A 57,671-nucleotide genomic window follows, 5' to 3' on the forward strand; every position below is an offset into this window, starting at 1 on the left:
GAACCAACTTGTTGAGTACTCTCAACCAAACTTGTCTCAGCATTTGAAAATTCTGAAAGATGCTGGAATTGTAGAAGCTAATAAAGTGGGTCTCAACATTTACTACAGAATTAAAAATGAACTTGTGAAGTCCTTAATAGAAAGTGCTCAAGAACTTGCTGCCGCTAATTTAAAAGCTTTTGTTGAAGAATAAAAAGAAAAACCTTTACAAGAAAATGGCGTAAAAATCTTGACCATGGGTGAAAGGTGTGATTTAGATTGTTTTTACCTGTGCAAAAGTTTGCTGATTTTTTAACATACTCAGTCTTTAAAATCCAGCCGGGTTCAAAACTTGCAAGTGCAGTTAACTTTTTTATCTTTGATACAATAAAGATCTTTATACTGCTTTTTATAATAGTCTTCATAATAACTTTTATAAGAACCTTTTTTTCTCCTGAAAAAACAAGAGACATTTTATCGCACAAAAAACAGCATGTTTACATTGCTCACATTTTAGCTGCACTTTTAGGAATTGTAACTCCGTTTTGTTCATGCTCAGCAGTGCCTCTTTTTATCGGATTTGTCGAAGCAGGAATACCACTTGGGGTAACATTTTCGTATCTGATTGCTGCTCCAATGGTAAATGAGGTTGCGCTTGGTCTTCTGTATGCAAACTTCGGACTTAGTGTGGCTACAATTTACGTTCTTTCCGGAGAAATAATTGCTATTGTATCTGGTATTCTCATCGGAAAGTTAAACCTTGAAAGATACGTTGAAGATTATGTGTTTAAAATAAAAGTTGGCGATGTTCAATACCAGGAAGAAAAGAAAACTCTCAACAAAAGGCTGTCAGAAACCCTTGAGTTTACCCTTCAGCTTATAAGAAAGGTATGGATATTTGTTGTTGTGGGAATTGGAATAGGTGCTTTCTTGCATGGCTACATCCCAACAGGAGCACTTGCAAAGATTGCCGGCAGAAACAATCCATTTGCTGTAATTTTCGCAACAGCACTTGGAATTCCTCTTTACTCCAATGCAGCGGGAATAATCCCTCTTGTTAGCGAGTTCAGACGACTTGGAGTTTCAATGGGAACATCGCTTTCTTTCATGATGAGTGTAACAGCACTGTCGCTACCTGAAATGATACTTTTAAGAAGAGTTTTGAAACCCCAGCTTTTAGCAATCTTTGTGGGAATTGTTGGCTGTGGTATAATTATAACAGGTTATCTTTTCAACTTGATTCTTGGATAAAATACTTTGAAAGGAAGGTGTATATTGAAATGGTAATTAAAATTCTTGGCGGTGGTTGCGCAAACTGCAAAAAGCTAATGGAAAATGCTAAAAAGGCAGTTGAAGAGCTTGGAATTCAGGCTTCATTTGAAGAGGTAAAAGATATCCAAAAAATAATGTCCTACGGTGTTATGAGAACACCTGCGCTTGTTGTAGATGAAAAGCTCATATTCTCTGGCAGAGTTGCAGGTGTTGAGGAGATAAAAGAGGTTTTGAAAAAAGAGGCAGGAAAGTAAAAACATTTTCTCTTGCGAGGCGGGCAGCACACCCGCCTCTTGACTTTCTATGTTGTATTTCCCATCACTCTTTTAGCTAACCAAAATTCATTTGTGAGACTTGTTCTATGTTTCAACTTTACAAATAAAAATTTTTTATTCACTAATCTACGAAACATTACTGTCCACTGCACCTTGCCCTGTTCACCTCAAGTTCTACCCAGCTCCCCCTCTTTTCCTGAACTCCTGGGCGCTCATACCTTTGTGCTTGTGAAAAACCCTGGCAAAGGTGGAATATGAATCAAAGCCAACCTCAAGCGCGATGTCTGTTACAGGCTTGTCGGTTGAAAGAAGCAGGCTGCATGCGTGCTGAAGCCTCACTTCGTTCAAAAAGTTGTGAAAGTTGCTCCCAACAAGCTTTTTAAAAAGCTGGCTTATGTAAGAGGGACTTAAGTGAAACTCTTTTGATAAAACCTTGAGGTCTATGTTCTGGTTATAATTCTTATGTACATAGTACACAAGCTGCCAGTAGTCGCTCGGAACAGGAATACTGTCTTTCTGAGTTCTGTTTTGGACAACAGAAGGAGCAGGTCTTTGAGAGTTTTCAGCACTTGCCAAATTCCTGCACCTATCAAAATATGCAACTATCTCCAAAATCTTGGCTTTGAGTATTATCTCTGCCCACACATCTTCCTGGTTAAAATACGTCCATGCTTCTTTGAAAAGCCTGTCCATCAACTCTTTTTCCTTGCCTTCAAAGTAGTAATAGGGAAGGACATTTTCGTCATAGCTTAAAAGCAGTTCTCCTATTCTGTAAAAAATGCTTGATGGTGCTAAAAGCTCCTCAAACGAAATGGCAACAACATAGATTGAAAGAGGGTTTTGCTCTGAATAATCTATTCTGTGAATCTGGTACGGCATGACAATTGAAAATGTGCCGGGTTTTAAGTTGTAGCTGATTGAATTTATATGTTCTGTCCCCTCGCCTTTGACAACATACATAAACTCAACAAAGTTGTGCCTGTGAAGTTTAAAATACCTTGGGTCTTCCCAGAAATTCAAGGCAAACTTCTGTGGTCGCTGGCTAACATAATCAAAAATCTCTTCTATGTAAAGAGGCTCTTTTTCAGGCATTTATCATTTCCCCTTAACAATTTTAAATTCTCGTGCTAATTCTCATTATACCCCAATTTGCAATGCAAATTAAAGTGTGCTAAAATCTTTTTTGCAGGTGCTTCAAAGCGCTGCCCGGGTCGCGGCAAACCCCGGTCAAAAAAACAAGGAAAGGAAGTGCAAATTCTATGTCTGACAAGTACCAGCAAAGAAGATTTGACATCTATGGGTACGAAAAGATTGACACAGAGGTTTTAGAAGCAATTCCATATGAATACCCTGAAAAGAACACGGTGGTGGAATACATCACAGAAGAGTTTTCATCAGTCTGTCCATGGACAGGTCTTCCAGACACCGCAAAGCTTACAATTCGATATATCCCCCACCAAAAACTTGTTGAGCTAAAATCTCTCAAGTATTATCTTACCTCATACAGAAACGTTGGGATACTGCAGGAGCATGCAGTAAATAGAATCCTGGATGACCTTGTAAAACTACTTGAGCCAAAGTTCATGGAAGTGATTGGAGAGTTCCATGAGCGCGGGGGAATATCAACAAAAGTAGTGGCAAGGTATGAAAAATAACACCTTGCCACTTTTTAATTTTTTACTCAGCCCCTTCAAACATATTCACCACAAACTGCAGGTTGTCAAGCCTAAAGAGTGAGAAGTTGTCCCAGAAGATGCAGCTTCCACACACAATAAGTTTTCCGCCACTTTCAAATCTTTTTTGAGCAATAAGCACAGGCGATCTCTTGCCACTGTCTGTGAGGCTAGTCTTTCTTGCCCTTAGCACAACCTCAGCTCCATTTTCCACTTCAAGAGGAGCTGAGTATGGAAACACAACCTCTTTTACACCTTCTCGGTAAAGTTTTACTTCATCTGTTGTTATTATAAAAAGGTCATCTTCTAAATGGTGCATCTCATCCTTTATACCTTCTGGCAATATGTCTATCCCATAATCTCTTGTTATGCTATTGCAAATCTCAGAAACACCGTCTTTGTTTTTGAAATGCGCTGTGAAGATGATCTTCTTGCCTTTTTGCTCCAGAGATTCTCTTATTTTTTCCTTCTCTTCACTGCTGAAAGGATTTTCCGGGTAGTTGAAAACTATGACATCATACTCAAAAAGCCTGTCAAAATCATCTACCTCTTCAATTTCAATTTTTCTTCTGCAGAGCTCCTTGTAAAGTCCTGAAAAGTAATAGCCGTCTGTGAGCAGAAACTCCTGGTGAGTTGCGCTCCACGCAACTTTCATCCTCTTTCTCACCCTGCGTGTTTTAGTTTTTTAAATATTTGGCTGGACAAATTCTTATTTTCTTGTTAATACTTTATATAATTTATTTTATCATCCTCAACAATCTTCTCAAAAGCCTTAAAATGTGCAAAATTGCTCTCTAAAGGTATATCTATTTTTAGTCAAAAAGTGATATCATATATTGTGTAATTCTACAGAGCAATCTTCTTAAAGCTTAAAACCTTGTATTATTTTATCTCGATACATGCAAATTTTGGAAGGAGTGATGGAAAAAGTAATGCACAGAGAAGAAGACACAAAGATCAATAAAAACATACTCATCGCAACAACACTTTCTTCTTTTTTGGTGCCGTTTATGTCAAGCGCAGTCAACATTGCCGCACCAGATATAGCAAAAAGTTTCAAACTCAATGCTGAAGAGCTGAATCTTATTATAAGCATATTTTTGATATTCTCTGCAGCCTTCATTCTCCCCATGGGAAAGCTTTCTGACACATTTGACAGGACAAAGATATTCAAAACAGGGCTTTTGTTGTTTACACTTTCAACCCTGATGTGTGCTCTTTCAAACACGGTAGAAATTCTTTTTGTCTTTCGTGCTCTGCAGGGATTTTTCTCAGCCTTCACATTTGTTACATCAATGGCAATCTTGATTGAAAATCACTCACCACAAATAAGAGGAAGGCTTTTGGGAATAAACACAGCAGTTGTGTATTTGGGAACATCCTTAGGACCTTTTTTGGGTGGTGTGCTTGTAAAGCTGTGGGGATACAGGAGTGTATTTTTTTTCGGATTTGCCATAGGAGTTGTTGGATCATTTGTGAGTTTATTTTTGCTCCAAAAAGAAGTGAAAAATACAAGGCAGGCAAAACTGGTTGACAGCCTCAAATCGCTTGACAAAGTCGGGGCTATTTTGTCAATGACAGGGCTTTTTCTTTTGATGTACGGAGCATCTACATTTGAGCTTGGGAATACCTCTAAAATTCTGTTTTTTGCAGGGTTAATTTTGATGGTAATTTTTGTTGTTGTGGAGGCAAAACTTCAAAATCCCATTTTGGACGTAAAACTGTTTGTAAAAATCCCTCAGTTTGGATTTTCAAACTTGGCAGCGCTCATAAACTACAGCTGCACATTTTCTGCATCTTACCTTCTGTCGCTTTATCTTCAGCTTGTAAAAGCTCTGCCTTCCCAGCTTGCAGGTTCTATTTTGATTGTCCAGCCGCTTTCGCAGGTTATAACCTCATTGATTTCTGGCAGAGCTTCTGAAAAGATCGAGCCGCGCAAACTTGCAACAGCCGGTATGGTCCTCACAACCATAGGTCTTTTTGTTTTTTCGCTCTTTAGCAGTAAGACAAGCCTTGTCTTTGCAGTAGCCAACCTTATTGTGATGGGAATTGGTTTTGGACTTTTTTCGTCGCCAAACACAAATGTTGTCATGAGCTGCGTGCCAAAATCGCTTTATGGCACGGCATCATCAACAATATCTGTCATGAGAGTTGTAGGCCAGGCATTTTCAATGGCAATTGTCTCGTTTGTATCGAGCATATTTTTGAAGGGTGTGAGACTGTCGCACGAAAACTATCTTCTCATTCTAAAGAGCACGAAGACAAGTTTTTTGGTGTTTGCAAGTCTTTCCATTCTGGGAATTGTTGCGTCGTACAAGAGAGGGAATATATATAGTAGGAAATAGCTGAGCTGAAAAAGGGGCAGTACTTTGAAAAAAGTGCCTGCCCCTTTTGTTTTTGCTTCAAATTACATCATTTTTTATTTTAGAACCTTTATATCCTCAACAACCGGATTTGACTGGGGATTTTTAGGATTTGTCTTAAAAGTAACCTCAACATCGGTATTTTCATCAAGATAAGAAACCTTGTCTGCAACATTACTTATCTGCAGAACAACATGTTTTTGGTCAAACAGAAACTCTGCAAAGTTGTTGTCCGCAAGCCCTACAAACTTCCCCCTGAGCGTCACTTTATCAGGCTTGTCGATTTTTATAATTCTTGGATTTGCACCTTCTTGCGGTTTTTCAAACTCAACCTCTACAATGTCGCCTGGTGATAGGTTTAAGTTTGGTATCTGCCCATCAATTTCAAACTCTTTAAAATCAAAAGCTGTATTAAGAAGTGAAAGCTGTATTGTGTGGGCATCAACATCGCCATAAAATCTTGCAACAGCCTTATAAGTGTCCAAAGTTTGCGAAAAATCTTGCACCAGTTGTTGATTCTGCCCTGCCGTAGTTACTTGGTCCTGGGGTTGAGTTTGGCTTTCTTCTGAAGGTTGCTGCTGAGCATTTTGTGTGCTTTGGGGAATCTGCCCTGATGTTTGTTGCTTGTTTGTAAAATGTCCTGCCATGTAATACCCTGCCAAAATTCCCAAAACAACTATACCCATCACTACAATGACAATCAAAACCCTCTTTTTGCCACTTTTTGCCCTTTTCATGAAATAAATACCCCTTTTTATATCTAAAAAAGCCCAAATTATTTTTATACCTATAGTCTACAGCAAAGCCATATCAAAATCAATGGAATTTAGCTCGCAGCAGCTCTTTTGTAGTGCCTGCTTTGTCCTTTTCCCTGTCCCACTTTTCTGCCAAGTGAAACAATGATTGACTCAATGCAGCCTCTACACTTTGTAGCATCCTCATTTATACAAATCTTTCCAGGATATAGCTCATATTTTAGCTTGTACTTGAGGTGATTTACATTTGGCATCACAATATTAGCACCGCACATGAGCCCCTTTTGTCTTCCAAGGGGGTCTAAAGTACCAAGCGCAGTTGTTGCCGGAATATTAGCATCTGGAATTAAAAGCCTCAAAATGGCAATGCTCTTGAGTGTCAAATCCACCGAACCTTCCTTTGCATCTTTTAGAGGCGTCTGTGGGTGAGGAATAAAAGGTCCAATGCCTATCATGTCTGCATCAAGCTCTTTTACAAGAAGTATGTCCTGTGCCAGATCATCAATAGTCTGCCCTGGAAGACCTATCAAAAAACCTGTCCCAAGTTCATATCCAAGACTTTTAAGCCATTTTAAGCACTCAATTCTTTTTTCAAAGCTCATGCCAGGATGATATTGTCTGTAGAGTTTTTCATTTGAAGTTTCAAACCTCATCAAAAACCTGTCTGCTCCGGCATCTTTGAACGCCTTGTACTCATCATACGACCTTTCACCAATCGAAAGTGTTATTGCAACATCAACATTTTGTTTTATCTTCTTTATTATTGAGCACATTCTATCTTTTGTGTAAAACATATCCTCACCAGACTGCAATACCACCGTGCGGTACCCCATCTGATACGCCCTTTTTGCAACCTCTACTATCTCATCTTCTTGCATTCTGTATCTTTGAGCTTGGCTATTGCTTTTCCTCAATCCGCAGTAAAAACAGTCGTTTTTGCAGTAGCTTGAAAATTCAATAAGTCCTCTTAAAAAAACCTCGTCGCCCACATGCTCTTTTCTTACCATGTCTGCTGTTTTGAAAAGAAGGTTTTTATCCTCACCTTCTGCCATCAGCAAAAGCTTTATTTCATCCTTGGTAAGAATATTCTCATGACATGCTTTTTCTATAATATCTCTCACTTTCATGTTATTGGTTCTCTCCTGCCATAAAGAAAATTTTAAGTATTTCTATCTACTTTGCTGGTATTAATTATACCACATTTCAAACAGGTTTAAAAGTCAATTGCCATCCACCTTTTCCCAGAATGGTATACATATTTATTTTTGTGGTATAATTGAATAAGGAAAGAGGGGAGGAATATTCGTTGCAAAGAAAAGATAAAAAAGTAAAAAAACAAATGCCGTTCAGGCTTTTTCTCAAAAGTTTTTTAAAAGCTTTTCTAGTGCTTTTGATTGCAAGCATGGCAGTTTTAATCGGTGCTGGTTTTGGAATGGTCACAGGATACATAAAGGCCATACCAGCAAATGCTCTTGACATAATAACTTCTTCTTCAGATTCTCAGACAACAATTGTTTACGACCAGAGCGGAAACGAAATTGCCCGGCTTCATGGCAATGAGAACAGAATAAGAGTGCCCTATAGCAAGATTCCAAAAAATCTCATAAACGCTTTTGTTGCAATTGAGGATGAGAGGTTCTGGCAACACAACGGCATAGACATAAAAAGAATATTCGGAGCCATCTTAAAAAACATTAAAAGCGGAAGTCTATCTGAAGGTGCAAGCACAATTACCCAGCAGCTTGTTAGAAACAAACTTTTAACATTTGAAAAGTCGTTCAAGCGAAAAATTCAAGAACAATACCTTGCTATTCAGCTCGAAAAAAGATGGACAAAAGAACAAATTTTAGAGGAATATCTTAACACAATCAACCTTGGAAGCGGTGCTTATGGAGTTGGAGCTGCAGCATACACCTATTTTGGAAAGGATGTATCGCAGCTGACATTAGCAGAGTGCGCTCTCATTGCCGGAATTACTCAAAATCCTTCATACTACAACCCTTATGTATTTCCAGACCATGCAAAGAAAAAGCAGGAACTTGTTCTAAAAAAGATGCTTGAGCTTGGATATATAACCGAACAAGAGTACTTAGAGGCAAAAAATCAGCCACTTGTGTATGTAAAAAAAGACATTTCTACAGAAAGTGCATATAAACATCCTTATTTTGTTGATTCTGTAATAGACGAAGCCATTGAAATTTTATCTGAAAAGAAAAGAATTTCTGAAGATGAGGCAGAAAACTTAATCTATGGCGGCGGGCTTAAAATATACACAACAATGGACGAAACCATACAAAGCACAATTGAAGATGTCTTTTCAGACCCGTCAATCATGCCAAAGATAAGACACTACGATGCATCTGGCACACCACAGCCTCAGGCAGCAGCTGTTTTGATTGATTTTAGAACAGGTGCTGTCAAAGGTATAATGGGTGGAAGAGGAAATCTGAAAGGTGTCAGGCTATTAAACCGCGCAACAATGTCTGTACGCCAGCCTGGCTCTGCCATAAAACCAATTGCTGACTATGCTTTAGCTCTTGAAAATGGATATACTGCCGCAACTGTAATTGATGATGCACCTTTTTCTGTTGGCGGGTACACCCCTAAAAACTGGTATAAAAGCAATGTTGTTTCTGGCAAGAGAGGTTATAAAGGATTGATGACAGTAAGAGAAGCTTTGCAGTGGTCGGCAAATGTTCCTGCTGTAAAGGTTGCATATAATCTTGGAATTCAAAATGTCTACAGGAACTTAAAAAGGTTTGGGTTTACTACCTTAGCTCCGCAGGATATGAACAGTCTTTCAATTGCAATTGGTGGATTTACTTATGGAGTCAAACCTATTGAGCTTACTGCTGCATTTGCTGCAGTTGCTAACAGTGGTGTGTATATAAAGCCTTATTTTATAACAAAAATTGAAGATAAAAACGGTATCACAATATTTGAGAGAATACCTTATAAGAGAAAAGTAATGGATGAAAAGAATGCATATATACTTACAAATATCTTGCAAAGCGTTGTTACAGCAAGAATAACAGTAGGTGTAAAATTCTCATATCCTGTTGCAGGAAAAACTGGAACAACCGATGACAGCAAAGATAGGTGGTTTGTAGGATACACTCCAAACTATGCGCTTGGTGTATGGGTTGGCGAAGACAAGCCTGTTGCTCTTAGCTATTTGACAGGAACAAACCCTGCTCTGAAAATCTTCAAAGGAATAATGGACAGAATTGTTCAGCAAAAAGGCGTGAGCCCAGAGTTTCCAAGACCTGCTGGAATTGTTGAAAAGTATGTCTGCAAAGAATCAGGCAAACTTGCAACAGACCTGTGTAGGCAAGACCCAAGAGGAAATCAAATTATAAAAGAGATATTTGCAGAAGGAACAGAGCCAACAGAGTACTGCGACAGGCATGTAAAACTTAAAATCTGCACTAAGTCCAAAAAACTTGCAACAGAGTACTGTCCAAGCGTTATAGAAAAGATATTTATAAAAAGAGACAACCCAATCTGGCCTGGTTCATCTTTGATTCCACCTGATGATTATATGTACCAGGCACCTGCTGATTACTGTGACATCCACACAGCACCAGAACAAACATCTATTCCTCAAGAGCAGCAAAATACCTCTGAGCAGAATCAGAATTACTCAGGGGAAAATCAGTCTCAGCCTGCTGAACAAGGCAATTTTCAAAATAACCAAGAAAATGGTACTTTTGATAATAACACAACTCAATCTCAAACTTATTCTTCACACTAAAGTTTGAAAAGAAATTAAGTAAATTGTGCAGTAAATAATAAGGAAAGGAAAAAAAGAATGAAGATTACCTCTATTCAGCAAAAAGACCTGCTTACATTGAGCCTGATGCTGGGCAGGGGGAAAATGGGAAATTGTTGAAGATGACGAAAAAGGAATATTAAAAAAAGCAATATATGGATAAAAGAGGCTGTCTGAAAAGATGAGGTGCCAGCCTCTTTTTTATGTAGATTTCTATTTTTCCAAAAAACCTTGAAGAAACCTCGTCATTTTATAGGACGGGGATGAGTTAAAGCCTTTTAATCCCTTGCCCGTGAACAAGTATAATCTTTTCTGGATTTAAAACTTTTAGTGTATGCAATATTTCGAAGTAGTTTGAATGCGCAGAAAGAGGAACATCAAAATAATGAACCTCATAATTTCTTATTACCTTAATTATCTCATGAATATATTGTTTTTCCTCAATATACCCACTCTTTATAAATCAAAAAGTACTACCGTTTAAACATTGAATATATTTCAGAGCCATACTATTTGGTTGTAACATGCCCGAACTTGCAATTACAACATCAGCATTTACAAGATTGTTTTTAACATCATTCGAATTCCCAAGACTGACGTTGTAGAAAAAAATTTCTTTCTTCAAAGTAGTTTTAATAGTAAATACTTACTTTTTACCTTTTATTGGCAATTATTCTGGGTTTTGTTCGACAAAATGTATTTATTATTGCCAAAACTTCTTGAGTTCTGCCAATAGAAAATGCAGGAATAAAAATTTTAAACTCCAATTTTACTAGAAAATCTACAGCATATGCCAAACATCTGGCAGCATCTTCATAGCTGATTGCAAAATTTTCATTCCATATATGTGTTTGCAAACAAGATATTCAATTTTCCCTCTTTCTAAAATTTCTTTCACTAATATACCTCTTGACAAACAAGTGCAAGTTTATACTAAAATTTAAGCTTTATCTATCATATTTATGCTTTTTGACCAAAAGTCATATCTGTCGACCTCCAATAGCAAAATTTTAAGTCTCATATTGTATTCGGTTTCAAGCCTGCAGTACGTAGATTAGACCAAACTTCTGGCATCTGCTGGATAGACGGAAGGGTTTTATGGGCTTTTATCCCTTGGTTTTTCTGGGTTGATTTGAGTTTTTCACAGATGTTTTAATATAAAAACATTGACAGGGGTGTATAATCTTGATATAATAAAATCAAGTTCTTGAACGTGTTTGTAGCCTTCCATTTGGGGATTGAAACGATTCAAATAAAAATTTGATTTTTTAAAAAAAATCTGGTTTGTAGCCTTCCATTTGGGGATTGAAACGGTTTATCTTCAATAACCTTTTCTTGTTTTTGCTTTGTTAAGTTTGTAGCCTTCCATTTGGGGATTGAAACAAAGTTATTAAATGCTTTCCCATTAGCCCCCCACCTGTTTGTAGCCTTCCATTTGGGGATTGAAACTTAAACACCTTTCTTATATCATTGTCTATAGCAGAGTTTGTAGCCTTCCATTTGGGGATTGAAACGCTTTAACTGTGCAGGTATTATCGCTATTGGTCTGTGTTTGTAGCCTTCCATTTGGGGATTGAAACAATTATAACATACAAGGCGAGGGAGTTTTAGATTTTGTTTGTAGCCTTCCATTTGGGGATTGAAACTTTGCATTCAATGTGAATACCATTCAGTCCTACAACGGTTTGTAGCCTTCCATTTGGGGATTGAAACGGCTTTAGCTGTATATAATACAGGTGGCACATATAGTTTGTAGCCTTCCATTTGGGGATTGAAACAGAAGTTGTTACTACCCGGTGAGATAAGCGCTTTGTATAGTTTGTAGCCTTCCATTTGGGGATTGAAACGAATTAAAAAACATTATAAAAGAAGTAGTGTATAATGTTTGTAGCCTTCCATTTGGGGATTGAAACTTAAGTTGTTCCAAAGTTTCTATCCCTTGTTCCTTCCAGTTTGTAGCCTTCCATTTGGGGATTGAAACGGTGCAGGCATGACCTGTACAATGTATACCGCTGCGGTTTGTAGCCTTCCATTTGGGGATTGAAACTAGAAAGCGAGACGTTATATGACATCATCATGAAGGGTTTGTAGCCTTCCATTTGGGGATTGAAACGTCTATCATTCTGTCTTGCTGTGCTACTAATATAATATGTTTGTAGCCTTCCCTTTGGGGATTGAAACATCAAATAAGAACACACATCAGGTTTGAGAGCACCTTCGTTTGTAGCCTCCCCTTTGGGGATTGAAACGGTAATCCCCAATCGGGATGATACCATGTTCCTTTGTAGTTTGTAGCCTTCCCTTTGGGGATTGAGGAGAGAGGAGAGCCTCCTATTTGGGGATTGAAACCAATTTGCCAAAGGGTTATAAGAAAAAATACAGCGACCAACCAGATGAGTAGCAAAAAGCTGTTGGAAAAGTAAAATTAGCAGAGTATTAATTTGGTATATACCAGTATCAAATAAAAGATAAAACATACAACTACAAAATAAAAAGAACTTCAACGAAAGGGAAAAAAAGAACGAAGGTTAAATATGTTGGGGATAGTTTTTGGAGTTGATGGGTTACAAATGGGGAAAAAGAGAATAGCTCTTTTTGAATTGGAGGCAAGAAAATTTTTTAATAATATTAATCCAAAAGTTGGGTAACCAAAATAAAAGAAATATTATCACTTAGTTTTTTATTCTGAATTCTCTTTTGAAACTCCGAACAAAAGTCATCAGTAGAGAAAATTTGTGATATCTCATTTTCGAATTCTTCCCAGAACCCATCACTACAAATAATAAATTTGTCTTTATCAAGAATTTCTGTTTCATTTTTGTAAATTTGAATCTCTGTTTGATAGTTGTCTGCCACTATTGCAGAAGTTAAAATATGTTTTTTAGAATGTACCTTCGCTTCGTCTACAGTTATACAACCGCTTGAAACAAGTTCTTCAACCACCGTATGGTCTTTGGTTAATTTCACTATTCTTGGGCCAAGCAATCTATATACCCTGCAGTCGCCCACGTTGAAAATGTAGAGTTTACTGTCAATAACCAAGATTCCTGCTATTGTGCATCCCATTCCAGAACTGTTTGGGCTTATACGGTTATAATTTTCTAACTCATCTCTTGCTTTTTTAATTGCATCTTCAATAGAGAGCTTTTTAGTCATTATATCTTCTTTATAGCGTTGCAAAACTTCTAAAACTATCTTTGACGCCAATTCACCTTTAGTATTTCCTCCAATACCATCTGCCACAGCAAGAAGAACACTTCTACTATCAATATTTAAACTCTCGCATTTATCCATATCTGTACTACTTATAATTTTTTCAAAAACTAACAAAGAATCTTCGTTTGTATCTCGTAAATTTCCTTTATTTGTAAAATAAATAACTCTAAACATATTTTCAACTCCTATTCGGGATTAATGTAAGTCATCTACTGTAAGCTCAAGAGACAACGAAAGTGATATCCTGTCACCTTTTTTGATTATTTCTTTGCCATTTATCCTTTTTCCATTTATATAAACTCCATTTGTGCTATTTAAGTCCTCCACATACCAGATACCTGCCTGTTTAAAAAATTTTGCATGTTTTCTTGAAACAGTCTTATAATCTTTCAAATATTCTTTCCCCTTTTCATGTCTGCCAACTACATCGCCGCTGAAAACCTCTATAAAGAAATTTTCTCCTTTCAAAATAATTTTCGGAATTTCAATTGTTGTTTTATCATCAATATATAAATTTTTCTTTCCCGAATCAACAGTTTTTTCAACTTCTTCAACCACATACTCTTCAGTTACTGGCACATTACTTATGTCTGCCATACAATTAAAGCATATTATCTCGTCTGGAGAATTTTGTAAATTACAACTCGGACATATTTTATAACTCTTCATTTACCAACACCTCTATATCTTTTTGGTAAGGAATACCTATCATAATTATTTTATCCTTTTGTTCAACAATCTGAAGAATCTTTTCTTTCCTCTTTTTTATCCATGGTAAATAATCTTTGCTCAAAGACTCATTAAAAAGGAAAAAACGCTGATTTTCTGAACCCTTCCAGATTAATTCACTCTCAAGCCCTTTTATAAAAGGAGAATCTACCATTGCATCTATTAGTTTTAATAAATCTTTATCTTTACTTAAAAGGTATTCATATGTATATCCTGTATAAACAAGAATGTCATCAAAAAACTCTCTTATAGAATTCAAAAGAACTTTCAACGCCTCATTCTGATCAAAAGGCTCACCACCGCTTATTGTTAGTCTTTTGCAGCCAAAACTTTTAAGGATATCAGCAACTTCTTCTATCTTAATTGCTTTGCTTTTGTCAAATTCCCATGTATGCACAGACATGCATCCCTTACATCTTATCGAGCATCCCTGTAACCAAATACCAACTCTTTTTCCAGGTCCAAGTGTGTAAACCGGATAATGTATAATACTAACTAACAACTCGTCCATCAAGTTCCCACCTATCTTCACGTTTAAGCAGTCTGTCTACTCTAACAATGCTTCCTTCCTGGGGAAATAACTTAAACAGAAGTTCAGCTAAAGGATTTATAAATAAAAGTTCAAGTTTGTTGCCTATACCCCTACCCCCCATAGACAGATCTTTTGTAACTTCTTCGAAGATTATCTGTTGGACATTATCTGAGATTTCAAGTTTTATCTTTTTGTCTTCCTCAAGTTTTATCTTAACGTTATTTAGCATCTTATTCAGTATTTTTTTCACATTTTCATTGCGTATAAAATCAAATACAATGATATTTTCCCCTATACGATTTAGAATTTCAGGTCTTGCAATTTTGAAAGTAAAATATTCCTTTATAGCTTCAGTCAAAATCTTTTCAATTTCTTCATAACTCATTTCTGGCAAGACACGCTGTATTTTTCTTCCATCCAAAGTCATCTCGTAAACCCCAAGATTAGATGTAAATATTATTAAGCTCTCAGAAAAGTATACAGTCTCACCCCTTCCTGACGTAAGTCTGCCATCATCAAGTATTTGTAAGAAAATATCAAGTATTTTTGGATGAGCCTTTTCTATTTCATCAAAAAGTATTACTGAAAAAGGATTTTGTTTTACAGCATTAGTCAATTCTCCCCCTACATCATAGCCCACATAGCCAGGAGGTGCACCTATGAGTCTTTGGTCAGAATGTTCATGGGAAAACTCTGACATATCAAACCTTATATAATGATGTTCACTTCCAAATATTAGTTCTGTTATGGCTTTTGCAAGTTCTGTCTTGCCCACGCCAGTTGGTCCTGCAAAGAATAAAACACCCTTCGGTCTGTTAGAATACCTTGAAAACTGTGAACCTGACAGATTAAAAAAAGCTCTTCTTAGTATAGTAGCAGCTTGTTTTACTGCTTTTTCCTGTCCCATAACTCTGCTGTTTAAAAACTCTTCTGCATTATTCAATCTGTCTTTATCTATTTTTGCCCATGGATTTTCGCTTACACCTACTTTGTATCTTCTTGTCGCTTCTCCAATCTCTCTTACACTCAAATTCTCTCTTTTTGACAAAACTACAATAGAAAGCATTTCTCTTGCAAACATGCCAGACGTCAGATTTACAAAGTCTTTTATTACTTCTTCTTTTTTTACTTCGTTCAAACTTGCCCACTCATCCATTCGTGGTAAGAGAGACTGGGCTATCCATCTTCTTATCTCAAAATCAGGTTTTGGAATAGGAATTGTTCTTATTCTCGGATTTTCCACTGTATACCACGGTGGCAAATCATTTTCTTTTTCTACAAGGAAAATTATTGGATTAAAAGAAGGTGGATTGCCTTTTTGGTTTATGTTTATAGATAGTTTGAAAGTGTGGTAAAGAAAATCTGGTAAATCTCTGCTACAAGAAATTTCCGGTAATCTTGATGAAAAATTAATTAAAACAGCTGTCTTTTCATCTCCCACAAGAAATTTTTCTATGGTTTCATATGCATCAAGTAAAAACACAATTTTGTCGCTAATTTTTCTTCCAGTGAGGTTTGTAAATATTTCTTCATCTCCTTTTAATAGTCTGAAGCCCTCAAGAGGTATATATTCTATTACAGTCTTGTAATTATCATAGGTAGTAAGCAAACTTGCAATAAACTGTGTAATATTCATGGGTATATATTTATCACCCTGGGGAAATGGGAAAAGGTCGTAAATGTTTCCAAAAAGAATAAACTGAGACGTTATTGAACAAAACCTTAAAATCTCTTTTGCAAATTTGGGTACACCCTGAATTTTTTCAGGTACTATATTGTTTCCCATACCTAAACACTCCTCTGCCTCTGATGCATATCAATTTTCTTGATATCCTGTTGCTTTTTTGTAGTTTTTGTTTTTTCTTTTGTTATATAATAAAACCTTGTTTCAGGTTCTATCCTTATTTTATCTTCAATCATTATTCCTTCCTGACTTAAAAGCTGTTTAATTTTGTCATAATCGGAACACCACTTTTTAGCTATAGCTATATCCTTATGTTTCTCATATTCACTCAAATTTTTTTCATCTTCAACATATCTTACAAACATAATTTTTAGTCCATCATCTTCATATTTTAACCTCAACATATAATCTTCTCCAAAAGGAGTTTTTATTTCTACTATTTTGCCCATTGACAATTCTTCCATTAAATCATCCTTGACTACAGAATAACCTAACTCCATAACTTTGTTAATAAACTTTTCCAATGAAGCCCTTCTTCTTTCCTGAGCCATAATTTGCCTTTTTTTGTTGAGCAAATTTTTTATAAAGTTATCAACCTCTTCTTTATTCAATATACTCATCTTCATTAGTTTATTAAACTCTGTTAGCATCCCTGTTTCTTCTGCAAGTGTTTCAAATACTTTTAAATCATTCTTTAAAACTTCAGTTTGAATATACAATCTTCTTGTGTTTATATAATTCATTTTAAGGTCCTCTAAAATCAGTCTTATTCTCTGAATATCATCTGTTTCAGTTGCCTCTATAACCAACTGCCTCTTTTCTTCAGCAAGTTCAGGATTTATAGTTTTTAACTTGTCAAATACAGCCTCAATCTTTTCTAAAATCCTTTGTTTTTCTATAACCTCACTAATTTCTTTTTCAGTAATTCTTTCTCTTTCCACTTGCTCTTTTATTTTTATAGTTTTTTGTTCCAGAAGTTTTTGTTTTATCTTTCTTACTATACCATAATACTCACTTGGTATCTCTTGTAAATATTTGTTTAGTTTTTCAATAGTTGAAGGTGTATCAAATGTGCATTTTTCTATATCGTATAGAATTTTGGCATAGTGCTGCATTGTTCTGTAAAACTTAATATTTCTCAGATCCTCAGGAAACATATTTAAATACAGTTCAATAGTCTCTCTATTCGCAGCAGGGCTTTTAAATTCTTTCTCTAAATTTTCAAATAATTCTATAATTTTCTGTATCTTTTTTCCGGTTTCTTGGACCCCCTCCGGTAATGCATTTAAAAAAGTTTTAAGTGTTTGGATATCTAAATTATCTGTTAGTTCTGTTTTAACTAAAATAATATACTCCTTCGTTTTTCGGATAATATCTTGAATTTTTGCTATTTGGGAATCAACCCACTGAGTATGGCTTTCACTTGACAAAATTTCTAACGTATACCTTTCCAAAAAATCTTTTTCGTGTCTCTCAAGATTTTCTATTAAAGAATAATCTAAAAATGTAGATTTTGTATTTTTTAACATTTCTCTTACATGGCTTATAGAGTTATCTATTTGCTCCTTGAAAAACTTTTTGTTATCTCTGAAAATCTCATCTAAATTCTTCCCGGTGTCAAAGTGCCAAACATAAGTAAAACTACTCATGGTATCATCCTCTTAATTTTTATTTATGAATATTTATATTGAACATTCCACAACTAAAGCGCTTCATTCCCATGCATTGCCTTTTTAAGGCTATAACCTGCAATGTCCACAAATTCAAATAGTGTGCAGACATTTTTTCATCAATCGTCATAAGGTCTTAGAATCTTTGATAAAACTGAAATAATAGATAATGTAAAATAAAAATATACAGAGTTAATTAAAATTTCGTTCGCTTTTCCTTTAATGAAATACTCATAAGAAGAAAAATATGAAAAATAGAATATAATGGCACAGAAATATAAAATTGATAATCCTGCAATTTCAAGCTTTTTAAACTTCGAATATGCTATTTTCCATTTCGAAGATTTTTTAAAGCATTTTCTTAATACCAAATAATATGATATAGCAATAGCTAATAATAAGCATATGTAATACTTTGTGTTACTATCAAAGTATTCTTTGGACAGTTTGCAAAAATACTGATCTGTTGTAAAATATATTAGCAACCTCGTGGCTGCTAATCCCCCAAGATAAAATATTACCATCTTACACATATATTTTAACATTTTTTTAGTAGCATTTATCAATTTTCGTCTACGAATTGCTTGATGTAATTTATAACCTTTTATTATCCAATTAATTGCTTCAGATACTGAAAATCCTGCTGTACACCAATCAACTATCTCTTTGGCAATTCTTTCTAAAACCTTTTCATCTTTTGCTCCTTTGCTAACCATTTCTTCAACTTCGTCAATACTAAATCCTAAATTTGTTAATTTTGTAGCTAGCATTGGCTTAACTTTTATTATTTTCCAACGGATAGCTTCAGTTAAGCTAACATTATTTCTTCTCCATTCCTCAGCTTCGTCAGCATCAAAGCCTTTTTCAGCCCAATTCTTTGCTTCATCAACAGCAAATCCATTTCTATTCCATTTTCGAGCTTCAGTTTCTGAAAAACCTTTCATAATATAATGAAAAATACCCTCTTCTACAAAATCAAATATTTTATTTTTGTCTATTCCTTTTTCTGACAGTTCAAGTATATCAAAAGCATTGATCCCCTTTTTCAGCCATTCATATGCATTTTTAGGACTAAGTCCAAGATTGTCAAATATACTGGCTTCCTGCGGCTTAAAAGCATAATTATACCATTCTAAAGCTATATTGCCTTTCCTGAATCCATTTAAGGCCCATTCCTTCATGTCTTTTACAGAAAAGCCAGCTTCCCAAAAAGTTTTTACCTCTTGTGGACTGAGGTTTATTTCAATACCTGTTTTTGCCCATTCAGAATCAGAAGAAAAACCAACTTTATCCCATTCATCATTATCATATTTTTTATCCGCTTCATTATACTCTTCATAGAACACAGGTATATTTTCTACGTTATTTAACCACTGTTTTACCTGTTCATATCCCCATCTTTTTTTATAATTCCGCGTAAGAAGTCCTTTTAATAAAATTTTAAATCTTTTAGGAATATCTTCTGGGATTTGTACACCCTGGGTAACAAGAGTATTTATAATAACAGCTTCTGATAAGCCAGCAAAGGGATTCTTGCCTTTTAATAGTTCATATATTATTATCCCTAAATGCCACCAATCAATTTCTTTGCCAAAATAACCTGAAACTTCTTCCGGAGCCATATAAGAATATGTCCCCTTTAACGCAGTGACAACCTTCGACATCTCCTCAGACATAGCAGAAGATATTCCAAAATCAATTAGCACAAGGTCTAAAGATTCTAAATCTCTTATAAGAACATTAGAGGGTTTCAAGTCTCTGTGAACAATTCCTCTTTCGTGCAGTGCTTTAATAGCTTCTGCAATTTCTTTAACTACAATATCAACTTTGCCTTTTACTTTTTCTAAATTATCTTTTAAACTGCCATATTGAATATACTCCATTAACTCAAAATATCTGCCGGTTTCTTCATCTTTACCTACTTCAAAAATTGTTACAACATGTTCTTTGAGTTCAAAAGAAATCTTTTTTAATCTTTCTAACACTTCAATTTTAGGAGTAATACCCTTTCTGTATAGCTTTAAAAACATCCTCTTGCCACTTTCTTCTACAATATAAGCATCGCATTCTCCACCTTTCGCCGGAAGTTCCTCTACTATTTTGCAGTTTCTGAATATTTTTAAAGACAATCTATCTTTTTTATTTAAAATATCTTCCTCTCTAATAGTGATCTCTTGTATGTTTTCTTCATCCCACCAGCTCTCTACTATTGTTCTTTCATCCATAATTAATCCCTTCCTTATATTTTTACGCTCTGCAGAAACAGTTTTTAAATAAAAGCTTCTCTACCAATATACTTTTATACCTATTTTATATTAAATTATACCAATTTTATTTTTAATATACAATCAAATTTGGTCCTTATGTTAATTTAGATTTCCAATAATTTTGAATTCTTAGTGTCTATAATTCTTAGCTGTTTTCATTTGTTTTTATAAAGGTTTAAATATATTTTTCTGTAAATATAATACAGCATTTTGTACAATTGTGCTATTCTTCAATCATTATTATTCTAAACATTCCCAATAAAACTTTCTTAACTTTATAGTTCTATTTTGACGTTTACTGTCATTTATGTTATGTTATTTTATTCCATTATGCTATGGGTACCTGCATAACTTTATGTACTCTGCATTTTTGTATTTTCCAATTGCTGTCGACCTGCAATACCCTCAAAAACCCCGGGGGTCGACAGCAATTGGAAAATTTTAACACATCTTGACTTTCTTGAGCTTGTGGGGTATAATAGAAATAACTTATAGTAGTTTGAAACTTCATCCATTTGTTCCCCATAAGACTTCCCAAGCTCCCTACGGGTTTGTAGCCTCCCCTTTGGGGATTGAAACTCTTTAGCTGCTGCTGTTTGAGACATTTGACCTGAAAGTTCGTAGCCTCCCCTTTGGGGATTGAGGTATGGAAGGAACTTATCCTTGGGGGATAGAAAAAGAGATGGTAAGCACTGGTTGGAATCTAAAATAAGCAATATATCTTTTGCTTTCATAGTGTGGTATAATAAAAGTGTACAGAAAAGTATGCAACATATAAGAAAAAGGAGAAAAACTGTGTGCAAAAAATTGCCACCAAAAGAGCACGATACAACATTTAAGTTTTTGTTTTCAGACAAAGATGAAATACTTTTGCTGGTAAAAGATATACTTCACTATACTTGGGCAGACAGTATTGAAGAAGATTCTATTGAACTTGTCAAAACAAACTATGTTACTCATGAGTTTTCACAGGTTGAGGCTGATGTAATTGCAAAAGCAAAACTAAAAGAAAGAGAAGTTTATTTTTATATTCTGATTGAGAACCAGTCAACCGTTAAAAAAGAAATGCAGCAAAAGATTTTAAAGTACATGATAAGTATATGGGCTGATGAGATAAGAAAAAATGTTCAGATTCTACCAGCAATTATTCCTATTGTTGTATACAATGGAATAGGTGAAAGATGGAGTATATCGACCAATCTTATGGAAGCGTTTGACATATTCAAGGATGATGTGTTCAGATACAAAGTAGTTGACATAATAGAACTTGATGTAAAAGAACTTTTGGAAATAAAAGAGGATGTGCTGCTCCCTGTAGTGTTTTATCTTGAGCAGGTAAGAGAAGATAGAAGTGAGCTTATAAGAAGGCTTTTAGAGGTTGAAGAAAACTTAAAAAATCTAAGTAAAAAGAATGTAGATAGATTTTTGGAATGGTCGTATCGCATTATACGACCAAGGCTTTCTGAAGAACAAAAGTCAGAGTATGATACAGTTGCAAGAAGACTGTCAGAAGGGGGTGTAAATGCCATGGGTGAGTTTATATCAAATGTTGCAAGACTTTTAGATGAAGCAAAAACAAAAGACTTTATGGCTGGGAAACTCGAAGGAAAACTTGAAGGGAAACTTGAAGGTAAAATCGAAGCCACAATAGAGTTTGCGAAAAGATTAATACAAAAGGGATTTAGCGATGAAGAGGTTGCTGAACTTACAGAACTTCAGATTGAAAAGGTTAAAGAGTTGAGAAAATCCATGGTAAATTGAGAAATGTTTGAACATAAAATAGAAAGTAGGGCTGTCTAAAAAGATAATTGGACAGCTCTTTCTTCCAATATATGGTTTTTGTTTTGCAGCCTCCCCTTTTGGGATTGGCAGGGATGGACTTTTTCTGGCTCACTAAGAAAAATCAGCACAATACTGTAACAGGAGTGTGAGTTTTTTGAATAATAACAATGAAAAGGAATTATTTAATGAAAACACTAATGATTTAATTCTGTCAATAATAAATTTTTTAGAGAATCAAAAACAATATATAACAAATCCAAAAGCAGATCTATCCATTAAATTTTCCGAAGATAATATCTATACCAGTAAATCTTGTCCTTTTTGTGGCAGTGCATCTGAGTATGATATGGAGTATGATAGTTATTATTGTCCTGAGTGTAATGTATGGCTCGAACCAATATGCGGCAGCGAAGACTGTATGTTTTGTGCAAACAGACCTGAAAGACCTCTCCTGAAGTAGCAAATTGAAACTTTAGCTACTTCTTGTCAAATTGAATTTATGGCAAAAACCTTCATCAGTAAATTAAATCTTTCCATTCTATGTTTAAAAGTTCGCATAAAAATTACCTTTCAAGGCAGAGAAAAATGTGTTAATTTTTTTTCGCTGCAGGTTTGCAGCCAAAAAAAGACAAGGAGGTTTTTGAAAAATATTTAATTTTTATCTTTTTACAACAGCAAGCTGAACACCTCTAAGTTCATTCCACATCCTAAAATAACTTGTCAAATCATGAGGAATCATATCAAGATTTATCTCTTTGCAAAAATGCGGTTTTCCAAATTTTATAGAATTGTCATTCTCTTTATAAGGGAAATAAAATTTTTCAACTGTCACAAGAGGATTTACAGAAACTTTATCAGCAATCAGTTTTAAGATCTCTCTTCCTTTTATCTCAGATGGGTAAAGTTTTGTATAAATATCACGAACATTTGTATCATTGAAGAGTATTATTACCGGTCTTGGCAAAACTGCAAATGCTGTTTTAATAATTGTTTCTGCAAATTCGCATACCTCTTTCAGCGAAAAAAATTTAGCCATGTCTGATAGAACATACTGAAAGCTAATTATGTTGGGTTTTTCTTCCTTAATAAAATCTATAACACTATCAATATGTTTTATAACATCAAGCTGATTAACATTGAAATCAATGTTTGTTTTATCTGAAACAAGATCTTCAATAAAACCGTGAACACTTGCCCAAAGAGGATTTTTATCAAAACCTGTATATATTAATTTCCCATTGGGTCTGCTTTTTCTTACAAAATTATCAAATGCAACAAAATCTGTGCATGGTCCGCATCCAATCGAAACTACGTTTAGTTTATCTGGAAGGTTTTTTTCAACCTGCTTTATGAGAATATAAAACTCAGTTGCATGTTTTAGTGTAAATCTTCCACAGTAGTAGTATATCATGTTCTGACAATCGTAATCTCTTATAATACCATTATTTTTTCTTGGAAAATGAACTCTGTTTATACAATCAATGCAACCTTCTATTGCCAAAGCATTAATTTCCGGACATCTCAGACATGATTTTGAGTGATTTTCCTTGGCTTTTTTGATAAGATCCAAAAAAAGAACTGACATCTTTATCACTCCCTTTTTTCTTTGCCTGTAAAATTGAGCACTTACAAAATTAATTTTAAATGCTAATCTTGTTTTTCAAAAATCAAAAAATATGCGAAGAAAGATAAGGTTACCTTTTTAAGCTATTATCCTATTTGTTGAAGCCAGCAATTAAAGTTGATATAATTATGATAAAAAGTTTTTCAAGGTTTGAAACATTCTAATAGGAGAGAAAAGTAAATGAAGGGAAAATGTTATTATTGTGGTAAGGATATAACAAAAACTTATGTAACAAGACATCTAAAGTCATGCGAGAAAAGACTTAAGTATCAGGAATTTTTGAAAAACAAAAGAGGAAAGTTAAAAAACTTATTCTTGCTTCAGGTTAACTTTGCAGAAAATCCTTCTACTTTTTGGATGTATATTTCGGTTGATGAAAATGCTACACTGCTTGATCTTGACCAGTTTTTCAGAGATGTTTGGTGTGAATGCTGTGGACATTTGAGTTTGTTTAAAATCAATGCAATTGATTATTTGAACAACGAAGAAACTCTTATGGAATTTTTAGATTTTGAAGAAAATGCAACAACAATGAAAGTTAAACTCAAAAAAGTGTTAGAAGAGGGTTTGACATTTGACTATGAATATGATTTTGGAGATACAACTCATCTTTCAATAAAGGTTATCGAAAAATATCAAGGGTACCAAAATAACAAAATTGAAATCATGGCAAGGAACAATCCACCAATTTATATCTGTTCGGTTTGTGGCAACATGGCTACTCATTACTGTTACGGTTGCTGTAGCTTTTATTGTAATGAATGCAAGGAAAATGATAGTTGCAGTTATGAAGATGAATTAATGGTAGAAATAGAATCCGGGCAAAATTCTCCAAGATGTGGAGTATGTGGATATGTATATGACGAATATGGAGACGAAGACTACAAACCACTGGTAGTTGAGTAAATTACCTTTTTATAAACCACCGTAGGTGAATTTAAAAAATCTGAACAAAATTTAAGTTGATTATTTTTAAAAGCTATTTCTAAAGGGAGAGTCAGCAACCACAATGCTTACAATTGATAAGATATTACCTTTTTTGAACAATGAGTTCATTGAAGATGCATCTAAAAACAAAAAAACTGAGACTTGTCAAGAATTTTGTGTTTCCAATTTATAACGTAATTTGTAGAGTTGAGTTATGTTGTTAATGCATTTTCTAATGCTTGGAACTTCATTTTTCCGTTTTGCATAGCGTAAGTTCTCTTCCTGTAAGTAAATATTAATTTCTAAGACACAGGCAGCTGAAAGTATCCACCTGAATTTACTTCTTGCCTTCTCAATCATGCTATTTACACATAAAGCGGCGTTTGTAGAAAAAGCTTTCTTAATTCCTCAGGGTATTTCATATGGACAGAATAAAACTCTGCTTTTTCTGATATTGCAGCAATAAAATCGAGGATATTTTGAAAGGTATCCATCACAAAGTTCTTTAAATTTCAGTACAGCTCAATCAAAATCGGAGGAAGAAATTTTAAGTCTGTTCTTAACTCTTGTTAAAAGCAGAAAGCTTTATCTTTTGTCATATGTTTTCTGCTATTTTGTTGGAGGTGGACAAAAGCAAGCTAAAGGTCAGCAAGAGGATAAGCAAGTTTGACAGCATCTATAATACCAGGAAAGTCATCGCTTATGACAATTAAAACTTCTTTAAGACCTCTTTCAATATACCTCTCTTTTTCAATTAGCAAACTTTGACGTTTTTCTTCTAAAATTTTAATTTTATTTTCATGTTCCTGCTTTAAAACTTGACTTTCCCTTATGATTTGGTCTTACCTTTTCGTAATCTCATTCAATTCATTTTGTTGATTTGTTATATCTTCAAAAATTTTATCCTTTTCTATTTTTTCAATACTAAGCCTTGCTTCAAGTTCTTCTATTTTATTCTCCAGAGAAATATTACTATTAATTATTTTGTTTACCTCATCAGCTATTTTCTTTAACCTTTTTATATTACCTGTTTTTGAAATAGAAACATCTTCTACTCCGTTATACCCTCTCTTGATTATAAGTTCATTAATATTAGATATAATATCTTTGATCCACTGGACATAACACTGTTTTAGCCTCTTTGGCAAATCCTGTTTATAAAATAACTCCGAAATTTCTTTATCATCAACGGTATATTTACATCTGGCTAAATAATCATCCATCGGTTCTTCAAATAATTGATCTATATCAATTCCATATTTATACAAAACATCAAGATAAAATGCTATCAGAGAACCAGCAGATATATCATAAATTTCGTTTAGTTTTGTAAATTCCAAAAAAGATTGCCACTCACCTTCATTTGAAAAAATAATCCATATTTTCTTGTTCTCCTTAGACTGCAAAACTATATTTTCAATTCTCTCAACCAGATTTTCATATAGGGAACTTTTTCTCATATTTTTCAACTCCCATACAATAGTCTTATGACCTGGTTTTTGTTGTTCTATCACTTTTTAATTGTGCGAAGACAGACTATTACTAATTTAAAAATTTTATTAAAACCCAGATTTTTATCGTATATTAAATTTATTTTATCATAAATATTTTGTTAGAACAGCAAATATAAAGTATTTAGATTAGCTTTGCACTTGATTATACAAACACTATCTTGATGTGCATATTTATTTGACTTATAACGAATATATTTGCTTTTTGACTAAAAGTCATTTCCGTCGACCTCCGGTGGATATTTTTTGAGGTTTATTTTGTACTCGGTTTCAGTACCTATACCACAGACTTTGAAATAATTGCTGGCAGTAGCTGGATAGACGGAAAGAATAGATGAGACTTTAGAGCTTGATTTTTCTGAACTGTGCAGGATTTTGATATGATGTACTGATATAAAAACATTGACACCATTGCATAAAGTTGATATAATAAAATCAAGCTTTCCAACGTGTTTGTAGCCTCCCCTTTGGGGATTGAAACTCTTTACTTTTTTCACTTCTTAACGCTGCTTGTCTGTTTGTAGCCTCCCCTTTGGGGATTGAAACTTTATTTAAAAATCTGGAATTTTCGCACCCGAAAAAGTTTGTAGCCTCCCCTTTGGGGATTGAAACGGTAATGAAAGAAAACCTTATTTCCCACTCCTGCAAGTTTGTAGCCTCCCCTTTGGGGATTGAAACAGTCATATTCTTCGTTTGAGAATTCATTACCGTATACGTTTGTAGCCTCCCCTTTGGGGATTGAAACCCCAATTGATCAGGTGTAATTACACCACTTTTTAAAACGTTTGTAGCCTCCCCTTTGGGGATTGAAACTTCATCGCATCTACAGTCTGCTTGCAATGTAGTTCTGTGTTTGTAGCCTCCCCTTTGGGGATTGAAACTAGTAAGCACCTCCTTTATTTAAAAATCTGGAATTTTGTTTGTAGCCTCCCCTTTGGGGATTGAAACGCTTAAATTGTTCTTGCTCTAAATCTGTTCTTATTGTGTTTGTAGCCTCCCCTTTGGGGATTGAAACAATACAAACGATGCTACATAAACTTGTAAATTTCGTGGGTTTGTAGCCTCCCCTTTGGGGATTGAAACTATAGGAGATGTGCATTTAGGGAGTAAATATTTTGAGTTTGTAGCCTCCCCTTTGGGGATTGAAACTATCTCTATTTCTTCCTTCTCTTTCTCATCTTTTATGTTTGTAGCCTCCCCTTTGGGGATTGAAACGTTTTTAGATACGGATGATTATAGCAAATTAAAGGTTTGTAGCCTCCCCTTTGGGGATTGAAACTCGTTTTCGTAAACGACTTTAGCTTGAATATCAAGCGTTTGTAGCCTCCCCTTTGGGGATTGAAACATGCCAAGCTTCACAATATCCTTTGCAGCTCTGCAGGTTTGTAGCCTCCCCTTTGGGGATTGAAACGCTAATGTCCTTACACCGATATGCAGCCTTTCAGCTGTTTGTAGCCTCCCCTTTGGGGATTGAAACAGCGAAACTTCAAAGAAGTTCGCAAGTTTGATTTTAGTTTGTAGCCTCCCCTTTGGGGATTGAAACTCGTTTTCGTAAACGACTTTAGCTTGAATATCAAGCGTTTGTAGCCTCCCCTTTGGGGATTGAAACTTTAGTCCTACCATGATAACAATAAGCAGCATATAGTTTGTAGCCTCCCCTTTGGGGATTGAAACCCGATAAGCAATAAACACACGGTCTTGGCTAAAGCATTGTTTGTAGCCTCCCCTTTGGGGATTGAAACAGCTTTGCTGTGATGATTGCAGTTTGAGAAAAGTCAAGTTTGTAGCCTCCCCTTTGGGGATTGAAACAAGCTGTTGTTCGTGAAATAAATCTCATTGCTAAACAGGTTTGTAGCCTCCCCTTTGGGGATTGAAACAATTCACCTTCATCTGCCATGACCTTTACCTTCATGTTTGTAGCCTCCCCTTTGGGGATTTAGGAGAGGGAAAGCCTGCACATTGGGGATTGGTAAGAGGAGTGGAGTTTTCTCTTTGGGGATTGAAACGCAAGATGAATAAAATGATAATTAGGAAAATAGTAGACATTCCAGAAGCAGCAAAAAATATACCTGTTGAACTGATAGTCAGAATACCTTTAAATAATCTGAACTGCTACAAGCTCGCCTTCTTTTATCTCATTAATAGCTTTTTTTGTATAATCAAACCAGATTTCTGCTTTGTATCTTGAATAAACATCGCTGTCATATTTCATCATGCGTCCGACAATCTCTGTATTGAACATTTTTTCACTCCTCATCATCAAACTTGAGACTATCTCGGAACTTTCTAAAAGTCATATTAAGCGGATCTTTTTTATAAAGCTGTTGACTGCTCTGGATTATACCTTTTGCAAATTTAAGCAGTGTTTTAGTTCCTCTGTCTGCCTTGTGAAGCGGTTCTGGATATCCAATCACTTCAGGAAAGTGATTTCTTGTAAGAATATCTAAAAAGTATATATTCATCGCCTGCCCCCAGTTGATAATATTCTTATCAACATGAAGAAAAGGTGATATCCTTCCAAGCTTGCTGTTATCTACTAGCACACTCTCTAAAAACTGTTTGTCAAGGGCAGGATGCAAAAGCCTTTCGACAAATAGATGAAAAATCCTTTATTTAAATATCATAAAGAATTACTTTTAGACAAAAAAAGGCACTGATATCAGGTTTATTTACCATCAGTGCCTTTATATTTATCTAATTTAACTTGAAATTACTCTTCAATTACATCTTCTCCATCATCTTCATCCAAGCCTTCAGGATAAATGTCCTCAAGGTCTGCATAATAACATATAAGAAAGTTAAGAACATCGACAGAAGATTTTTGGGAGTTTATTGGAAAAAGTATAAAAGAAAGCGATGTTCTACCTTGTTTATTTTCAAAAGTATCTTTTGATCCAAGCAGCCTATATCTTAAAAAAACCTTTTATAACCCCCAGTTATGAATTTTAACATAAAATATAAAATCCCCAATGAAATAAATATAATTTGATTTTCACACATTAAAACAGTTCAAATATTATGCGAAAAGGCAAGGAATTCATTTCAAATTTTATTAATTCTCACTTCTCCTTTTCAACATCTTTTCAAATAAATTCATTGCTGAATTTAATAATAATTTGAATTCCTCCACATTTTCTAAGTAGTTCTGATTGCCGCGTGGTGATGAACCATGCACTGCAGCATTCCTTAGATATTCCAATTCTTCAATTGTTCTTGCCTCGTCTTGTTCTTTGATTAGTTTGTTTGAATCTGATTTAAATACAACATTTTTCATTTCCAATTTTAGTTTTTTCCTTGCTTCCTCGCGTGCATCATAACCCATATTATCTTTTATCTTATACACATCTGCAAAAAGTACAATTATTGCTTCATAAAGAAGAATCAAGGCTTTAAGATATTGCCTTCTTTCATAGAAAAACTGCGACCTTTTGTACATCCTCTGAAAAAGTTTTTCCTGTCTGTTCATCTCAGAAAACTCTTTGTACATTATCTCAACTATTTCTTTTTCAAAAGAATGATCAACCATTTTTTGTTTGTCTTCAAGTCCTTTTATTATCTCTTCAATTTCTCTTCGCGGCTGGCGGTTCATCTCAAGCTTGAAATAAGTCTTTTCTCTGTCGCCAAGACCTATTTGCTCAAGCAGCGGTACAAAATAACCTGAGTTTTGGAATGTCGCCATAGATTCTATTAATCTGACAAGCTTGTCAATGAAAGGTATCTCAATAACTGGAGATTGCCCATCCTCAATCCCTGAAAAATAGTCTCGCATATCATGTGCACCATAGAATATTCTTATGCTGTTTATCTTTCTCAAATACTTCAAAAGCATTATACCATATGAAAAAACTACAGGAATGTTCCTAAATGCATGCGTCATATCAAAGATTACGTTGTACTCACCATCTTTATCAAGCTCTTCTAAAAGTATATCAATACCTCTGCCAAGCTCAAGCGGCTTTATTTTGTAAAACTTCAGCTGTGGTACGTACTTTGTTAAAGTATTCTGCCATGCTGAAAGTGTATTGTCTTGAATACCTTTCTTTTCTTCTTCATATACTTTTAAGCACATCGCAGTTATATCTTCTGAGTTTTGTACATCATGAGGTAATATCTGGTAAAGCTCTGACCATGCTGACTGGTCAGTACCAATCAAGATAAACTTGTCAATTTGCATATTCTCTACTTCATTAAGATATTCGTAAAGTGCAATTCCAAAAAAAGCTGTTCTTGTGGCTATGTACTTTTTACTCTTGTCAGGATTGAAAACATACTCAGTTTGTTCATACCCCACTGTTTGGTCTTTTTTTAACCGACCTTTGCCTATAACTGAAATTAGAATATTTACGGTTTTATTTTTACTCAACCCAAAAACCCCCTTTTTACTTCAAAAACGTTTTTTCATATATTTCTATATATATAAATATGTAATCTTTTGCAAAAAATCTGAGACTGTCTAAAATAATCAATAAAAAATTTTGTAGAAAACTTGAGATTGAGCCCGAAAGATCTGCTTGGAAATTGTTTATGGATATTCTGATTATATTATATCTATCTTATATGAAACATCTGACAAAACATTTCCAAAAGTTCTTTTGATGCAAAAATTTCAATTTTGCCAAAATATTCTATTCTACCGTCAATAACATGCTGCTTTTTTAAATCTTTGGTTATTAAAAAGAAGAACCTCTGGTCTTCAGGATATTTGCCAAATCTCTTGTAGTAGATGTCAAGAAGCTGTTGTCGAAGAGTTTCGGAAAAAATCTCTGGTTCCTTTTCATATTCTATGCACCTTCCTTCTTTTTGAGCATATACACCGCTGAGCAAAGTTCCTTTTGATTTTACCTCCACTTTCCTGGATGAAATACTCTTTAAACAGATTCCTTTAAATAAGCTGTTCAAGACTTCATAAATTTTAAATATATTTTGAGTAACAAGCTCAACAAAAGGCGTTGCAAGGTATATTCTGAAATTCTCAAATACCCAAACACCATCTTCTACTTCTCTTTTGTTTCTGGTTCTCACAGTCGTTATTGTGAACAGTTCTGTAGAAAGTAGCTTTCTTATTACATGAAAAAGTTCATTATAATAAGAGGATGGAAGAAAAACTCCATCCTCTTTTGCAAAAAAATTGAAAACAAAATAATGCGCCATACTCTACACAACCTTTAAATATTTTTAAGTATTTCTTAACCTATTGTCACCTTTATCCAGCCGGGGATTGTTGCAATCTCGCCATTTTTGAAGATAATTCTTCTTGTTTTTGGAAAAAGTTCAGGATAAATTTTTGAGCTACTATCAACAACTTTTAGTTTTGAAAAGCTCTCTTTTTTAAAATACATTCCAACTGTCTTTGAACAATACCCTGTCGAAAATCCTAATTGAATCAAAAACTGATTTGGAGCAAGTTTTTTCAAAATGTCCATTAACTTTTCATATTCTTTAACAATTTGTATTAGTTTATAATTTCTATAAAACTCTATCTCTTTCGATATATACCTTTCTGTTGCACTATTTATTACCTTTGTCAAGAATTCTACACTGTCTTTGTAGCCGCTAACTCCATCAAATTTGTCTTTCAAACCAGATGTTACTGCACTGCCAAAAACAAATTTATCTTCAATCTTCATTGTGCCTTTTAAAGAAGTTTTTGGACTAATCCCTTCTGCAACAATTGAAAGACCACTTTGTGGGTCATCAAAATTGCCCTGTCTGTGGTACCATTTGACTTTGCCATCGCAGATATTCATTACCTTTATCTCATAGCCAAACATTTTTTCATATGACACAAAATCAGTATCGCTTATCTGAAGGAACTTAAAAGGTGAAAAATAAGGCTGTGAAAAAATGCTCTCCTCTGGCTTATCATCAACCTCTTTGGGGTCAATTTTATTTCTTGGATTTTTTTCTTTTAAATTTTTTTCATATGCAAAGTCAAGAGCCTCTTCATATTTTTTGAGCAAAGGATCTTTTAACGCCTTTGTAATAAACGACCTCACCGCACCTTTTAAAGACGAACCAGGAATATATGCTCTCCCTGCACTTTTTATAAACGCTACAACCTCATTTTGTAAATTCTTTACACCATCTAATTTTATCCTGTACCTCGTGCACCTTTCAATATCAATTGCATACTTTTCTATAACATCACTCAATTTAAAGCCTTTTGGATTTGTCTCAAGTGCCTTTGTGATTGTATCAATCAAACCTTCTTTGGTAAAACTCATCTCGAACAGCTTGTCAAAATTGATGACCCTTAAAAAATCGCCTTCTTTTATAAACTCAAAGCTTTGGAGTTTATCCTGCCCACCTATCACAACCGGGGTTAAAACCTCAACTTCATATATTCTGCTCCCCAATAAAGCTCACCCCCTTTGGCAGGGGAATCAAAAACGCCAAACCATATCTGAGGATAGGATGTGAATCATAACCGTTTGGTGTGACATCTACCACCCTGCCGAAAATTTCACCTTTTACAATGCTTCCCTCAGAAAACATCCTAACAGCCTTCTTTTTCGTACCAAAATCGCCTTTTGAGTAGATATACCCTGACCTTGTGGTGATATCATAGAACTTAAATTTTTCTATTTCGCTGCTGTCTTTTGGATTTGTCAGTGAAAGTGTCATGTAATATTCACTCTCTTTCGTGTCTTTGGAAGATGCATCTAAGAATTCTGGCTTAAATAACCCTAAGCCGGCTGTTCTATCCCCGCCTATGCCTTCATCTCCCAAAAGCCTGATTGCAGCCTTTATCTCATTTTCTAAAGCAGAATCTAATATCTCAAGGTAAAACCAAAGACCTGCATTTTCTTTAAACTGGCAATGTGAAAAATAGTAGATGTTTGAAGAAGATGTAGCTCTATCTATCGTTACTCTTGCCCTTTCTTTGGTTGTCAAGAAAGTAGAAGAAAGTTTTTCCTTTTCATCTGATTTTACTAAAAACTCACCTGCTGGCTCAAAATTCCCTTTAAAAAGGTTTGTTAAATCCTCTTCATCAACAAATCTGACTTTTTTTATCTTCTTAATATCATCAGATTTTACATATTCATGCAAATCTAACCCCATAGGTTTGAACACAAAAAACTTATCCTCTATATATGGCATTGTTGATGATACTTTAAAAGCAGGTTTGCCATCCAAAAAACCTTTAATTAGCTCATCTGTCTTTTGCTTTCCAAAAAGTAGCGAATACGCATTTACAATCCCACTCATGATTGTGTCAGAGTGTGCCATGGTCTGGGTTGTATTGTAAGTCTTTTCTTTTGCTCCAAAATGAACAGGTGTTTTGAACTTGATTTTGACTTTAAAAAGCTTTTTTGTCTCCATAGCCTATCCATCCTTCAAAATTGAAGATTTTTGAGGTCTCTTGCTTCAGCAATCACTTTTGGCTGGCCTTCAGTCAGGTAGCATTCCTTGTCTTTATACTCAATCTTTATACCAACAAACTGAACCTTGCCATTTCCTCTTGTACCCTGCCCGCCAAGATAATCATCTTCAAGCAGCCTCATTGCCTGTATTAACTTTTTAATGTAAAGGTCACCATCATCCTTGCCATCAACCTCAAACCTGTTCACAACAAACTCAGCCTCAAACTCTGCACCTGCAGGTACTCTTTCGCTCTGTCTTGGATTTGCTTTTGATGTTATTCTATCTATGTTGTTTTCAAATTTGACTTCTGTCCACTCAAGTTCCAGATTCTCTTTCATCTCGTCTGTGATAGAAGTTTTTATTAGCTTTGCATCACGAACAATTAATCTTGTTGGAATAACAGCATCTGTAAAATCTACTTTTTTGCCGTTTTTAAGCTCATGCTCGCCGTGGTTTCTGCCAAAAAGTCCACATACAACACAGTCTTTGTCGCCACACATATGAATGCAAATCCCAGATGATCCGTCTTTTTCTTTTTTGGTTACCACCAGCAAATCCTCTTTGACTTTTTTCTCTGCAAATTCCATCAACGCACGCATTTTACCTTTCAGCGAAGAACCTGGTATGTATGGCTTGCCTTCAGCATCTTTTATAACAGAATTATCAATACCACCTATCTCTAAGCTGTTATTCCCTTCTCCTATGTGAAGACCTGTTACTGCCTTTATTTTACATGTAACAACATACTTGCCCTTTAAAATAACATCCATGTTGCATTCAACCTCCCAACAGCTTTTGATTGTTTTTTATTCTCTTCCACCAAAGAATTTGTGGTATGCAACAACTGCCTCAAAAAAGTCTTTAAATCTCTGTAATGTTTTTTCATTTTGCTCTGCAACTGGCAATGCTTTATTGACTATCTCTTGGAAATCTTTTAGTTTCGGAAATCTTCCTGATGTATACGCCATTTTTGCTTTCAAAAGCTTTAGCTTGTACTTATAGTTTTCATTCTCTGGAGAAAGTCTTTTGACCTCTGTGAAGACTTTTCTCAGCTGTGTAACCGTTACATTGGACTCTTTCAAAAGCTGACCTGTTTTCTCTGCAACCTCAGAAAATGCTTTGCCATCCTTGTCCTTACCAGGATCAATAGCAGTCTCAATTTTGCTCAATATATCATTTTTTAAAGCTCTGATATCAACGCCTGGCATATCAAAAATTCCCTCCTTCCAATCTAAATCATTAATGTCTCATCTCAAGCTCAGCCCATCGGGCTGCTAAATAAGCATGCTTGTAGAGTGAATTTGTTTGTTCCTCGATTATAGCTTTTAAAATTTCATCAAGTTCATCTTTTAATTTTCTGTATCTATCTTTTAGCTTTGCTATATAATATACAAATCTCCATGATTTAAATATTTCGCCATTTTCTTTTGCCATTTTTCCAAGCTTGTCAACTGTGTATATTGCATTTATTAGAGCTTTTGATACATTTTTTTCACTTACAAGGCTCACTATCTTTTCTTTTATATTCTTAAGATCATCAAACTCTTCCCAGCCAACAAAATGTCCTGAAAAAGCAAAGCAATCCTTCTTCTTCCCATTATCACGTTCAAACTTCTTTGCCTCATCAAGATGATCGCCGCAAACCGTTGCAACTCTGTAAATTGGATACTTTTTATCAGGTGCTATCTCAAAACCCATAGAGAGTGTTATGTCTTTATTCTGGCAAACATATTCCCTAAATTTTTTATAAACTGCGCCAGCCAAATAAGGCATGTCTGTCCACGGTCCAAGTACGCAAAAATCATCCCCGCCTGCGTAAATCACAATTGAATTGGTGCTCTGTTCTTTCGTGAGTTTATTAAAGAAATAGCCAAAAAACAACGAAAACTCCTGAGACAATGTCATTACTCTTGAAAGTGAATTTTTCTCTTTTAAACCATCCTTAAAAATTCTTCCTAGATTATCAACATCACCTCGCACTATTCCCCATGTTGAAAGCCCTTTTGATTCTTTTACAATATCATCTAAAAGTTTTATATTGCCACTTTTGTCAATTGGTGCATATGTTGATATGTTAAGTGCTTCATAATATTCTGGATCAAATGCCTCTCTTTTGAGCAACGAATTCCCATTCTTTAACTCTTCTTGAACCTTTACCATATCTATTATTATGGTGTTTGAAATGCTTTCATAGTTGGATGAAAATTCTATCTTTCTCCCAAAGGCAGTCAAAATTTTATATATATTATCCAGCTTTTCCGAAACTACTGGTTTATGCCAGCTGTCAATTATAAACAAACTCTTTATGAGTCTTTCCCCAAGGTCAACAAAGCTATCACAGAAAGAACATACAACTTCACCTAAATCATTTGTGTTTGCTATATTGCCACAATGCGGACATTTGTTTTCAAAATCATCAAATGGCTCAAAAAATCTCATCTGCTCATTTTTGATGATATCACTGAACTTTTTACTCTTTCTGATTTGAATTTTTCTTGCAACCTCATCAAACTTTTCACCAATATTGCCCATAAATGATGCAAGGTCAATGCTGCAACTTTCAAGAAGCACATTAAGTGCCCCTTTGTGGGCTTTGAACATAACATTGTCAATCATGCTCTGGTATTGATGTAGCCTCTCTTCAAATGACTTGGGCATCAAAAGGTAAAAATGTCCTCCACCGTTGTATATAAGATTACAAATGGGCATATTTTCTTCTTTTAGTATAAACCTTGCTATTGTGTCCAGCAGAAATGCTATGTAAAATGACTTTCCTTTGAGAGCTTTTAGTGCACCGTCCATTCTGGTATCAAATACAAAATCTTGAATGCCTGAAACATCGCCTTTTACAAGACAAAACAGCTCCCCATCTCCTTTTTGAATTGAGCTTTTGTTCTTCAGTTTTGTCAAAATTCCTTCAAGCTCTTTTTTCATCTTTACTATATCATCTTTGAATCTGTATTTTAACTCTCTATCAAGGCAGAATGCAATTGCTGCTGTCGATTTGCTGTGTGCCCAAAGTGAAATATCTGGTTTGCTATGATAAAAGGCTGATGGGATGTTGTATGTATACTGCTGCATAAGATTGTAAACTGCTGTTATGTAGTTCTCCTCGTCAATTGAATGATCCTCAAAATGCTTGCGCAATTGATTCATCTTAGAGACAAATTCTTCCCATAAGTTTTGATAATCCTCTGAGAAGTCATTTTTTGGTAAAGCTTGAGGAAATTTTACATCGTATTTCTTCGACAAAAATTTATAACTCACATTTTGTTCTGGTTTTTCATCATCTTGCCTATCAAGTATGATGTTTGAAAAGATTGAAATCATTTGCTTTACTTTCTGGCTATTTTCCTCTGATTCACTGTAGTCTTCTCTGTCAGTTGCAGCAGAAATTCTGTCAGCAATGGAAATCAAAAGTTCTTCATACTCCGAAGGTTTGTGATGGTTTAAAATTAGTGATGTTACCTGTAATTTCTTTGGAATTGTATTTTCTGCAAAGAATGCACCCCATTCTTGGTGGCGTGGTGCAAAAGCACCTTCTTCTTTGTAAAATGTCTTATATCCTTCTTCTATTGTTTTTTTTGCATCTTTGTTATTTGTTCTCATATAAAACTTTCCAACATCGTGCAAAAGCGCACCCAAAAAAAGACGTAAATTAAAACGCTTTTCCTCCTCAGATAAGTTGGTGTTATAAAAGACCATCTTTAAATACCACCTTCTTTTATGGGTTTTTGTAAAAACACCATTCAAGGGTTTATGTTTAGATCATTCTAAAGGTGAGTTCGTGGACTTGAAAAAATAATAACATTATGTCGAAACCAGCAGTTTTTGGCACTTTATTTAATTATACCACCTATATTCAAAAATGAAAATATTAAATTTATATCTACTTTTCAATCATTGTTTTTATCCCCATTCTAAAAGGACAAGGCTTTCTTCTAAATATTTTGTAGATTGCGCAATTAAAATTCTGTACTGTTTTAGTTTTAGTATTCTCTATAGCCATTTTACAGACAATTGCAAGTTTATACTAAAATTTGAGCTTTATTTATCATATTTATGCTTTTTGACCAAAAGTCACATCTGTCGACCTCCGATAGCAAAATTTTTAAGTTCATATTGTATTCGGTTTCAAGCCTGCAGTACGTAGATTAGACCAAACTTCTGGCAGCAGCTGGATAGACGGAAAGATTTTATGGGCTTTTATCCCTTGATTCTTCTGGGTTGATTTGAGTTTTTCACAAATGTTTTAATATAAAAACATTGACAGGGGTGTATAATCTTGATATAATAAAATCAAGCTCTTGAACGTGTTTGTAGCCTCCCCTTTGGGGATTGAAACGATCGCCTTCACACACTGTAAACGAGATTATACCCGTTTGTAGCCTCCCCTTTGGGGATTGAAACGGTCAACGATCAGTATTTTATTTCTATTCTTGACCCGTTTGTAGCCTCCCCTTTGGGGATTGAAACTCACAGACTACATAGGTAGCAAATATTATTCAAGCGTTTGTAGCCTCCCCTTTGGGGATTGAAACGAATCATAATTAGCAAAATCATCAAGTTCATTATTATGTTTGTAGCCTCCCCTTTGGGGATTGAAACACATACTGGTTAGATCCTCCAGCAAGTCCTAACATGTTTGTAGCCTCCCCTTTGGGGATTGAAACATACTTAATTTTAAGCAAAATACTAACAAAATCATCGTTTGTAGCCTCCCCTTTGGGGATTGAAACGCCTGCATATAAGAACCATGATGAACAACTGATACAACGTTTGTAGCCTCCCCTTTGGGGATTGAAACTGTCATCAGGTTGTTTATATTCTACTTCTTTTACAGTTTGTAGCCTCCCCTTTGGGGATTGAAACGGGTACAGGAGATTATTGGCATGTGCTAAGTTAGGAAGTTTGTAGCCTCCCCTTTGGGGATTGAAACTGTCAATAATCTCTTTAGCCCTGATTAATTTGGTATGTTTGTAGCCTCCCCTTTGGGGATTGAAACCTATTATTTGATATATATCCAAAATCCTTTAAAGTAGTTTGTAGCCTCCCCTTTGGGGATTGAAACTCCTCAAAATTAAATCTTCTTGAATTATTCCTAGTAGTTTGTAGCCTCCCCTTTGGGGATTGAAACACCTCTTTCTCTACTTTTTTTACCCTTAACATCTTATAGTTTGTAGCCTCCCCTTTGGGGATTGAAACTCCTCAAAATTAAATCTTCTTGAATTATTCCTAGTAGTTTGTAGCCTCCCCTTTGGGGATTGAAACTTGTATAAACCATAAAAACTTTTGTCTCGTTATAATGTTTGTAGCCTCCCCTTTGGGGATTGAAACCCTCTAATCGTCGAAACTTCTCTTACTTCAAAATATCGTTTGTAGCCTCCCCTTTGGGGATTGAAACTCATTACCCGAAGATAAACCATCATTACCATCAACATAGTTTGTAGCCTCCCCTTTGGGGATTGAAACCCAACTGTTTTTACTCTTTCTCGCCCTTCATGATAGGTTTGTAGCCTCCCCTTTGGGGATTGAAACCTTATTTTTGTTGTGTCACCGTTAACTAAGTATCGTGTTTGTAGTCTCCCCTTTGGGGATTGAAACACTCATACTGGCATTCTTCGTAACGCTTTAAAATTTCGTTTGTAGCCTCCCCTTTGGGGATTGAAACCCTATGTTATATGAATCTGGACCTTCATCGATGACGGGGTTTGTAGCCTCCCCTTTGGGGATTGAGGAGAGGGGAGAGCCTCCCCTTTGGGGATTGAGGTGGGAGAGAGGATTTGTAGCCTTTCCAGTGGGGATTGAGATATGATCCTTCTCCGAAAAAAAGCTTGGAAAAGCCATTTTGTGGCTCCCAAGCCCTTTTAGAGTGTTGTCAGAAGCTATTATTCCTTTGCAAATACATTAATTTTTTGCAAGCGCCTTTTTAAAACCTTGACAAAGCCCTTTTATAACAAACCCCAGAACAACAATAATTGCAAAAACTTTTAACCCTTCTGCAAGTCCATTGAGCATTATTGATGCGCCAAGAAGAGAACTTAGCGACATCGCTTCTCACCTCGCAACACTTTTCTACTACTTATAATTTACCCTTTATGAAAAGCTTACAAAAGTTAATTTTTCTGCGAAGAAAATTAGAATCTAACCTGCACAAGCTGAAAAGCAAAGTTTTATAAAATCTATTTTACATAAACCATCTGACAAAACATGTCAAGAAGCTCTTGTGAGGCAAATACTTCGTATCTACCAAAAGCTTTAATCACATTGTAAATATCAGAAAATCCTAAAAACCCTTTTTCCTTTCCCCATGAATCTATAATAAACAAGCTCTTCATAAGTTCATCGCCAAGATCTACAAAGCTTTCGCAAAAACTACAAAAATCGAGGTTATTCTCTTTTGGTTCTATCTTCCTTCCACAGTTGAGGATCCTTTTGTTCATAATCTTCCCATGGCTCGAAAAATTCCATTTTTAACTCTTCAATCACGTCCTTGAACTTGCAAGCCTTCTTTCTCTGAATATTTCTTAAAACCCTATCTAAACAGTCACCAAAGTTGTATGCAAAGTCGTAAAGATTAACCTCTGCAGCTTCTAAAAGCACGCTCAGAGCTTCTCTGTATGCAGAAAAGATAATTTTGTCAATTTTTGCTGATATTGCTATACAAAAAATATGCGAAGTTTCGCTTTTGATTCTTTAAATAACTCTTTAATTACACAAATGATCTGACCTATTTTTTAAATGTCAAATTCACTGACTAAAAACACATGAGGATTTTGTTTAGCAAAACTTATTACCTCATCCGTAAAACCACTTTTTGAAAATAATACATAGAATTTCTTATGGTGATTAAAAATCATACTCTTTTCTATCAGGTTATTTAAAACAGACATGTCAACCTTCTGGTTTCTCCATTTGCACTCGCCAAAAAGTATATTATCTTGATTGAATGCTACTATATCAATTTCTTCTTCACGCTTTTTATAAGGATTATTCCCCCACCATTTACCTATATTTTCAAAGATAAAAGGCAGTTTCTTCTCCCTGTTCAAAATCTTGAGGTAATCCATACATACCTGCTCGTAAACCTCTCCAATAAAATCGCTCATGAAAGGTCTGATTTTATTCTCAACAACTTCATCAATCAACCCCTGTTCAATTAGAGTCTTGTTGGTAAAAACAAATCGATACCAGAATCTAAAGAAATTATCTTTGATTCTGTAAATGCTCTTTCTGCTCTTTGCTTCAAGCTTCAAAGGTGTTACCTTTTCAAGAATTTTCAGGTCTATGAGTACAGAAATATATTTTGCACACTTATCAGTATCAACTCCCACTTTTGCAGCTATCTCGTTTAATTTGCTGCTGCCTGTTGCTATTGCTTCTATTATCGAATTATACAAAGCAGGTTCCCTTACTTCTTGTCTTAAAAGCAGTTTTGGTTCTTCATAAAGATATGATGACTTGTCCAATATTTTTGTCTTGATGTTTTCGTATATGTCTTTTGTGCTGTCAAAGATACTCAAATATTGAGGAATTCCTCCCAAAACTCCATAAGCAGTAACCTGATCTTCAAAACTATAATTGGGAAAAAACTCTCTACTTTCAAAAAAATCAAATGGTTCCACTATTAACTGAGTAGTTCTACGACCATATAAAGGGCTTTTATAACTTAAAACTTCCTTTTCGATGAAACTTACCAAAGATCCACAGATAATCAAAAAAAGTTTGGTGTTCTTTAAATGATGGTCAATCAAATTTTGCAGAAGCGATGGTATACTTTTGTTCGAATTTACTATATAAGGAAATTCGTCAATTACGACAATTAACCTTTTATCCTTTGCTTGCTGTGCCAAAAATATGAATGCCTTCTCCCATGATTCAAATTTGCTTAACAATCCCCCAAGGCTAAAATAAGAGAGTACCTTATCTGAAAAAGATTCAAGGTTAATTTTATTATTGTATTCCTCAGCAACAAAGAATATTGAGGGTTTGTTTTTGCAAAACTCAGTAAGCAGAGTAGTTTTTCCAACACGTCTTCTTCCATACACAACAACAAAGTGGAATTTGTCTTCATTATAAAGTCTGTTTAATGTTTCAAGTTCATACCTTCTTCCAACAAACATAAAATCACCTACTTTAAAGTTACTAACTCCAGAGTTACTAACTTTAAAGTTAATAACTTTGAAGTCAATAAATATTATAACACGGTTTCAGTTAGATTTCTATTGCGTTTTTGATTTTCTGAAGTTCACGCCATCTTATGCTAAATTTAATTCTTCTTTGTAGCTTGGATCAATTATTCTTAAGCTATATACTCTTTGAGGTACTCGTGAAAGTCAAATCAAAATAGCTAGGAAGACAATGCTTTTTGAATATTATTCAAAATAAGATTTATATTCATTCATTTTGACCAAAAGTCATATCCGTCGATCTTAAGTGCAAAAATTCTGGGGTTCAATTTGGACACGGTTTCATTTAGATGTGGTAAGATTTTGAGTTGATTTCTGGCAGCTGCTGGATAGACGGAGGGGTTCGAGAGTGTTTTATCCCTTGAATTTTCTGAACTGTGTGTTATTTTGATATGATGTACTGATATAAAAACATTGACACCATTGCATAAAGTTGATATAATAAAATCAAGCTTTCCAACGTGTTTGTAGCCTCCCCTTTGGGGATTGAAACTTCATTAATTCTTCTAAATTTCTAATAGTTCTTGCAATTGTTTGTAGCCTCCCCTTTGGGGATTGAAACGCTTGACTCATTGAAATTTTTGAAAGCCAATCAAAGTGTTTGTAGCCTCCCCTTTGGGGATTGAAACACTTCTTCCTGTGTCATAACTGCAATTTCATCTTTATGGTTTGTAGCCTCCCCTTTGGGGATTGAAACATTTTATAATACTTGACCCTGCAAAACTTGTTATACGTTTGTAGCCTCCCCTTTGGGGATTGAAACTTATCTATACCTAATAAACCTGCAAAATCTTTTAATCTGTTTGTAGCCTCCCCTTTGGGGATTGAAACCTTCACTAAAGCAATATTTCTACCATTTGAATCTTTCCGTTTGTAGCCTCCCCTTTGGGGATTGAAACCTGATTTTTTTGCCATCAAGCAACTCAGTACCTGCTTGTTTGTAGCCTCCCCTTTGGGGATTGAAACCTGATTTTTTTGCCATCAAGCAACTCAGTACCTGCTTGTTTGTAGCCTCCCCTTTGGGGATTGAAACAGGTTAAATAAATGGGGCGGCTAAAGCCGCCCCAAAGTTTGTAGCCTCCCCTTTGGGGATTGAAACATATTCTGAGCTAATGCTTCTAACAGTTCACTGTTAGTTTGTAGCCTCCCCTTTGGGGATTGAAACACTGTAGCATCTTCAACATCTTTTTGCAACTGATCTAGTTTGTAGCCTCCCCTTTGGGGATTGAAACGGCTCTAAACTGTTATACATATCAATTATTTCTTGTGTTTGTAGCCTCCCCTTTGGGGATTGAAACGCCATACTTGTATCAACACTATATTTATACAACAAAGTTTGTAGCCTCCCCTTTGGGGATTGAAACATTACCTTCAAAAAATTTTTTTACAACTTCTTTATTGTTTGTAGCCTCCCCTTTGGGGATTGAAACTTAGACCAACTATCTCCAACCCCGCCACCATTGTACGTTTGTAGCCTCCCCTTTGGGGATTGAAACAAGGGCTGGTTGAATTTTTTGCTTGATGTTAAAGCAGTTTGTAACCTCCCCTTTGGGGATTGAAACTCAATATTGACTACATCTGTCATTTCAGGTTTTTTAGTTTGTAGCCTCCCCTTTGGGGATTGAAACCCGTTGAAGAAAGCCAAGCCGTCGGCTTTGGTGAGGGTTTGTAGCCTCCCCTTTGGGGATTGAAACCGCTAACAATTGTTCAAAAACAGTTCGTGGAAAAGTGTTTGTAGCCTCCCCTTTGGGGATTGAAACGCTTGTCAGTTCCACATTCTTTTTTAGCTGTTTCAAAGGTTTGTAGCCTCCCCTTTGGGGATTGAAACTTGTTTGAAATCAATAAATTCGCATTGCCTTGATAGTTTGTAGCCTCCCCTTTGGGGATTGAAACGCCTGTTTCTGTGAAATACCTGCCTTTTCAGAAATTGTTTGTAGCCTCCCCTTTGGGGATTGAAACATTAAATATTTTTATAAAAAGGGTGGGCACAAAGAGTTTGTAGCCTCCCCTTTGGGGATTGAAACAATAATATAACGTTTTAATCTCCTCTGTATTTAACAGTTTGTAGCCTCCCCTTTGGGGATTGAAACGTATAAATTAATATATCATCAAATCCTATATACCTGGTTTGTAGCCTCCCCTTTGGGGATTGAAACCCATCACCATTAATATCAAATGCTAACCCTGTTGCATTAGTTTGTAGCCTCCCCTTTGGGGATTGAAACAATTTAACTCTCTCTTTAAACCTTCCATAAATTTCTCGGTTTGTAGCCTCCCCTTTGGGGATTGAAACCCATAAGGGATCCTAAAGTTGTGAATATAAGACCTCGTTTGTAGCCTCCCCTTTGGGGATTGAAACTATATCTCATACCCAAGCGTCCTCTTTATCGCCTGTTTGTAGCCTCCCCTTTGGGGATTGAGGAGAGGGAAAAGCACCATTGGTGGATGAGAAAAAGCACTCAATGCCTAAAGACAAATCAAAATATCTTTTCTGATTTTACATATGCAATGCATTTCAATTATCCTGTATAGAGCAATCTATCCTGTCTTGATGTTTTGAAATATCAAAATTGGTATCTCTGAACAAAAAAATATTCTGAACAAAAACATATAAAGAAATTAAGTGTATAGAAGAAAATAGAGATGAAGAATAAACAAGTTTTTTAAAATTCTACTTCTTGTGGTAACATTTCCCATAAACTTCGCATAAAATTTGACCTTTCTTAAAGGTTTTAAAGCAGGTAAAATTGTAAATGCAAAGTTAAAGATTAACCTTTTACGAAAGAAAGAAGGGTTAGATGCATACGGAAAAGCTTTTTGAGGTTAAAGGTTCGATTGTACAAGCGTACATTGTTTGCAAAAGACAAGCATGGCTTTTGTCACGAAACATTGGACCATCGTCAGACAACCCATTTTTGGAGATAGGCAAGTTAATATCGCAAGAGTATTACAAAAACGACAGAAAAGAAGTATACTTTGACGGGGTAGTTTTAGACCTTATAAGGAAAGAAGATGAAGTGTTATTGGTTGGGGAAATCAAAAAATCGTCACGTGCAAAGAATGCTGCAATTTTGCAACTAAAATTCTACCTGTATAAGCTCTTTAAAAACAATATTAAAGCGCGCGGCAAACTTCTTATTCCTGAAGAGAAAAAGACTTTTGATGTTGAACTCACCACTGATGATATAGAAGAAATAGAAACTCTTACACAAGAGATTGATTCATTTTTGTACTCTCAATTACCACCCCAGCCGCAAAAAATCAAAGCATGTTCAAAATGTTCGTATAAGGAGTTTTGCTGGGCATGAAAAGATCACTTTATATTTTTTCAGACGGCGTCTTGAGAAGAAAAAATAACACTCTGTATTTTGAAAGCGAAGGTGTACAAAAGTTCATTCCAGTTGAGAATACATCAGAAATTTACATCTTTGGAGAGGTTGAGCTGAACAAAAGATTTTTAGAGTTTTTGACTCAAAGCGAAATAATCCTACACTTTTTCAACAGGTACGGCTACTACGTTGGAAGCTTTTATCCACGTGAGCACCTAAACTCTGGTTATATGATTTTAAAACAGGCTGAGCATTATCTTGATACACAAAAGAGGCTTTTTCTTGCCAGAACATTTGTCGAAGGCAGCTACAAAAATATGAGGCAGGTTTTAAAATACTACCAGAGCCGTGGCATTGATGAGCTTGAGCAATATATCCAGCAGATGGAGAACTTATTTGGCAGCGTTTTTAACATCAATGATGTTAACTCTCTTATGGCAATGGAAGGAAACATTAGGCAAACCTATTACTCAGCCTTTGACCTCATCATAGGAAAAGATGATTTCAAGTTTGAAAAAAGGTCAAAACGTCCACCAAAAAATGCACTCAATACACTCATTAGTTTTGGCAATTCAATGATGTACACAGTTGTTCTTTCCGAAATCTACAGGACCCACCTTGACCCACGGATAGGATATCTTCACACTACAAATTTCAGAAGATTTACACTCAACTTGGACGTTGCTGAAATCTTCAAGCCAATAATTGTCGACAGGCTTATTTTTTCAATAATCTCAAAGAACATGTTAAAGCCAGAACACTTTGAAGAGGATTTAGAGGGAATAGTTATCAAAGACGACGCTAAAAAGCTCTTTATTGATGAACTTGAACAAAGACTTTCAACAACAATCTCTGTTAAGAACATTGGCAATTATGTCTCATACAGGCAGCTTATAAGAATCGAGCTTTACAAGATTGAAAAGCATCTTATGGGCGAAAAGGAATATCAACCATACGTAACCCAATGGTAATTGAGGTGAAGCGGATTTGTACACCATCCTTGTGTACGATGTCAATGAAAAACGCGTTGCAAAAGCATTAAAAGTGTGCCGAAAATACCTCAACTGGGTGCAAAATTCTGTGTTTGAGGGCGAAATCTCAGAGGCAAAGCTGAAAAAGTTAAAGTTTGAACTTTCTCAAAAGCTAAACCTTGAAGAAGATTCTGTTATTATTTACAACTTTCAGAGTCGCCTCTATTCCCAAAGAGAAATACTTGGAGTTGAGAAAAACAACTTAGACAGATTTATTTAAAAAATTTAGGTACATGGTTGAAATTCTAACTTGGTTGTGATAAGCTAAATTTTAGTAAAAATTAAAGAGGTGCCAAAAAAATGATTGAAGCTGTTGCTGAACTGGGTAGATTTGTACTGGAGGGAAAATCAAAGTCAGTCTCACAAGAGGATAGCCCCTCTGATGTTCTATCAAATAATCTTTCTTCTTTTTTATCGCGAGTTGAAAGCGAAAAAATCCTTTTTATCCTTTTAAATCAAAACCAAGGAAAGTTTGAATACTGCGGACTTGAACTTCAAGCACCTGTTGAATCAAAAGCAAAATTTTATCTTTTCAGCCAAGGTGCAAAAGGCGGTGGAACAAACTTTTCACCTACATGTACTGTTGTAAAGCCAAAAGCTACAAAAAATATGTCAGAAGTCGAAATAAAAAATAACATAAAATCCCAAGTTGAAAAGACGTTTCAGCTAAAGGTTGAAAACTGGTTTTTGAACAAAGCGCAGCCTCTTGCTAAGAAATTTTTGAAATTGAAAATTTTAAGTCAATCTGATGCAGATTTTATTGAAAAGATAACACAAGCCATAAAAGAACATAGAAAAAGAATTATAGATGATATTTCCCAAAAAATTTTTGATACTGAGCTTAAAAAAGGAAATAGTATACTTCTCTCTCTTCTCATAGATAAAAAGTACATTGGCGAATATGAAATTTTCAAACTGTTTTTGCTTGAACTTATAAAAGAGAAAAACCAAAGGTCAAGTTCACAGGATAAAACATGTTCTTTATGCAAACAAAAAAGAGAAAAGGTCTCTGGCATGGTCAACGTTTTCAAATTCTATACCATTGATAAGCCGGGGTTTATAAAAGGTGGATTTTCATCTGAGAATGCATGGAAAAACTTCCCGGTATGTTCAAGCTGTCAAACACATCTTAGTGAAGGCAGAAAGTACTTGGAGGAAAACCTTAGATTTGAATTTTATGGCTTTAAGTACCTTCTCATACCAAAGCTCACACTCGGAACTGACTCTGAATATACAGAAGTTCTTGATATCCTTGAAAAAACCCAAAAAGACATCCGACTTGGTGAGAAAAAATTAGAGCGTATCACAAACGATGAGAATGAAATACTTGAAATTGTCAGCGAATTTAATGACTTTGTATCAATTACATTTTTGTTTTTAACAACACAAATGGGTGCTGAGAGAATTGTTCTTCTAATTGAAGATGTTTTCCCATCACACCTAAAGAACATATTTGATGCAAAAAGACATACAGAAAAGAAATTTCGCAAACTCTTTGACAACCCTGATATTCAATTTACATTTCACCAGATTAAATACTTTTTCTCAAAGAGCAACAGGCTTAGGAAAAAGTCAGATCTTGACAGCTATTTTTTAGAGATAACAGAAAGCATTTTTAAGAAAAAACCTATTGCCTTTGACTTTTTACTCTCTCATTTTTGCCGAAGGCTTCAAGATGACATTGTAAATAGCGACTTATCAGGTTTTTATGTTTCTTGTAGCTATGCAATGGAAGTTTTAGAATTTCTGGGTAAACTAAACATTCTAAAGTTAAAAGGAGATGAGATGAATATGTCTTTTGAAACTCCGTTTGACGAGATTTTAAATGAATTTCCTGTTGCATCTGCAAACCCTGCTGTAAAAGGAATTATCCTTGTTGGTGCGCTTTGTGACATGCTTTTGAGAATTCAGGCAGCTGGTCTTAAAAAAGCTCCTGGAAGAATGCCACCATTTGCTAAAAATTTGAAAGGACTTAGGTTAAAACAAGCTGATATAATCTCACTTCTGCCGAAGATTGAAAACAAACTTATGGAATACTCAGCGTTTGGCAAGGCAAAGAAACTTGTTGCTGCTACAGCTTCTGAGCTTTTGCTAAAAGCACCAGCTGACTGGAAATTGTCTTCCGACGAAGTGAGCTTTTACTTTGCCTGTGGTATGAATCTTGGTCAAAAAATCAGGGACCTTGCAAAGAAATTGACAAACGACACAGAAGAGACTGAAGATGAAGAATAAAACCTTGTGTTTTAAAAAATTCAAATAATCAGAAGGGGGAATTATCAATATGGAAAACTTAAACAATAACATTATCAAAAACAGGTCAGAGATTTTGTTGTTATACGATGTGACAGACGCAAACCCAAACGGTGACCCACTTGATGAAAATAAGCCAAGAATTGATCCTGAGACAGATATATGCATAGTAACAGACGTGCGCTTAAAAAGAACATGCAGAGATTACTGGGCAGAGTACAAGAACTTGCCTGTGTTCATCTTAAGAGAAATCTCCGAAGATGGAAAGCTCATGACAAAGTCTGACAAATTTTCAAAGTATAATCTCAGCAAAGACAAGCTAAAAGAATATATCGACATAAGACTTTTTGGTGGTACTACCACTTTAAAGAGCAAGGACGAAAAGAGAAAAAGTAAGTCAGAGGAAGACTCATCAGAGGAAACCGGTGCAATTACATTTACAGGACCTGTTCAGTTTAAATTTGGAAGGTCTTTGCATAAAGTCGAGTACATGCTTGTAAAGGGCACAACAGTTATGCCATCGGGTGAAGGTAAAGACCAAGGGACATTTACAGAATGCTATATTCTACCGTATGCTCTGATTGCTTTTTACGGTGTTGTAAATGAAAATGCAGCTTTACGTCAAGAGTTGCCTGTAACAGAAGAAGATGTTCAGCTTCTTTTAGAGGCTCTTTGGTGCGGAACTAAAAATCTCATCTCACGTTCAAAGTTTGGTCAGATGCCAAGGCTTCTTATGAGGGTTGAATATAACCAGAGCGGTTTTTACATTGGTGAACTTGACAAACTTGTGAAGCTTATCTCCCAAAAGCCAGATACTGCTATACGCTCACCAGAGGACTTCCATCTTGATATAACAAGACTTGTTGAAAAGATTTCAAATTATCAGGATAAGATTCAAAAGGTTGAGATAGCTGTTGACTATTCTATCAGCTTTGTATGCGAAGGCAAATTTGTTCAGCTAAAAGATGCTCTTTCTTTCTTGGGTGACAGGATCAAACTTCTTAAGTTTGAGTGATTAAATTTCAAGGTGATGTGATATGAAAGTAGCTGTTTTTGATATCAAAGCCGACTTTGGTTTTTTTGGTAAGTTTTACTCAACATCCTCGCCAATAACATACCCCTTCCCACCATTCCCAACCATTCAAGGAATGGTGGGAGCCATCTTGGGACTTGACAAAAAAGAGTATCTTGACGTTTTAGAGTATGGTAAGTTTCGTGCGGGGATTAGAATCTTAAATCCTGTGAAAAAAATCAGAATAGGAATAAATCACATAGACACAAAAGAAGGAAGATGGCAACCTATAAAAACCAAAAACCGCCAGCCAAGAACACAGATGAGGTTTGAGCTTTTAAAAGATCCTTGTTTTAGGATATACGCCACACATACTTCAGAGAGCATTTTTTTTAAGCTTGTAGAGTTTTTGGAACAACACAGAAGTTACTTTACCCTTTCAATGGGTCTTTCTGAATTTCTTGCTGACTTTGAATTTGTTGGAGTATTTGAGGCTTTTGAAAAGGACATGCCAGACGATTATGTAAGCCTTTGTACACCAATTCCTTTAAGCTATTTAGACAGCAAAGCAGATACACCCTTGAGGTTTGAAGCTGGAAAAAGCTACTTTAAAGAGAGAATGCCACTTTACATGCTCACAACAAGAGAAGTTGTAAAATACGAAGACGTCATTTTCGAACCTACAGGAAAAGAACTTTTAGCAAGACCATCAAGTTATGTGGAGGTCCAAAATGGAGAGAACATTCTCTTGTTTTGATAACCAAAATCTGTCTGGACTTTTTTCTCATCCCGGCAAAGACGGCGGTATAGAAGGTGCAAAGCCATTAGAGGTTCATCTTGCAAACACCAGCATTTTAGCTAATTTTTTTGCTTCAGAAAAAAAATTAGCACTTTGTTCAACAAAGTTTCTTTCCCAGATTGCAAAAATTACAGCCTTGCTACATGACATAGGCAAGGCAACTTCTTTTTTTCAAAAGTATCTTTTTGACAAAAAGAAAATAAAAAGGAGGCTCACGCGGCACTCTCTTATCTCTGCTATCTGTGTGTGGGGAACATTAAACAGGCTCATTGAAGAAAAGAAAATCCAAGAGGACAAAGTTTTTGAAGGCTTTACTGCGATTTTAGCATTTTTTGCTACTTTAAAACACCATGGCGATTTAGAAGCAGCATCAGATATGCTCTTGCTCTCAGAAGACGATATAGAACTCTGCTATGAGCAGATTGAGAATATAGAAAAAGAGAAGTTTGACACTCTGATTTCTAATATTTCCTGTGTTTGCCCTGAAATTGGTTTTTTGACAACAGACACCTTAAAAGAATTTGTAGAGCATGCAAAAGATTCAATAAAGGTCTTTAAAAGAGGCTTCAGAAAGCTTTTTGACACAGAGATGAAATTCTTTTTCATGCTAAATCTGTTGTATTCTATCCTTCTGGATGCAGACAAAACAGAGGCAATATTTGGCACTCTGGTTGATATTCCGGAGCTAAATCTTTCTTACACCGATGTTGACAGTTTCAGGAGAAGAATTTTCAAGCCTGAAAACTTCGAAAATTCAATAAAAACCTTAAGAGACAGGGCTTTTGAAGAAGCAATAAATTGTGAGATTGACGAAAATAGACGTATCTATACACTCTGTCTTCCAACAGGGCTTGGAAAAACTATTATCTCTTTTGCTTTTGCGCTAAAACTCAGAGAACTTGCTCAAAATAAATTTGGTAGCAAGTTTAGAATAATTTACTCACTTCCTTTTTTATCTATCATTGAGCAAAATTATAACGCTATCTCACAGATTTTGAGCTTTTGCGGTTTTGACATAACTTCAGATATCATTTTAAAGCACCATCACTTAAGCGATATTGTCTACAAAACCAAAGATAGTTGTCAGGACAACCAAGAGGAAATCTTTGACACAGACGTTGCAAAACTTTTAATAGAAGGTTGGAACTCAAATATAATTGTGACAACATTTGTTCAGTTTTTGGAGAGTATTCTGACAAATAAAAACTCCAACATGAGAAAATTCCACAGAATTGCAAATTCAATCATCATTCTTGACGAGGTGCAGGCTATAAACTCAGAGTACTGGTTTTTGTGCAAGAACCTTTTTGAGGCGCTCTGCACCAGCTTAAACTGCTATATAATCCTTTCAACTGCTACAATGCCGTTTATTGTTGACAAAAGCAAGACCATCAGTATTGTAAAACCGGAGAACTACTTTGACAAACTTTGTCGAACAGAGCTGTATTTTGACACTAATTTTTCAAAAATAGGGCTTGAAGAATTTGTGGCAAACTTTGAGTTTGAAAAAGAACAAACTTACCTTTTTGTTACGAACACTGTGAGCAGTGCAAAAAACCTGTACAAGCTTATAAATCAAAGACTTCCTGACATGCAGCACAAAATTACAATTCTGACAACTCATATAATTCCAAAAGAAAGATTGAGAAGAATTGAGCAAATAAAGAATAAGAAATACAAAATTGTTATATCAACCCAGCTTATTGAGGCAGGGGTTGACGTTGACTTTGACCATGTTATAAGAGACATTGCTCCGCTTGATTCAATCATCCAGGCAGCAGGAAGAGCAAATAGAGAAGGCAAAAATGCAAAGAGCAAAGTAACAGTTGTTGAACTTGTGTCTGAAGAAAGAGGAAGACTTTTTACAACAGAGGTTTATGATAGTCTATTGATTGATGTAACCAGAAAGATTTTGAGTCAATTTCAAAAGGTGGACGAAAGTAAATTTGCAGAACTAATCCTTGAGTATTATAAAGAACTTGTAAGGCGTGGTGTTATTGAAACAACCAGTGATGACAGGGAAACATCCCAAAAATTTCTTGAGGCAATTTACAGACTTCTTTACACCTCATCCGACTGTGAAACAGCTGCAATCGGAAGCTTTAAACTCATCCAGGATGAACCTTACAAAGTAGATGTGTTTGTTGAAGCAGATGAGGAAGCAAAAATTATCTGGCAGAGATTTGCAAAAATTTGTGAGATTAAAGACATTTTTGAAAGGAAAAAGAGGTTTTTGGAGATTCGCAAAAGTTTTTATGACTATGTTATCTCTGTGCCAAAGACAGATAATATCCCTATCAATTTTGAAAACATTATACTCTATGTGCCATACAGCCAGCTTACTGACTTTTATGACCCGATGACAGGTTTTAAAACAAAGGGAGAAAGCTACCTCAGTTTTTAACTTTTTGCTTTCTCCCATAACTTTGAATTTACATTATTCAGCCTATGCTGGAGGTAACCCTACACCCTTTATCCATCTTCAAATGCTTCAGGGAATACTTGTATTGAAAATGTATAAGCATTGTTATATCTTATAAGCACAAAAATGATGTATTCTTATTTTAAGCAAATTTATTTCTCTCGATCTTTGATGGCAAAATTTTAACAAAAATTTGTATGCATTTTCAAGCTTGAGGTGTATTGGTTGATTTGATTTTCTTGCAGCTGCTGGATAGACTAAAGGGTGTGAGGTGGTTTGAAGTGTAAGATTCTATTTACAAACTTATTGAATTTTCATTTGTGAAATTTTAATATTAACTTTAACATTGTATTTACAGGATTTTTTGGTTTTATTTCCTTAGTTAATATTATCTTGATGTTTGGCAGGTTTTTTGGTGATTCTTATTGTCATATCTTCCCTTGGCAATTGCTATCTACCTATAAAAGAGAGCAAAACCGCCGGGGGCAACTGCAACTGGAAGTTTTCTTTCTGTATTGATTTTTTGACTTTGAAGCTTACAATAGAATTAAACTATTTATTTTTACATATTCTCTTTTATATTCCATGTGATATTTCTCAATACATCCTCAGGTTTGTAGCCTATCCGTTGGGGACTGAAATAGTCTTTACTGCTTTCGACATTGTAATGGTTTTGCAAAGGTTTGTAGCCTCCCCTTTGGGAATTGAAACGCAGAACTTTACTTCTTATCTTGGATAAGAAAATATGTTTGATATTATCCTTTTCATTTGTTATAATGTTCTTAGAAAAATCTTTGGGTGAAAATAATGAATAATCAGCTTCCTCACAACATAAATGACCTGGAGTACAAATACATATTCTCTAACAAAAGCATTTTTCTTAGGCTTTTAAAAAGACTTGATGAGATTGGAGTATTTAAAAATCTCACAGAAGACCAGCTTGAAAGAATTGATAAAAGTTACATCTTGCCAGACTTTTCTGAACAGGAAAGTGACATCCTCTATAAAGTCAATTTAAAAGAGAAAGAGATTATCTTTTACATTTTGTTTGAACACCAATCAACAGTTGACCATTCAATGTCAATAAGGCTTTTATTTTACATCACAGATTTATACAGAGACTATATCAAGGACTTTGACAAAGGAGAAATAAAGAAAAAGGGGTTTAGATTGCCAGCAGTTGTGCCGATAGTGTTTTACGATGGAGAAGACAGGTGGACAGCTACAACAAGGCTGAGGGAGAAGATTTTAGGATTTGAGGAGTTTGGAAATTGCGTAATTGATTTTGAGTACATATTGATTGACTTGAACCAAGCAGAAAGCATTTTGCAAGTGAAAGACATACTTAGCTTAATACTGAAGCTCAACAGAATTAAGAGATATGAGGAGTTAGAGAGATTATTTTTGGAGCTTAGAGAATATTTATGGGGGGCAGAAGAGAAGGAGATAGAGGTGTTGAAGGTGTGCTTGCCAGTTGCTTTGAGGGAGCTTGAGGATATAGAAGTTGAGGCTGCCAAAAGAGCAATTGATGAGACTGTAATAGGGGGTGAAAAAGCTATGCCACTATTTCAGAATTTGAGAAAGATAAGAGAAGAGTTGATTTTTGAAGGACTTCAGCAAGGACTTCAGCAAGGTTTTGAGCAAAGTAAAATAGAGACAGCTGAGAGGATGATTTTAAAAGGATACAAAGATGAGGAGATAGCAGAGATTACAGGACTTTCGCTTGAAAAGATAAAAGAACTTCGTGCAAAACACAGAAACTGATTGAAATTTTAAGATTTGTGGGGGCTGTTCAAAAATATCAAGCAGCAGCCCTTTTATTTTAGACTTAGAATTTGGAAGATACATTTTTGGGCTTTATTTCTTGTTTTGACAAAGCCTACTTAGGTTGAAAGATGTCTTTTAAATTTTATTCAAATTTAATCTCCCTTATCAAAGTATTGTCTTAGCTCACATTTTTTAAGGTTTTGCTGTTCCACCATTTATATATCTCTTCAAAAAATAATCTGCACATATCTTTATATACCCTATTCAAGAAAATGATTCAAAAAAGATTTTACCCCTAAGTCTTTGAAATTCTAAGCAGGATAAAAACAAACGTTGACATTTATAATTCAATTCAATTCAATTTTAATAACGAATGCAATATAAGCCAAATTTCTTTTTTAAAACTGCATCTTGGTGTATATATTTGCAAAATTTATGAATAAAATCGTCATTTTGACCAAAAGTCATTTCCGTCGATCTCAAGTGCAAAAATTTCGGGGTTCAATTTGGACACGGTTTCATTTAGATGTGGTAAGATTTTGAGTTGATTTTTGGCAGCTGCTGGATAGACGGAAGGATTCAAGAGTGTTTTATCGCTTGAATTTACTGAACTGTGTGCTGTTTTGATATGATGTACTGATATAAAAACATTGACACCATTGCATAAAGTTGATATAATAAAATCAAGCTTTCCAACGTGTTTGTAGCCTCCCCTTTGGGGATTGAAACCTATACTGAATATAACACCTACAAGCCTATCTACTGTTTGTAGCCTCCCCTTTGGGGATTGAAACTGAGGGATATATTTTGAGTGATGGGACTTTAGATGTTGGTTTGTAGCCTCCCCTTTGGGGATTGAAACTTCTCTACCTTAAGAACTTCTTCTAACACACTCCACAAGTTTGTAGCCTCCCCTTTGGGGATTGAAACTTTAATGTAAACATAACTTATACAGGTCGATTAGATGTTTGTAGCCTCCCCTTTGGGGATTGAAACACAATATTTTTATCAATACCTAAAAACACCTGTAAGGTTTGTAGCCTCCCCTTTGGGGATTGAAACATATGACAATTTGAACATCTAAAAGTTCCCATCCAGGTTTGTAGCCTCCCCTTTGGGGATTGAAACAAAAATGAAAATAGGGCGGAATTTTTACCGCCCGCCCCGTTTGTAGCCTCCCCTTTGGGGATTGAAACAGAAGGTGTAGATATTTTTTCAGAGAAATCAAAAAAGTTTGTAGCCTCCCCTTTGGGGATTGAAACATTAAACCTGTAAATACTCTTTGTAAAACATTTCCAGTTTGTAGCCTCCCCTTTGGGGATTGAAACTAACTTTGTGAAGTAGTTAAATAAACTTCTCCCTTGTTTGTAGCCTCCCCTTTGGGGATTGAAACACTTAAAATCTGCTGATATAATTGCATAATCTGTTCGTTTGTAGCCTCCCCTTTGGGGATTGAAACTCTTTTATAGCTTGCTCTAATTTCCCTATATCTTCTTTGTTTGTAGCCTCCCCTTTGGGGATTGAAACTTTTTAAAATTAAAAATCAACCCCTTTCAAAAATTTGTTTGTAGCCTCCCCTTTGGGGATTGAAACTGGTTATGAGCCAAATGTGCAGAGTTCGAAAAGAAGTTTGTAGCCTCCCCTTTGGGGATTGAAACTACAGAAGGTGGTTTTTGTTAAAATTGATTGTCGGTTTGTAGCCTCCCCTTTGGGGATTGAAACATTAACTCTTTAGTACTTACAAATTCACCATTAACAGGTTTGTAGCCTCCCCTTTGGGGATTGAAACAACTGTGTACATATAACTCCCTCTTTTCATTCTTCTAAGTTTGTAGCCTCCCCTTTGGGGATTGAAACGTGTCTCTTATAGAACATTTCTTTGGTATTAAAATATTGTTTGTAGCCTCCCCTTTGGGGATTGAAACTAAACATACCTAATCTCATCAGCCTTGCTCTTCTAAGTTTTTAACCTTTCTTTTGGGGAATTTTATGCAATGAAGAGGTGACCAAAGTGAACTACCATCCACCTAAAGAGGTGGAGGCTTCGTGAGAAGTTTGGTAGCAGCTAAGCTACCCTTATTCTCACAGGGTGGTTCACACACCCACTACTGACTATCTGCTTCTTTGCAGACTCGCCAGCTACCTTCGCAAGTATATTTAGCGCTCCATTTATATCTGCATTTACTACATACCCACAATCTTTGCACACGTATAGCCCTCTGTGCTTCCTGTTACTTTTCTCGACTGTCCCACACCTGTTACATCTCTGCGAAGTGTAACTCTCGTCCACTTCTACATACTCTAAACCATAATATTCACACTTCGCTTCTAACTTTCTCTTGAACCTTTCATATGGTATGTTCACAAAGTTTTGATTGTTTACAACCCCAAGATTTATTTTCTGCTTTATATCTTTCATTTCCCCAATAACTACTGTACCTATTTGATTGTTCAGACAATGCTTGATTATATAATTGACAGCTTGATTCAAAAAGTTGTCAATTATATGCTGTCTTCTAAGACAAATCCGAGCAAGTCTTTTGCCGTATTTAATATTTTGCTTGCTATATATCGACTGGAGTCTTGCCTTTTGTTTGTTATACCATCGGTTGACTGATTTTATATACCTGCCTTCTATTAAAAAGGCAGTCCCGATGGTATCAACTACTGCTGCAAAATTGTCAAGACCTAAATCTATTGATAAGTACCTGCTTTTATCAAGATTATAATTCTGTTCTTCTTCTTCTTCTTCTTCATACACATACTCAATCTCAAACCATTTGCCATGAAACCTTGGCACTATCCTGACCTCTTTTATCTTTTTGCCTCTAATGTTTTGTGGCAGGTCAAAATACAAGTACCTTACTCCAAATTCCTTGTAGAAATTTCTGCCAAGACTGAGTCTCAGTTTATTCCCTTCTACCTTGAACTGGTCTTTAGGAAAAACAATCTGGTACATCCCTTCCTTTGGCAGGTATGTCGGTATTGAAATTTTTTTATCTATTCTCCCTTCTTTTTTAGCTTTCAAAAGACTTAAAAAAGATTTAAAAGCTTCGTCCACAGAAATAAGAGTTTGCTGGGCAACCTGAGAAGGCAAAAGTCTGTAATTTTCGTTTTCCTTCACAAGATGATATACGCTTTCATATGGCAGATATTCCTGAGTTTTAAAATAGTGTTGCCTTATATGATACAAAGCATAGTTGTACAAGTTTTTAGAAAAGTGACATAACATACGCAGAAGTTTGTATGTTTGTTTGTCACATCTTATATGATTTTTCTGTGTTTTGTACATCTGAAATCACCCAAAAATATTGTATCATACTTTTAGCAATTCATCTCCCACCTTAAAGAGGTGGGAGTCTTCTTGCTAAATTTTTGATAAAAAAAGCTGGGCAACAAATCATTGATGCCAGCTTATGTGATAACCTATAAAGAAGGCAGTAGTTCTGCCCATCTGACTTGTTTTCAAACAGAAA

45 protein-coding genes, 1 pseudogene and 5 CRISPR repeat arrays (1 of these 51 running past the window's edge) are annotated in these 57,671 nt (G+C 35.2%); of the genes and pseudogenes, 17 read left to right on the forward strand and 29 right to left on the reverse strand.

What is annotated here, in order from left to right; translation table 11 throughout:
- The 3 genes from COB47_RS11275 to COB47_RS11285 form a co-directional block, all read left to right on the forward strand.
- A protein-coding gene (locus tag COB47_RS11275) for an ArsR/SmtB family transcription factor (protein WP_013291473.1) crosses the window boundary here: on the forward strand, positions 1-193 show its 3' portion. 107 nt of this gene lie to the left of the window's left edge; only the last 193 of its 300 coding nucleotides appear in the window; the start codon falls outside the window, past its left edge; it ends in the stop codon at positions 191-193.
- A 65-nt stretch (positions 194-258) separates the two neighbouring features.
- On the forward strand, positions 259-1,230 hold the full coding sequence (locus COB47_RS11280; RefSeq protein ID WP_013291474.1) for a permease: 972 nt from the start codon (positions 259-261) through the stop codon (positions 1,228-1,230).
- A 29-nt stretch (positions 1,231-1,259) separates the two neighbouring features.
- Positions 1,260-1,505, forward strand: coding sequence for a thioredoxin family protein (locus tag COB47_RS11285; RefSeq protein WP_013291475.1), 246 nt, complete (start codon positions 1,260-1,262; stop codon positions 1,503-1,505).
- Between the two features lie 195 nt (positions 1,506-1,700).
- Here COB47_RS11285 and COB47_RS11290 read toward each other — a convergent pair whose 3' ends face one another.
- Entirely contained in the window at positions 1,701-2,618 is a 918-nt protein-coding gene (locus COB47_RS11290) for an AraC family transcriptional regulator (protein WP_013291476.1), read from the reverse strand.
- A 167-nt stretch (positions 2,619-2,785) separates the two neighbouring features.
- On the opposite strand from COB47_RS11290, the gene queF reads away from it, so the two are divergent.
- On the forward strand, positions 2,786-3,181 hold the full coding sequence (queF, locus tag COB47_RS11295) for a preQ(1) synthase (protein WP_013291477.1): 396 nt from the start codon (positions 2,786-2,788) through the stop codon (positions 3,179-3,181).
- A gap of 22 nt (positions 3,182-3,203) precedes the next feature.
- Here queF and COB47_RS11300 read toward each other — a convergent pair whose 3' ends face one another.
- Positions 3,204-3,854, reverse strand: coding sequence for a hypothetical protein (locus COB47_RS11300; protein WP_013291478.1), 651 nt, complete (start codon positions 3,852-3,854; stop codon positions 3,204-3,206).
- A 277-nt stretch (positions 3,855-4,131) separates the two neighbouring features.
- Here COB47_RS11300 and COB47_RS11305 point away from each other — a divergent pair, with 277 nt between their 5' ends.
- A complete protein-coding gene (locus tag COB47_RS11305; RefSeq protein WP_041742847.1) occupies positions 4,132-5,544 on the forward strand; it encodes an MFS transporter in 1,413 nt (470 codons plus the stop codon).
- A gap of 74 nt (positions 5,545-5,618) precedes the next feature.
- On the opposite strand, the gene COB47_RS11310 is transcribed toward COB47_RS11305, so the two are convergent.
- Both COB47_RS11310 and hydE read right to left on the reverse strand, forming a co-directional pair.
- On the reverse strand, positions 5,619-6,299 hold the full coding sequence (locus COB47_RS11310; protein ID WP_013291480.1) for a hypothetical protein: 681 nt from the start codon (positions 6,297-6,299) through the stop codon (positions 5,619-5,621).
- A gap of 89 nt (positions 6,300-6,388) precedes the next feature.
- Entirely contained in the window at positions 6,389-7,444 is a 1,056-nt protein-coding gene (hydE, locus tag COB47_RS11315) for a [FeFe] hydrogenase H-cluster radical SAM maturase HydE (protein ID WP_013291481.1), read from the reverse strand.
- 179 nt (positions 7,445-7,623) lie between these two features.
- Here hydE and COB47_RS11320 point away from each other — a divergent pair, with 179 nt between their 5' ends.
- The gene (locus COB47_RS11320; protein ID WP_013291482.1) at positions 7,624-10,071 is read left to right on the forward strand and encodes a transglycosylase domain-containing protein; all 2,448 of its coding nucleotides are present in this window, start codon (positions 7,624-7,626) and stop codon (positions 10,069-10,071) included.
- Positions 10,072-10,357: 286 nt separating this feature from the next.
- Here COB47_RS11320 and COB47_RS12705 read toward each other — a convergent pair whose 3' ends face one another.
- The 7 genes from COB47_RS12705 to COB47_RS11355 form a co-directional block, all read right to left on the reverse strand.
- A complete protein-coding gene (locus COB47_RS12705) occupies positions 10,358-10,549 on the reverse strand; it encodes an MBL fold metallo-hydrolase RNA specificity domain-containing protein (RefSeq protein WP_307189134.1) in 192 nt (63 codons plus the stop codon).
- 755 nt (positions 10,550-11,304) lie between these two features.
- A CRISPR array of direct repeats spans positions 11,305-12,406; the repeat unit is 30 nt; unit sequence GTTTGTAGCCTTCCATTTGGGGATTGAAAC.
- Positions 12,407-12,717: 311 nt separating this feature from the next.
- Positions 12,718-13,479, reverse strand: a complete 762-nt coding sequence (locus COB47_RS11330; RefSeq protein ID WP_013291483.1) for a PP2C family protein-serine/threonine phosphatase — start codon at positions 13,477-13,479, stop codon at positions 12,718-12,720.
- A 21-nt stretch (positions 13,480-13,500) separates the two neighbouring features.
- A complete protein-coding gene (locus COB47_RS11335; protein ID WP_013291484.1) occupies positions 13,501-13,974 on the reverse strand; it encodes an FHA domain-containing protein in 474 nt (157 codons plus the stop codon).
- Positions 13,961-14,545 carry a 4Fe-4S single cluster domain-containing protein gene (locus tag COB47_RS11340; RefSeq protein ID WP_013291485.1) on the reverse strand — a complete coding sequence of 195 codons (585 nt, stop codon included), beginning with the start codon at positions 14,543-14,545 and terminating at the stop codon, positions 13,961-13,963. Before COB47_RS11340 ends, COB47_RS11335 begins: the two co-directional genes overlap by 14 nt.
- The gene (locus COB47_RS11345; RefSeq protein WP_013291486.1) at positions 14,526-16,352 is read right to left on the reverse strand and encodes an AAA family ATPase; all 1,827 of its coding nucleotides are present in this window, start codon (positions 16,350-16,352) and stop codon (positions 14,526-14,528) included. Before COB47_RS11345 ends, COB47_RS11340 begins: the two co-directional genes overlap by 20 nt.
- 2 nt (positions 16,353-16,354) lie before the next feature.
- The gene (locus tag COB47_RS11350; RefSeq protein WP_237698914.1) at positions 16,355-17,779 is read right to left on the reverse strand and encodes a hypothetical protein; all 1,425 of its coding nucleotides are present in this window, start codon (positions 17,777-17,779) and stop codon (positions 16,355-16,357) included.
- A 260-nt stretch (positions 17,780-18,039) separates the two neighbouring features.
- Entirely contained in the window at positions 18,040-20,145 is a 2,106-nt protein-coding gene (locus tag COB47_RS11355; protein WP_013291488.1) for a serine/threonine-protein kinase, read from the reverse strand.
- Between the two features lie 837 nt (positions 20,146-20,982).
- Here COB47_RS11355 and COB47_RS11365 point away from each other — a divergent pair.
- A complete protein-coding gene (locus COB47_RS11365) occupies positions 20,983-21,948 on the forward strand; it encodes an Rpn family recombination-promoting nuclease/putative transposase (protein WP_013291489.1) in 966 nt (321 codons plus the stop codon).
- 175 nt (positions 21,949-22,123) lie between these two features.
- A complete protein-coding gene (locus COB47_RS11370) occupies positions 22,124-22,429 on the forward strand; it encodes a hypothetical protein (RefSeq protein ID WP_013291490.1) in 306 nt (101 codons plus the stop codon).
- Between the two features lie 198 nt (positions 22,430-22,627).
- On the opposite strand, the gene COB47_RS11375 is transcribed toward COB47_RS11370, so the two are convergent.
- On the reverse strand, positions 22,628-23,554 hold the full coding sequence (locus tag COB47_RS11375) for a hypothetical protein (protein ID WP_013291491.1): 927 nt from the start codon (positions 23,552-23,554) through the stop codon (positions 22,628-22,630).
- 219 nt (positions 23,555-23,773) lie between these two features.
- On the opposite strand from COB47_RS11375, the gene COB47_RS11380 reads away from it, so the two are divergent.
- Complete coding sequence (locus COB47_RS11380; protein ID WP_013291492.1) at positions 23,774-24,499, forward strand: IS1096 element passenger TnpR family protein; 726 nt, start codon at positions 23,774-23,776, stop codon at positions 24,497-24,499.
- Positions 24,500-24,685: 186 nt separating this feature from the next.
- Here COB47_RS11380 and COB47_RS11385 read toward each other — a convergent pair.
- The 16 genes and pseudogenes from COB47_RS11385 to COB47_RS11445 all read right to left on the reverse strand — a co-directional run.
- Positions 24,686-25,257: pseudogene (locus COB47_RS11385) on the reverse strand (transposase); the annotation flags it as partial.
- Positions 25,258-25,362: 105 nt separating this feature from the next.
- Positions 25,363-25,980 (reverse strand): hypothetical protein, encoded by a 618-nt coding sequence (locus COB47_RS11390; protein ID WP_013291493.1) that lies wholly within the window; start codon positions 25,978-25,980, stop codon positions 25,363-25,365.
- A gap of 328 nt (positions 25,981-26,308) precedes the next feature.
- Positions 26,309-26,479 (reverse strand): hypothetical protein, encoded by a 171-nt coding sequence (locus COB47_RS12220; protein ID WP_154646011.1) that lies wholly within the window; start codon positions 26,477-26,479, stop codon positions 26,309-26,311.
- A gap of 3 nt (positions 26,480-26,482) precedes the next feature.
- Positions 26,483-27,973: direct repeats of the CRISPR family, unit length 30 nt; unit sequence GTTTGTAGCCTCCCCTTTGGGGATTGAAAC.
- 153 nt (positions 27,974-28,126) lie between these two features.
- Entirely contained in the window at positions 28,127-28,273 is a 147-nt protein-coding gene (locus COB47_RS12265; protein ID WP_013291494.1) for a hypothetical protein, read from the reverse strand.
- A 4-nt stretch (positions 28,274-28,277) separates the two neighbouring features.
- A complete protein-coding gene (locus tag COB47_RS11400) occupies positions 28,278-28,574 on the reverse strand; it encodes a hypothetical protein (protein ID WP_237698915.1) in 297 nt (98 codons plus the stop codon).
- Between the two features lie 509 nt (positions 28,575-29,083).
- Positions 29,084-30,394, reverse strand: a complete 1,311-nt coding sequence (gene csx2, locus COB47_RS11405; protein WP_013291495.1) for a TIGR02221 family CRISPR-associated protein — start codon at positions 30,392-30,394, stop codon at positions 29,084-29,086.
- A gap of 185 nt (positions 30,395-30,579) precedes the next feature.
- Positions 30,580-31,182, reverse strand: coding sequence for a hypothetical protein (locus tag COB47_RS11410; protein ID WP_013291496.1), 603 nt, complete (start codon positions 31,180-31,182; stop codon positions 30,580-30,582).
- A gap of 35 nt (positions 31,183-31,217) precedes the next feature.
- Positions 31,218-32,387, reverse strand: a complete 1,170-nt coding sequence (gene csm5 / locus COB47_RS11415; RefSeq protein ID WP_013291497.1) for a type III-A CRISPR-associated RAMP protein Csm5 — start codon at positions 32,385-32,387, stop codon at positions 31,218-31,220.
- Entirely contained in the window at positions 32,368-33,354 is a 987-nt protein-coding gene (gene csm4 / locus COB47_RS11420) for a type III-A CRISPR-associated RAMP protein Csm4 (RefSeq protein ID WP_013291498.1), read from the reverse strand. Before csm4 ends, csm5 begins: the two co-directional genes overlap by 20 nt.
- Before the next feature lie 14 nt (positions 33,355-33,368).
- Positions 33,369-34,166: a type III-A CRISPR-associated RAMP protein Csm3 gene (csm3, locus tag COB47_RS11425; RefSeq protein WP_013291499.1), complete on the reverse strand. Its 798-nt coding sequence runs from the start codon at positions 34,164-34,166 to the stop codon at positions 33,369-33,371.
- Positions 34,167-34,202: 36 nt separating this feature from the next.
- Positions 34,203-34,604 carry a type III-A CRISPR-associated protein Csm2 gene (gene csm2 / locus COB47_RS11430; protein WP_013291500.1) on the reverse strand — a complete coding sequence of 134 codons (402 nt, stop codon included), beginning with the start codon at positions 34,602-34,604 and terminating at the stop codon, positions 34,203-34,205.
- Between the two features lie 31 nt (positions 34,605-34,635).
- On the reverse strand, positions 34,636-37,101 hold the full coding sequence (gene cas10, locus COB47_RS11435; protein WP_013291501.1) for a type III-A CRISPR-associated protein Cas10/Csm1: 2,466 nt from the start codon (positions 37,099-37,101) through the stop codon (positions 34,636-34,638).
- 610 nt (positions 37,102-37,711) lie between these two features.
- A CRISPR array of direct repeats spans positions 37,712-39,135; the repeat unit is 30 nt; unit sequence GTTTGTAGCCTCCCCTTTGGGGATTGAAAC.
- Between the two features lie 168 nt (positions 39,136-39,303).
- Positions 39,304-39,447 (reverse strand): hypothetical protein, encoded by a 144-nt coding sequence (locus COB47_RS12335; protein WP_013291502.1) that lies wholly within the window; start codon positions 39,445-39,447, stop codon positions 39,304-39,306.
- Positions 39,448-39,578: 131 nt separating this feature from the next.
- The gene (locus COB47_RS12710) at positions 39,579-39,839 is read right to left on the reverse strand and encodes a hypothetical protein (RefSeq protein ID WP_237698916.1); all 261 of its coding nucleotides are present in this window, start codon (positions 39,837-39,839) and stop codon (positions 39,579-39,581) included.
- Complete coding sequence (locus COB47_RS12715; protein WP_041742586.1) at positions 39,787-39,999, reverse strand: hypothetical protein; 213 nt, start codon at positions 39,997-39,999, stop codon at positions 39,787-39,789. The genes COB47_RS12710 and COB47_RS12715 overlap by 53 nt, the downstream gene beginning before the upstream one ends.
- A 134-nt stretch (positions 40,000-40,133) precedes the next feature.
- Positions 40,134-41,519, reverse strand: a complete 1,386-nt coding sequence (locus COB47_RS11445; RefSeq protein WP_013291503.1) for an ATP-binding protein — start codon at positions 41,517-41,519, stop codon at positions 40,134-40,136.
- 529 nt (positions 41,520-42,048) lie between these two features.
- Positions 42,049-44,008: a CRISPR direct-repeat array (repeat unit 30 nt; unit sequence GTTTGTAGCCTCCCCTTTGGGGATTGAAAC).
- Positions 44,009-44,383: 375 nt separating this feature from the next.
- On the opposite strand from COB47_RS11445, the gene cas4 reads away from it, so the two are divergent.
- The 8 genes from cas4 (at position 44,384) to COB47_RS11495 (ending at position 54,192) form a co-directional block, all read left to right on the forward strand.
- On the forward strand, positions 44,384-44,893 hold the full coding sequence (cas4, locus tag COB47_RS11455; RefSeq protein WP_013291504.1) for a CRISPR-associated protein Cas4: 510 nt from the start codon (positions 44,384-44,386) through the stop codon (positions 44,891-44,893).
- Positions 44,890-45,885 (forward strand): type I-B CRISPR-associated endonuclease Cas1b, encoded by a 996-nt coding sequence (gene cas1b, locus COB47_RS11460; RefSeq protein WP_013291505.1) that lies wholly within the window; start codon positions 44,890-44,892, stop codon positions 45,883-45,885. Before cas4 ends, cas1b begins: the two co-directional genes overlap by 4 nt.
- A gap of 16 nt (positions 45,886-45,901) precedes the next feature.
- Positions 45,902-46,165 carry a CRISPR-associated endonuclease Cas2 gene (gene cas2 / locus COB47_RS11465; RefSeq protein WP_013291506.1) on the forward strand — a complete coding sequence of 88 codons (264 nt, stop codon included), beginning with the start codon at positions 45,902-45,904 and terminating at the stop codon, positions 46,163-46,165.
- Between the two features lie 80 nt (positions 46,166-46,245).
- Positions 46,246-48,177 carry a TIGR02556 family CRISPR-associated protein gene (locus COB47_RS11470; protein WP_013291507.1) on the forward strand — a complete coding sequence of 644 codons (1,932 nt, stop codon included), beginning with the start codon at positions 46,246-46,248 and terminating at the stop codon, positions 48,175-48,177.
- Positions 48,178-48,226: 49 nt separating this feature from the next.
- On the forward strand, positions 48,227-49,210 hold the full coding sequence (gene cas7b / locus COB47_RS11475; RefSeq protein ID WP_013291508.1) for a type I-B CRISPR-associated protein Cas7/Csh2: 984 nt from the start codon (positions 48,227-48,229) through the stop codon (positions 49,208-49,210).
- A gap of 22 nt (positions 49,211-49,232) precedes the next feature.
- Entirely contained in the window at positions 49,233-49,964 is a 732-nt protein-coding gene (gene cas5b / locus COB47_RS11480) for a type I-B CRISPR-associated protein Cas5b (protein ID WP_013291509.1), read from the forward strand.
- Positions 49,939-52,410 (forward strand): CRISPR-associated helicase/endonuclease Cas3, encoded by a 2,472-nt coding sequence (locus tag COB47_RS11485; RefSeq protein ID WP_013291510.1) that lies wholly within the window; start codon positions 49,939-49,941, stop codon positions 52,408-52,410. Before cas5b ends, COB47_RS11485 begins: the two co-directional genes overlap by 26 nt.
- Before the next feature lie 825 nt (positions 52,411-53,235).
- Entirely contained in the window at positions 53,236-54,192 is a 957-nt protein-coding gene (locus tag COB47_RS11495) for an Rpn family recombination-promoting nuclease/putative transposase (protein WP_013291511.1), read from the forward strand.
- Positions 54,193-54,894: 702 nt separating this feature from the next.
- A CRISPR array of direct repeats spans positions 54,895-56,120; the repeat unit is 30 nt; unit sequence GTTTGTAGCCTCCCCTTTGGGGATTGAAAC.
- A 140-nt stretch (positions 56,121-56,260) separates the two neighbouring features.
- On the opposite strand, the gene COB47_RS11505 is transcribed toward COB47_RS11495, so the two are convergent.
- Positions 56,261-57,487, reverse strand: coding sequence for an RNA-guided endonuclease InsQ/TnpB family protein (locus tag COB47_RS11505; RefSeq protein WP_013291512.1), 1,227 nt, complete (start codon positions 57,485-57,487; stop codon positions 56,261-56,263).
- Positions 57,488-57,671: the final 184 nt, after the last annotated feature.

Source organism: Caldicellulosiruptor obsidiansis OB47 (assembly GCF_000145215.1).
GTDB classification, from domain to species: Bacteria; Bacillota; Thermoanaerobacteria; order Caldicellulosiruptorales; family Caldicellulosiruptoraceae; genus Caldicellulosiruptor; species Caldicellulosiruptor obsidiansis.

Coding starts and splice junctions, on each gene's coding strand:
- COB47_RS12710 (WP_237698916.1), bottom strand. CDS start 39,839: ATGAACAAAAGGATCCTCAACTGTGGAAGGAAGATAGAACCAAAAGAG.
- csm2 (WP_013291500.1), bottom strand. CDS start 34,604: ATGCCAGGCGTTGATATCAGAGCTTTAAAAAATGATATATTGAGCAAA.
- COB47_RS11335 (WP_013291484.1), bottom strand. CDS start 13,974: ATGAAGAGTTATAAAATATGTCCGAGTTGTAATTTACAAAATTCTCCA.
- COB47_RS11340 (WP_013291485.1), bottom strand. CDS start 14,545: ATGGACGAGTTGTTAGTTAGTATTATACATTATCCGGTTTACACACTT.
- COB47_RS11285 (WP_013291475.1), top strand. CDS start 1,260: ATGGTAATTAAAATTCTTGGCGGTGGTTGCGCAAACTGCAAAAAGCTA.
- COB47_RS11410 (WP_013291496.1), bottom strand. CDS start 31,182: ATGGCGCATTATTTTGTTTTCAATTTTTTTGCAAAAGAGGATGGAGTT.
- COB47_RS11300 (WP_013291478.1), bottom strand. CDS start 3,854: ATGAAAGTTGCGTGGAGCGCAACTCACCAGGAGTTTCTGCTCACAGAC.
- COB47_RS11495 (WP_013291511.1), top strand. CDS start 53,236: ATGAATAATCAGCTTCCTCACAACATAAATGACCTGGAGTACAAATAC.
- cas7b (WP_013291508.1), top strand. CDS start 48,227: ATGGAAAACTTAAACAATAACATTATCAAAAACAGGTCAGAGATTTTG.
- cas4 (WP_013291504.1), top strand. CDS start 44,384: ATGCATACGGAAAAGCTTTTTGAGGTTAAAGGTTCGATTGTACAAGCG.
- hydE (WP_013291481.1), bottom strand. CDS start 7,444: ATGAAAGTGAGAGATATTATAGAAAAAGCATGTCATGAGAATATTCTT.
- COB47_RS11345 (WP_013291486.1), bottom strand. CDS start 16,352: ATGGGAAACAATATAGTACCTGAAAAAATTCAGGGTGTACCCAAATTT.
- COB47_RS11350 (WP_237698914.1), bottom strand. CDS start 17,779: ATGTTAAAAAATACAAAATCTACATTTTTAGATTATTCTTTAATAGAA.
- cas10 (WP_013291501.1), bottom strand. CDS start 37,101: ATGGTCTTTTATAACACCAACTTATCTGAGGAGGAAAAGCGTTTTAAT.
- COB47_RS11380 (WP_013291492.1), top strand. CDS start 23,774: ATGAAGGGAAAATGTTATTATTGTGGTAAGGATATAACAAAAACTTAT.
- COB47_RS12265 (WP_013291494.1), bottom strand. CDS start 28,273: ATGTTCAATACAGAGATTGTCGGACGCATGATGAAATATGACAGCGAT.
- COB47_RS11355 (WP_013291488.1), bottom strand. CDS start 20,145: ATGGATGAAAGAACAATAGTAGAGAGCTGGTGGGATGAAGAAAACATA.
- cas5b (WP_013291509.1), top strand. CDS start 49,233: ATGAAAGTAGCTGTTTTTGATATCAAAGCCGACTTTGGTTTTTTTGGT.
- COB47_RS11330 (WP_013291483.1), bottom strand. CDS start 13,479: ATGTTTAGAGTTATTTATTTTACAAATAAAGGAAATTTACGAGATACA.
- COB47_RS11470 (WP_013291507.1), top strand. CDS start 46,246: ATGATTGAAGCTGTTGCTGAACTGGGTAGATTTGTACTGGAGGGAAAA.
- queF (WP_013291477.1), top strand. CDS start 2,786: ATGTCTGACAAGTACCAGCAAAGAAGATTTGACATCTATGGGTACGAA.
- COB47_RS11485 (WP_013291510.1), top strand. CDS start 49,939: ATGGAGAGAACATTCTCTTGTTTTGATAACCAAAATCTGTCTGGACTT.
- COB47_RS11375 (WP_013291491.1), bottom strand. CDS start 23,554: ATGTCAGTTCTTTTTTTGGATCTTATCAAAAAAGCCAAGGAAAATCAC.
- csm4 (WP_013291498.1), bottom strand. CDS start 33,354: ATGGAGACAAAAAAGCTTTTTAAAGTCAAAATCAAGTTCAAAACACCT.
- cas1b (WP_013291505.1), top strand. CDS start 44,890: ATGAAAAGATCACTTTATATTTTTTCAGACGGCGTCTTGAGAAGAAAA.
- COB47_RS11505 (WP_013291512.1), bottom strand. CDS start 57,487: ATGTACAAAACACAGAAAAATCATATAAGATGTGACAAACAAACATAC.
- COB47_RS11445 (WP_013291503.1), bottom strand. CDS start 41,519: ATGTTTGTTGGAAGAAGGTATGAACTTGAAACATTAAACAGACTTTAT.
- COB47_RS11310 (WP_013291480.1), bottom strand. CDS start 6,299: ATGAAAAGGGCAAAAAGTGGCAAAAAGAGGGTTTTGATTGTCATTGTA.
- csm3 (WP_013291499.1), bottom strand. CDS start 34,166: ATGGATGTTATTTTAAAGGGCAAGTATGTTGTTACATGTAAAATAAAG.
- COB47_RS12335 (WP_013291502.1), bottom strand. CDS start 39,447: ATGTCGCTAAGTTCTCTTCTTGGCGCATCAATAATGCTCAATGGACTT.
- COB47_RS11290 (WP_013291476.1), bottom strand. CDS start 2,618: ATGCCTGAAAAAGAGCCTCTTTACATAGAAGAGATTTTTGATTATGTT.
- COB47_RS11305 (WP_041742847.1), top strand. CDS start 4,132: ATGCACAGAGAAGAAGACACAAAGATCAATAAAAACATACTCATCGCA.
- COB47_RS11390 (WP_013291493.1), bottom strand. CDS start 25,980: ATGAGAAAAAGTTCCCTATATGAAAATCTGGTTGAGAGAATTGAAAAT.